Genomic DNA, 57,671 nt, shown 5'->3' with positions numbered 1-57,671 from the left:
GTGGGACAGAATTTTCACAATATTAATGGTATTACAACGCTTAACCAAGGATTTGAGGTGAGCCTGAACGCTGCAATCTTTAAAAGACGTGAGGGCTTTAACTGGAACCTGAGTGCCAATTGGAGTACCTACCGTGAAACCTTAAAAGAAATTGCAGATGGTTATAATGAGTTATGGCTAAACGGGCACAATTATAAAGTGGGGGATCGTATGGATGCTTATTATGGAAGAGCCTTTGTAAGAGACAATCAGGGAAATATTGTCCATACATCAGCAGGGCTTATCTACCAGCCACCAAGTGGGGATAGCCAAAATGCATTCCTTGGCAACTTAAATCCTGATTTCTCGATAAGTGTTACCAATAATTTGTCGTATAAAAACTGGTCTTTAAGCTTCCAGTGGGATGCTAGAGTGGGTGGAAAGATATATGACTTTATGTATGCCCAGGCTATGAATGGAGGTACAGCTTATGAAAGTGCTGCCGGTGATTTTGGTGCTGCCAGATATAAAGAATGGGTTTCCTTAAGGGATAATGGTACAATTAATCCTTCTTATCTAGGTCAGGGAGTGGTAATTACTTCAGGAACACCCAAATTTGTCAATGGGCAGATTTCTAATATGAGTGAACTTACGTTTGCCCGTAATTCAACTCCGGTTACTGTGCAGAGTTATATTACCAATTTATACAACAATACCGAATACTTTATGGTTGACAGAAGTTTTGTGAAATTAAGGGAAGCGAGCCTTAGCTATTCTTTCCCTAAGGAATTCCTTGAAAGAACCTTCTTAAGATCTCTTAGCCTTTCTATTGTAGGAAGAAATCTATTGTATTTCGCAAAGAGAAAAGACATGGATATGGATTCTTTTGCTGCCGGATTCAATTCATCGGATAGATCAGCAGGTGGGGCAAAAGGAAATGTAGGTTTACAGAGTACTTCTACCAGAACGATAGGTTTCAATGTAAGTATCGGCTTTTAATCAATTCTCAATTTAAAAGGAAAACAATGAAAAATAAATGGATATATAAAATTGCAGTGGTACTTTCTCTAGGCTTTATCACAATAAGCTGTAACAGAGATGATGCCTTGCTTAGCAATCCCAATTCAAGATCAGAAGATGCACTAATTCCGCCTTCTTTAATTCTAAATCATATTACCTCTAACCTTATCAAATCTGATGAGATGCCTTTCTCTCAGGCTCATAAAACCAATCAGTATTTTGTAAGCAATTATAGCTATTACTGGGGAAGTAATTCTTACAGCTGGACAGATTCGGGTAATGAATATGATATTTATCTGTATTCTGTTAAAATGGAGGATCAGGCAAAAAAACTTGGGGATCAGGCACAGATTAGTTTCTATACCTCGCTTTCTAAATTCTTTAAAGCTTACTCCTCTATATGGCTTTCCCAAAGGGTTGGAGATATTCCGATGTCTGAAGCCGGAAATGCTTTAAACCTGACTCCAAAATATGATTCACAGAAAGATGTCTTTAAAAATGCACTAAACCTTCTTAGTGAGGCCAATACCTCTTTAGGTACTACTATTACGACTTATCCGGCCTTAAAGAATACGGTAGCTGATGCTTCGGGAGATATCTTTGGACTTACTTATTTTCAATGGCAAAAGGTCATTAATACTTACCGCCTAAGGGTTTTAATAAGCTTAAGCAAAAGGCAAAGTGATACACCGGATCTTAATATAAAAGGACAATTCGCTGCGATACTAAATAATCCTGTATTAAATCCACTAATGGAATCTATTTCGGATAATATGCTTTATAAATTTAATGCCAGCTATAATCCTTATCCTGTGTATACCAGCCGGTCATATACCTACGGAGCTAACATTGCTAAAACAATTTTGGATATTACCACTTCTACGAAAGATCCACGAACTTTTGTTTTTGCTACTCCGGCGCCGGCTAAATATAGGGTAGGAGGTGTTCCTTTTTCAAGCTTCTCGGCTTATGTTGGGGCTAGTACTAATACAGCGCAGTCTGTTTTATTTGCAGGAACCGACACTGCAGGAAGTACCACGACGGATAAAGGGGACTATTCCTATATCAATTATAAAAGATATTTCTCTTCTCAGGATGGATCCACAGCTGAGCCTTATGTGCTTATTGGTTACTCTGAGATGTGCTTTAATATTGCTGAAGCTCTTAATCGCGGATGGGCAAGTGGTGATGCCGGTGATTGGTATACAAAGGGAATCAATGCTTCTTTAAGTTTCTATAAACTTTCCAATGGCAGTAGCATAAGTATTGGAGATAGACTCGGAGGCACCCTTGGAAATGTAACGGTAGATACGAATACTTTCCTTTCAAATGTGGCTTATTTAGGAAATACAGCTGAGGGGCTAAAGCAGATTTTAACGCAGAAATATGTCTCTTTATTCTGTAATTCTGGTTTTGAAGCTTTCTACAACTGGAGAAGAACCGGGTTTCCGGAATTTCAACAGGGTGGAGTAGGTATCGGAACACCTAATAACATGTTACCATACCGCTGGACCTATCCTCAGGGTGAGATCACTTATAACAGTACCAATTATCAGAATGCTGTACAATCTCAGTATGGAGGTAATGATGACATTACTAAGATGATGTGGCTTTTGAAATAAATAAGTAAAATAAGATAAATTATAGAGATGAAATGATAAAGCTTTATCATTTCATCTTTTATTTATGGACAGATTCTGAAAGACGAATAGTTTCACCAGATATACCATTAAAAACCAATTACAACATAATATAATTGTTTTTGATATATTGGTACTAAATGTCCTCATCCAGCTTACGCATAAGTTTACGCATAATGTAATGATGCTGATTCACTTTTCTATATTCTCCGGAAAGCAAAATTGCAGCAATACCAATACTAATAAAATATAAGGCTGTAACATAGTTAATTGGGATACCAGCTGAAGCTGGATTTAAAATTAGTAATGCAGAAAAAATAATTCCTGCAATACTCCATGTGGCAATACGTCCCCAATGATAATGTTCGTGTCTTTTCAAATCGATTGCAGTGCCGAGCATGGTAATTGAGCGTAATAAAGCCGTTAAACCAATAATAAGGACAGATGATTTTCCGGAATAAATAGTTAAATAAATTCCCAGATCCAGAATAAGCATTCCGTAAATCAGATACCAGCCCCAGCCATTAATTATTCTTCGGTTTTGAAAAGAAAATATAAGACGAAGCAGCCCTGCAATAATGAAGGCAACTCCATAGAACAGGATGTACTGAGCATAGTTTGTCTGTGGTATCATAAATAAAAATACTCCCATTATTAGAGAGAGAATACCTGCTATCACAGGAAAATACCAATCTTTCAGAGAACCTCTGATAGTGGTGTTAAAAGAATCATTCATGTTATTTTAATCAAGTGTGTTTATTGTAATGCAAATAACGGACAAAAGTAGTTGGAGGTGCGTTAATTAATGATTAATTATGATGTTTTTAATACTATTCTATTTTTTATTTAAATAATATTAAATAAAAAGTACCCTTGGCATGTTGCCTAAAGTTCTTTATTCTGTAGTAAAAAAAGACATAGGGTAGAAGTAAAGCATTTTATCTCAGTGTAAGTAGGGTGCAAAACAACGCTCCGGCAGGTGTTGGTAATTTCACTAAAAGAAAGAATTTTTATCATCATTTGTGTTTACCGGAGCGTGTAATTTATAGAGTAGTGAGCTTAGAGTAAATCTTATTCACAGGGCAAATTTAGTATTCAGGGAGTAGTAAGCCGAAAAAAGTATATTTTGATTTTTATCAGAGGAGCATGCGATTTCTAACGGTAATGTCTGAAATGAATTAAATTATTGATTCCCAACAGTCTTTATTTGTAAATAGTATTTTAATAGTATGATTATAGTTCGTGCTAATACAGAAATAATTCTTGGATATATATTTAAAGAATGCTTTTATAGTGATATAATATGAGTGCACCACCAAAATGAATTTTCATTTTGGTGGTGCACTCATCCGATAATTACTTGTTGGATCCTGAAGGGATATTATTTTCTGTATCAGGATTTATAGGGCTATCTAAAGAGGTAGGTATTATTCCTTTCTCATGTGTTAAAATAGTAACATTTAATCTAGGAGGAATATAATCCTTTCTCAATTTTTGTTCGGATAATGATTGTCCAGACTTTGGTTCCTGATCGGGAATATTATTAATTGGAATCTCCATAATTTAATCTTGAGTTTATTGGTTATGTAGAATTTTGTTTTAAATATGCTGGCTATTTCAGATCCCTACTTAAGATCTTTATTGATTTATAATGTCTGTTGAGTTTTTTAAACTCTGATACAAGTAATATATAGCTTAGAGCAATCATAATAAATATTCCTGCTATAATAAGAACGATAGGAATGAAGTTGAATACAGGATGAATTATAAGCATGACGGAAAAGAGAATGGCTAAACCACTTGGCCTTGCTGGTATTATCCAATCAACAGAAGACTGATTTCTAAGGTCAGTTGCCAGGCTTAATAATAATAAGCTTTGGCCTAAAGAAAGATATCCTAACAAAGGAATTGTAAAAGCCTCCTGACTGTATAGGTATGAAAGGATTGTTATTATTACTATAAATAAGCTGTAATAAGTGTACCAGTTCCATGTTTTAATGCTTTTACTGTTTTGGAGGAAAAACAGGGCTCCGGTAACAGAGGATAAACCAAAAGCAATACCCAATGGTATATATGCAGGTGGCTGTGATGCTATAAAACTGAAAATTGTGCCTATTATAAACAGGACGCTGTTTAATATCAGAAGAGAAGAAGCTTTTACAGAAGATCTTATCGATATATTAAAAGAATGTAAATTCATAATAATTGTCTTTATAAATAAAAAATGTCTGTTTATATAAGTTTGATAGAAGCCCAGAGGAGTGTAATTCTCTAGCTTTTAAAGGATATTCCTGCCATTCTTTAAAAGAAATAACGGGATGTTGGTCAGCTTAGCAAATTCTTAAAAATGATCTTATAAAAAGAGCGGGGATACCCCGCTCTCCAACTGTTTCCAGTTTTCACAAACAAATAACAAATAAATGATGATCATGTTATTTTCTTTAATTCCCATTATTGTATAATAATGGCTAATAGTATTGTTCTTCTCATTCAGTATTAGAGTTATACTGCTATTATAACCTTCTGATTGAGCTTAATAATTTATTGTAATATTTATTTTATGTTTGTAAAATTATTTATCATTATAATTGAAAGAAATAGCATGAATCTGTTATTTTTAATATTAAGTTGTTGATATTATTTAAACCGTGAGTATGCAATTATTTATACTAAAGGCTATAAGTTCTGTAGAAGTCTTTGTCTTGGTTTTTTTTCTCAGGTTACGCTTATGATTTTCAACGGTATGATAAGATATAAACAATTGCTCTGCTATTTTTGGGCTGTTTAGTCCCTGAGCCATTAGCATTAGAATTTCTTTTTCACGTTGCGTAACATAAGGATTTGATTCATCCTTTTTCTTATTCTTTAATGTAATATGTTTCGAATATTGAATTTCTTTACCCTGATGGTCTAATATTGAAAGCAAGGGCATCTCATTTATTGGAAAATGGGATAAATCATAAATAACAATTAATGAACTTTCTATCTGGTTATATTTATTAAAACATTGTCTAGGAGCCTGGATGAGAACCCAGCGATAATTGTTTTCATGATTAAGCATTCGGGCATAAAAATTAAAACGGAGGTTATTTTTATCAGATTTCCGCATATTCTTATATATCCTTACAGAAGAGACTAAAGCAGAAAGCAGATATTGGCAGTCTTCCGGATGGAGTAAATCTATAAAGTACTGTATGTTCTGGTTGTTTAATCCTTTTTGATTATACGGAGTATGAAGTTCTATATCGGGGCTTACATCTTTAGTTTTCATATTGATACAATCAACTATAAACCAAAAATAATGACCTACAGCAAAATTTTTAATATTTTCTGTAATACCAGAATATATTACAGAACTGTCTTTTTCATCTGCTTTATTGTAGATTGAAAAATATTCGTGGAATTGCTCTGTACTAATGGGTATGATCTTTTTCTCCGCCATAATTTTTTATTTTATCTGTTACTTAACTTATTTGTAAAGGATCATTTATTAATCTGTTTCATTTTTAATTAAACTGCCCCATTAACTATTCTTTATGCTAAAACTATTATGAGGGCATTTTATCAGGTGTATTTTGATTTTGGGGCAGTTGTGCAATTATTTAATTTTTATTAAAATGGATGTTATAATATATACAACAAGTAATTTTCTTGACAGGACAAAAGTATCATCGTATGAGCATACGATTCCAGAAATGCTTATTTTGATTTATTTCGAAGAGGCATTCGTTTCCTTACGGAAAAGTTAAAACCACATAAAAAGCTATATTTTATGTGGTTTTTTGTTAAAATATTCTAAAAGACTGTTTTATTTATCTATTAGCCAGATGTAAATGTTTTCTTCAGATGTTATATTTAATTTTTTTCTGATCCTGTGTTTTTTACTCTCAACAGCACCCACAGAATTTTTTTTAATGGTGGCTATTTTTTTTGTATCGAAGTTTAGTTTCATCATTGCACAATATTCCAGGTCGGATTGTGTAAGCTTTTGATTTATATTCAGGAGAGCCTGGTTGAAATCCGGGAAAACTTCCTGAAATTTCAAATAAAATGTACTATTATTACTTTCAGCTATTTCTATTAGTTGATTTAGTCTTTTATGATCATCATTATCCTCAATATCAATTTCTGCTTTTTCATTCAGAACAGAAAACTGTGTTTTACTTTTTTTTGACTGTTTATAAACAAAATAGCCTGTAATAAATAAAATAAAAACCAGAGCTGAGGAATAATAGATAATGGTGTTGGTTTCCAGTTCTTTTTGTTTTGTTTTCTTTTTGACTTCATCTTTCAATATATAATTACTGGCTTGTTTTTCTACTTTAGAAAGGCTGTCGCTTAGTCTTTTATTATGGGCGAGATAATGAGATTCATTTTTATAATCATGTAATTCATGGTAATTTTCAGCGAGAAGAGCGTATAAGAGCTTCTGGTCATATACAAGCTTATAAGCTTTGGTAAGTTTCAACGCAATCTCATAGTGTTCTACAGCTTTAGTAAAATTTTTTCTTTTTGTTTCTATACTTCCCTGGAGTACATTACGTGTTAAATCCCATGTGGATATTGTGTTTTTATTAATCTTGTCGCCTTCTGCAATGTGTTTTTCTGCTTTATCGAATTCTCCCCAATCCGTATAAGCAGAGATCAGACCTTGTAGACTTTTAGTCATAATATAGGCCTTTTGTGGATAATCTGATGTAATCTGAAGAGCTTCTTTGTAAGCACTTTGGACATAGAACTCTAATTCTTTTTTGCTTAACGGATCTTCCTGATCGCGCTCATGTGAAAGTATAATAAGAAAGTAGGTTAGAGCTTTGTTATAATGTTTCTGATTATTGTATTTAGCCGGAGCTTTATCTGCAACGTTTATAGCCTCCTGGTAAACCTGCAAAGCTCTTTCGAAGTATCCAAGTTTTGAGAGGGAAGTCCCTTTTACAATAAGCAAAGTAGAATAATCCATGATATATTTCTTATCTCTGCTTGCCAGAATAATTGCTTCATCAGCCTTTACCAGTGACATTTTTGTATTCCCTGTGTTGGCATAAATTTCAGCCATATAACTTAATGCATCAATTTGCCCGTTAACATAGTTTATTTCTTTAGACATGTGATAAACTTCTTCACAAATTTCTAAGGCTTTATTTGTTTCATTTTTTACGTAGGGATTTTTGGTTCCGGACTTAATGGTATTGAAAATACTGTCTATCTCCTTTTCTTTTTTACTTTGACCATACATAATGGTGAATAAAGCAACTAAAAATAATAATAATAGGTTTCTTTGCATAATTAGGAATACTTGTTGATCATACTATCATTGCTTTTTGGTGTTTTCTGAATTAAATTTTACGTGATTGGTTGGAATAAATACTTATTTATAGATATTTATTATAATATAGTATTCTTATTTGAAGAAGAATTTACTTATTGTACTCTTTCTTTTTTGGATAGCTAAACTATAAACTTCATACTAAATTTTACTTTTTGCTTTATGACGATTTCTTACGATTTCTTACTAGAGCGTACGATTCCTTATTAGGGCATACGATTTCTGTATTTTAGTACTACATATAGAGTTTGGTATTTGTATACTTATTTTTTGACTATTTTTCAATCTCAGAAAATAATATGTTCTTCCAAAGGATTTTGTAAAGGTTATTAGGGGTAAGAGAAAATTATTTCTAAATAAAAAACAGCATTTCTGATTTTATTTAGAAATGCTGTTTTTTATTTTTGAGGTTTTATAAAACAATGTGTTTATCTTTCTTCTTCTTTGATCAGTTTGATATTGGTTTCACCTAATTGTTCTGCTAGCCATCTTTTTAGTTTATCTTCATCCACCTTTTTATCTGCTTTATATAAAAGAACAGAAGAGGTGCCCGTAGAGTCATTAGGGTAATAATTATCCATTTTACCCAATGATACTTCGGAAATTTCTGGGAATAATATTCCAATTTCTTTAATAAGCTTTGGGTTTTCAATTTTATATTTTTTAAGTTCAGAACTTAGTGCATTCAGCTGCAGATCTTTTTCGGAAAGATTGGTACTTTGCTTATTGATTTCTGATAGGATTTCAGTTTTAAGATCCGATGTGTTCTGTTTTATAGTAAGTTTTGTGTTATTCAGCCCATAATCAGTCAGTTCCTTATTAAGTGTATTGATTTCAGTACTGTCAAATTTTTTGGAAAGAAATGCCAGTTCAATTGTTTTGGGATTAGAATTATAGCTGATTTTTTTGTAGAGGGTTATATAGCCGTTATTGTAAAATTTATCTTTTAGAAAGCGTTCCGTATTCTGAGAAAATTTTCTTTCATTTAGTAGATTATAAGCTAGGTAAGAGCTTGGAATAATCATTAATAACATCAGTACAGTAATGGTGATTCTGAGCTTTTTATCAAAAATTGAATTTCCTGTAGCAACCGGGCTGTATTTCATGTATTTAATGATGAGGAAAGTAGAAATACCAATGAAGAAGCAGTTGATACTATAGAGATACAAAGCACCAGCCAGAAACTTGAAATTCAGAGTTGCCAATCCGAAACCTGCAGTACACAATGGAGGCATAAGAGCTGTGGCAATAGCAACACCCGGAATAGGATTCCCTTTCTCTGCCCTTGTAATAGAAACAGCACCAACAATACCACCAAAAAAAGCAATAAGTACATCATAGATAGTAGGAGAGGTTCTTGCCAAGAGTTCGGATTGTACTTCTTTAAAAGGGCTTAAATAGAAATATAGGGAAGAAACAAAAAGACTGACCCCGGTTGCAATTATAAGGTTTTTAAAAGATTTTTTTAGTAGAATAAAATCATAGGTGGCAAGGGAGAATCCAGCACCTACGATAGGCCCCATAAGCGGAGATATAAGCATGGCCCCAATAATAACGGCGGTAGAATTTACATTCAATCCGATAGAGGCAATCAATATAGCGCAGGCTAATATCCAGAGATTGGCACCTCTGAAGGAAATGTTTTTAAAGACCCCTTCCTGAACTTTTTTGCGGTCTTCTTCACCACTATGAAGACCAAATAAATTACTGAAATATCTCATGTTACGTTTTGATAACAAAATACGTAAATATCTGTGAATAATACGAGTATGAAAATTAGATTATCAGATTTTATGCTAAAGATAAGTTTTACTGTTTTTTATTTAAAAATCTTTCATTAATTTTGATATTAATATAGTATTAAAGCTATATTTCGGTTTTTATTTCAATGTATTGATGGTTTTGATGAATATTTGTAATTGGTTGTATGGGTGGGCTTGTGAAACGTTAATAATTTCAAATTATTATCGGTAAAAAATGAAGAATAGCTTAAAGAATTGTGTTGATGAATGTGCACAATTTTAGACAAAAGCTATTGGGTTATTAATCACAGGTAAAATTAATAGATCTGTAAATACCTTCACATAATATATAGAAAAATGAAATCATTGATTTTTTTTAAAAATACCTCATTGAAACCTTCTTTGGTTTTAATGATGGGACTATCCCTGGGAGTAATTTCGTGCAGGAGCACGGATAATGTAACCGATACAGGTTCCGGTGGAAAAGCCATTGTAAAAGTAAATTTACTACGTACGGAAACCGAGGAAGATAAACCGGTGAAAATAGGCGCCTCAGACCATTTGGCAATGGGTTCTGAGATACAAAAGCAAACAATAGCTTTTGATGATAAACATAGTTTTGAGGTTACTTTTTCTCCAGCCTCAGCTACGAATAAGTTTGCAGTCACTAATCCTATGGCAGCCACACCTACACCATTAAATCCGGGTGTAATGTATAAAGTAGCAGTTTATGACAGCAATGGGGCATTCGTAGATCAAAAGAATTTTACTTATGGGGTAAACGATACTTCAGGCTTTCAGTTAAATGGAGGTCAAAATTATACCTTTGTAGCCTATTCTGTAAATAGTAAAACAGGTGTTCCGGATGTTGATAGTCCTAATTCTTTAGCCAATGCAGGAGTTGTAGGAGCCACTGGTGATTTAATGTATTTTAAAACCAATATGACGGTTTCAGGAAACCAGGACAATAACCTTAATGTGATTTTGAAACACCGCTACAGCCAGATTACAACAATTCTGGACGCAACGGGGATTGGAAATATAGTGAATGCTTCCGGTGTGATAACACCTACAAACACCTCTGCAAATCTGAAATTTGCAAATGATCAGGTCCTTACTTACAACGGAATAGATCCTAATGGTGCCAATGTTACTTTTCCGGATTCGGAACTGGGAAAAACTACAGCCAAGAGTGACCCTACGATTTTGATTTCCGATACGAATCTTAATGGAGAGCTTAATCTTAATTCTCTGACTATAGGAAGTACAACCAGAAATAATATAAAAGTAAAGAATCTAAAGGTAAATCCGGGATATAAATATGATCTGACACTTAAATTGAATGGAGCCTTAAGAACCATAAAGGTATTAAGTTTGCTTCCCGATACATGGAATTCTAATTTGTCAACAGATGCATATACTGCCAATGCTAGGGCTAAACTTTTAAATCTGGCCAATTTTGGACCTAATGGAACGGTGCGAGTTGGAGGATTTGAATTTCTTACGGTGAATGCTAGTGATTCTGATCAAGTATTTAATGATAAGATAGATCAGGCTGATATTATCTGGATAGGTTATGTCCCTGTTACAAGCCTTAGCAGTACTAAGATTGCTAAATTGCAACAAACGGTATATGACAAAAAGAAATTTTTCTTTACAGATAATGACAATTATAGTGGATATTCATTTCCAGGAACAGGTACATTTGCAGACATGACTTTTGGTTATTATGGGTACGGAACATCTATGGCAAATGTGATCGCAGGTAAAGGCCCCACTACAGGTATTTTTGGAAGTATAGCGCAGGGTACACAAATAAGACAAACCTATGCAGTAGGGAAAATTGAAAATTATCCAAATGATGCAGTGGTATTTATGACGAATCCTGATGGTACTGCAAACGGTATTATAAGAGATAATTTTGCTGTTATTTCGGACATAGCTTGGTATGGAAATGCTTATGTCGGAGACGGATTTTATGTTAAGGACGACAGATGTATTCAAAATCCGGAATCAATCTTATTCTGTAATATTTTTGAAACGGCTATTAATTATATTAAAAACAATCCGTAAATATTTTTCTGTAGCTATAGATAAACCACAATATCCCTGTAAAAGGGATATTGTCATATAAATGAGTATTGCAGAAAAACTTTTATTTCAGCTTTTATTTTGCATTAAATTTTATTTTAACGTTTTTATTTTGCGAATGTGTGATTAAATTGTGTTATATTTAACCGAAAATTAATTAAATTCTACCAAATCATGAAAACCAAACTATTCAGGCCCTTATTGGGCGCATTTCTGTTTGCCTTTATGTTGAATTCCTGTAAAAGGGATATAACCTCGGGAACGGAAACAAATCCTCAGGCCAATGCCGGGATTACAACTACAACGATTACGAATGCATGGCGTAATAATCCTTACAAACTCAATGTGATCTATTTTGTACCCAACGATATAGATACTATTCCTAACTACCGCAAAAGATTGAGCAACATTATGCTTCAGTTGCAAAAGTTTTATGGAGATAATCTGCAAAGAGCAGGCTATGGCTACACCTCTTTTGGGTTAGATCTTTTATCAGATACTCAGGTGAATATTATTACTATTAAAGGAACAAAAGGGAATGCCTCTTATCCATATGATGGAGGCGGAGGTGTGGTATTGGATGAAGTAAGACAATATTTTACACAAAACCCTACACAAAAGAAAAGTGATCATAATCTAATTATTATGCCTTCTTATAATTCGGATCCTAATAATCCGGGAGGACCTCCATTTTATGGATTAGGAAGAGATTGTTTTGCGCTGGACTATGCCGGAATGGATACGGATAAATTAGGAGTGCCGGGTGCAACAGGAGATTTGGCTACAAAATGGATAGGCGGACTAGCACATGAACTGGGACATGGACTCAATGCTCCACACAATAAAGAACATAAAACAGAGAAGCCTACTTTGGGAACAGCATTAATGGGAGCAGGAAATTACTCGTATGGTAAAACACCTACTTATATTACCAATGCAACATCGGCATTGTTTTCTTTGTCACAAACATTTGCTACAACAACCAGAAGTGACTGGTATGCTTCTGTACAAAATAATTTAGTGAAACTAAAAGGAGAATTTAAGGATAATAAAATTATTATTAGTGGTAAATATACTTCCAGCTTACCTGTAAAAATAGTAAATGTTTACCATGATCCTTTCCCGGCAGGTGGTAATAAAGACTACGACGCTGTGGCATGGGATACCCGTACGACAGGTGGAGACTCTTTTTCTGTAGAATGCCCACTGGATGATTTTTATACATTATCCGGACAGTATGAACTAAAGCTTAATTTCTATCATGAAAACGGAACTCTGGTAACCTATAAGTACCAATATGAGTTTGTAAATGGTGTGCCAAATATTTCGGTAATCAATACAAAAGACTTGTTGGACAGAACAGGATGGCAAGCTCTTTCTGCAGACAGTCAGGAATCTAGCGACGGAGTAATTGCAAATATTCTAGATGGTAATTCTTCAACAGTATGGCATACCAAGTGGAGAGGAGGAGAAGCTCCATTACCACATCAATTTGTTGTTGATATGGGAGCTGCAACTACAGTGAATGGATTTGCTTTTGCCAATCGCAGCAATTTAAATGGAGCCATGAAGGATATTGAAATCTTTAAAAGCAATGATAACAGTACCTGGACAAGTGTAGGCACTTTTTCATTAAAAGCTCAGCAAAGCTGGCAATATGTAGATCTGGCACAGGCACAGTCTATGAGGTATGTAAAAGTGAAGGTAACCTCTACAAACGGTGGATTCCAGTATACACATTTGGCGGAATTTGCAGCATACTAATTTTAGAATACTTTTAATAGCTTAATGAAAAAGCCCTGTCGAAGTTTTATACTTTGACAGGGCTTTTTGAAATTAATTATTCAGAATGCAAATAATTGTTTCGGAACCGATTCTAATATTCAGCGACAGCAGTAAACATCACATTATTCTGATAAACAGATTTGCGCCGGGCAATTTTTTCGATTTTAGGATATCCCAACTTAGCGAAAAGCTCTTTTAATTCAATGAAGTTTATAGGATAGGGAACCCATGAATTTGCTCTTTGAGTATCATACTCAATAATCACAAACCTTCCTTTCGATTTCATTTTTAACTTAAGATTCCTGAGAAGCTGCTCTTTATCCAGAATATATTGAAGAGAGTTTGCCATTAGAATACCATCCAGATTTTCTATATGTACTGGAAGATCTTTGGAAAAGTCATGCTGAATAAATTCAGTTTTAATCTCCGGATTTACAATCGGGAGAGTTTGATTATCTTTATCTATAGAATAAATCTCACTGCCGCCAGGAAGAATTTCTGCCAAGGCATTTGTATACAAACCTTTTCCACACCCCAGATCCGTCCATTTTTCAATCTTTCCGGAATCCTGAAATGCGGGATTAATCATATTGATAGCTTCAGTAAGAGTCAAAGCCTTTTTATAAGTGGATACCCCCGGAAACTTCTATTCTCTGGCCATTAATCCATTTTGACTCATCGGAGCAAAGGAAAGCTACTACCGAGCCTATGTCATCCGGAAGACCGACTCTGCCGAGAGCAGTTCCGCCTGCAATATTTTTATTGATTTCTGCATTATCCCGTACAGCACCGCCACCAAAGTCTGTTTCGATAGCACCCGGAGCTACAGCATTTACTCTTATTTTTCTGTTACCCAGTTCCATTGCCCAGTATTTTGTTATGGTTTCCATGGCGGATTTTAACCCTGCATACACAGAGTAGCCAATCATGGAGAACCTGGTAAGTCCGGTTCCTATATTCACAATGCCTCCTCCATCATTCATAAAGTTTATAGCGCTCTGTACAAGGAAGTAAGGGCTTTTTAAATGAATATTCATAAGCGTATCAAAAGATTTGTCATCTGTATGTCCCAGAAGGGTTGGAAGTCCTATTCCTGCATTGTTCACCCAATAATCGATTTTATTGCCATCAAATTGATTATTAAGTACATTGGATAGCTGATCAAAGAAAAGATCGAAACTGCTTTGTCTTTCCACATTGAGCTGAATTGCTGCGGCTTTTCTGCCTAAAGCTTCTACTTCTTTTATCACTTCATTAGCTTCATCTTCTTTGCTGTTGAATGTAAATATTATGTCTTTTCCGCCTTTAGCCAGATTAAGAACCATATCTTTTCCTAGTCCACGGTTTCCACCTGTTACGACTGCAATTTTACTCATAATTAATGTTTTTATTGATTGGACTATCAAAGTTATTATAAAATAAATCAGCAAAAAACAGGAGGTAGTTAGTTTTAACTATGTATCGTATTTATAATATTAATATCATCAGATATTATCACAAAGTATATAATGCAAATATTATATTAGAAAAGCATACATTCAATTGAAATATTCTAGGGGCATATTTTTTTGCCTTCTTTTCCTATAATGCTGTCTACCTTCTTATAAGAAAAACCCAGAAAGTTTTGTTTGCCACTTATATATAGTACTGCTCCTGATTCCGGATCTGGAGTGGTACTGCATGTATATCCTGTATCGGTGTTGGCTGCAGCATAAACCCAGAAAACTTCTTTTTTTCCATTACTAAGCGCTATGTTCCAGTAACGATGTCTGTAATATTTACCCTTGGCGGTACCTGTTCCGGTAACTTCTGCAGTATAATGAGCTTGCTGTTGTGGTACATAATAGGCGGCAGTGCATATAATCTGGTTAATAATCCACCAGGCAGCTGCTATAAAAATAAAGACAGTCAAAACAACTATTATTTTTTCATATAACGGTTCAGTTTTTTGTATAAATTCCTGAATCAGGGGTTTTATTCTGATTTTGTTGCTATGACATAAGACTACAATGAAAAGCAATATTATAAGAGTATTAATACTGTAAATAATAGGATAATTTTTATTCCATAATAATTCGCTCTGCCATACGCTGTCCGCTCCCATAAATAAAGTGAACATAACGAGTGGAATGGCCCAGGACATAGTGAACTTATTAGGAGAACGAAAAAGAGATACAATAAATACAATTAATGTAAGGCAAAAATAAATTAACAGCATTACTGTAAGCTTCATTTTTTCCGGAATAGAAGGAATTATAAAGCTCAGTCCAAAGAGAAGTAGTGCTATAACAGAGGGGATAATCCCAATGAGTATTTCTCTCTTGTTATTATTTTTCTTAATGATTTGTGGTTGTATTTTCTTTTTCATCTCTGGCGATTTATCCATACGTCAGGATTTTTTAATTTTATATTTTCAGTGGCAAATACCGACTGAACTTCCTGTGTAAAATTGAATGTAAAGCTTGCATGCTCTTCTGTATCAATTAGTAATCTGTATTTAAATGAAGCACCTGGAATTTCTATTGTTTTAGTGCTGACACGGATAATCTGTTGATAAGGAATACTCTTATTTCTAAATGTTCTTAGGATGATAAATCCATCTTTTGTGAATATATAAGGCGGAATACCCGCCCAGACACGAGCAATTTTTGAAATATAGATCTGGTACAATATCATATATTCTTTATTCAGGCTTCTTAGAATGCCAATAAATGTTTTGAACCTATTGCAGGTAATATAAATAAGTGGGCCTATAGCCAGTAATAATATTGCCTGAATAGATAATACAGTAGGAAGAATATACGGAATAAAAGATGGTTTTGTTATATTCCGACTGGTATATGCTAAATAAAAATTGTAGATGAAGAAGAATAAAATGCCACAATCTAGGGCAATGAGAGCAATATAAACAGTGTTTCTTAACTGCTTTAGCTTTTTAATTTCTATCTGCCTGAAATCTTCATAAGAGTATTGAGAAGTCAAAGGGTGATGTTTTTTTGGTGCCATCAAATATAATAAAAGCTAATGATTATTCATTTTTTGGAGAAATATTGTTTCGAAGATTAGGACAATCAATAAAAAACCTTGTCCGTTTATATAACATGGACAAGGTTGATGTTTTATTTATAATGAAGCTAATTTTTTTTGATCTGATTCATGATCTCAACAAAGTTATCTTCATTCGGTGAAGGTGCATTCATATTATAGATTTTGCCTTCCGGATCCAGAATAATAAATCTCGGGATTCCCTGTATACCATATTCCATAGCAAACTTATTAGAATCAGCCAGATGCCATTGTAGTGTTTTTGATGGCTTGGTTTTTAGGAAGTTTTTCCACCTTTGCTGATCCTGATCTACGCTAATAGAAATGAATTTAATATTTTGATAATATTTGTAACTTCTTTCTCTGGCTTCAAATGCAGGACGTATTTCCAGACAAGGCTGGCACCAGGTAGCCCATAAATCGATAATGACATATTTTCCACGGAACTGGGAAAGCTTTTGTGCTTTTCCGGTGTGATCTGTAAAGCTAAGATCAGGGAAGAGCATGCCTTTCTGGCTCTGATTTAGTGCCGTTAATTTGCTTTTAAGATATTGTTTTACCTCTTTATCTTCTATATAGCTAATTTCTGAACGGTACAGACTATTGCGCGAAGCACTATCAGATTTTAGTTCCAAAGATTTGTAAAGTTGTGTGCCAACAAGTCTGTCTTTTTCTATTCCTGCCGGAAGTGTATTGAGCTTATTAAAAATAAGGCTGTCATTGCCTTCTGCATTAGCTTGTCCGGCCATTAGCTGATTTAATCTGTAATCCAGATAGTTGTCGTTTTTCTTCAGCAGACGAACCGGGCTTTTTACGGTATTTTGCAATTCATTCATGAGTTCCTCCGGAGCAGGCGCAGCATCGGATATTTTTCTGTAATTCTCAATGTTGCTAAGGAACTTTATAGCCAAAAGCTGTTTTCTGTATTCCTTAAATTCATTAGAAAGACCAAAATTTTCAGATGTAGCGAATTTACTAAGGTATTTCTTACTGTCATTCCATTCCTTTTCTATTTTGTTATAGAATTCCTGTGGATTTTTAAACTCTTTATTGTCCAGTTGGTATTGGAAGTTTCCGGCAAAGTCCTCTTCTGTATCAATATAGTTTTGTTCCGCTTTTCTGTTGCTTTTTACATAGCTTAGCATTTTTGTAGCATTCAGACGGAAGAATAGATCAAACCAGTCACCCTTGCCAAATACCAATGGATATTTCTTATTTCCGAACTCCATAACATATTCATCCATCGGAATATTCTCTTTTGTTTCCCATTTAAACTGATTATTTGTAACAGGTATTGATGCTATTTTTTTATGAAAGTCTTTAGTGAAAATACGTACAGAATCTATTTTTACATCAGTTTCAAATTTCCCGGTAATGCTTGTAAGCTCCGGATTGATTTTAGGAATAACAGGTTTTGTCATTGTGTAGAAAATGCTTCCGAAAATGATTACAGCAATAATACTTATAAAAAGAGATTTTTTGTTACTGATAAAAGCGCTGCGAAACCCTTTTTTTGCATACCAGTAATATCCGGCAATAAGGAAGACAAGCATCCAGAATAAACTGAGGTATTCTGAATAAGAAACAAGATGATTAAGACTTCTGACATTATTGTCTTTACTCATAATGTAGAAAACATTGTATGGCGAATATTCTATATTAATCCTCTGAACAAGAGAGAAAATATTAAGAATAAGGCCTAATATTCCCAATAAAAAAGGCCATATAAATCCAGAAATTATAACAGAAATCATAAGCTGCAAGGCTATAATCCCTAATGCTGATACCATAATCCTGAACAGGGTTTCGCATGACCATATAAAACTAAGATCTAATATTTTAGCTGGATCAGGATATATATAGTATTGGGCAACAGCAACAAGAGCTGTCAGCAACAGAAAACTTACGGCACAGATAAAAGCCATAATAACCAGGTTGATATACTTGGCCATATAGATGTTCAGCTTGCTTACAGGTTGGGTTTCCATAAGCAGCCATCCACCATTTTTGTGGTCAGTCTGGGCAATTCTGTTTGCTGAAATAATAATATACAACAAAAAGAAAAACATAACGAAGCCTTTCAGTGAGTCCTGTACGGCAGTTTCAATAACCGGATATTTTAATGTAGCCGCATCGGTATTGTGATCCTGGAAAAAGTCTGTTATAAATCCTAAAAGAGGCATAACAGCACCTATGGCGATAGCAAGGTATACCAATCCTAAACCTTTGGTCTTTAACCATTCTACTTGTATTGCAATCAATAGTTTTTTCATTGGTTTAGTTTTTAGTTAGTTCTATAAACCAGTCTTCAAGACCAGTATTACTCTTTAGTTCGAAAATTTCAGCTTGTTGAGAAACGAGAAGGCTGTTTAGTGCAATCACCTCCTCCTTGCTGCCTACAGCACATTCCATGGTGTTTTCATTAATGATTTTTGGACTGTATACAGAGGGTATCTTATCTATAAACTGATGCGCGTTATTTATACCAACTTTTACACGGCTATATTGGTAAAGGGTGTTCAACTCGTCCTTGCTTCCCATAAACTTTATTTCACCATGAGAAATAATGGCCAGATGTGTAATCATTTTTTCGATTTCCTGAAGCAGGTGGCTGGATATGAAAATGGTAATTCCTTTTTCACGATTTAGTTTCAGAAGCAATTCCCGAATTTCTATCATTCCGTTTGGATCCAAGCCATTTACAGGTTCATCCAGAATCAAAAGCTCTGGATTTCCCAACAGAGACATTGCAATAGCAAGTCTCTGCTTCATTCCCAGAGAATACTTTTTCATTTTGGTGTTCCGGGCATCCCATAAGCCAACGAGATGTAAAACTTCTTCGGCATTTTGTTTTGGAAGCTGTCTTAGTTGTGAAAGGACCATAAGATTGTCCCAGCCGGATAAATGATCGTAGAATGCAGGATAATCTATCAATGAGCCAATCTTATTAAAGCCTTCCGGATAGAAAGTTTCTAAATCCTGACCAAATAACCTGATGGTTTTGTCGGTATCGGTAAACGCACCGATGATGAATCTCATGGTTGTTGATTTACCAGCACCATTTGCACCCAAAAAACCAAAAATACTTCCTTTCGGAACATTAATATTCAGGTCCTTTAATATAGGCTTTCCCTTATTGAAAGAGAAACTTAAATCTTTAATTTCAATTGTGTTCTCCATAACTTATAATGTGATTTCTTTTGCTTGATCAGTCTTGGGTAAAACAGAATTGTTACAAAAAAAAATGAAACTCAGATGCAGTAAGGAGAAGGGTAGGTTATGTAAACCGCTTGTGGGTGGGAGTTCCTGAGTGTTTAATAAAAAACCTTACAAGCATTTAAAGCCTGTAAGGTTATCTAAATTAAAAATCTGTTATATTGTATTAAAAAATAAAGACGAAATTATAATTCGTTCCTATCATTTTCCTTTTTACAGCTAATGATTTAACCGATATCCTAATGCACCGGTTGGACATTTTTCAATCTGATTTTTTAGTTCTTCAACACTAGCTTCTGTAGGTGTAATCCAGGGTTTATCCTTCGGATGATATACTTTAGGCAATGTCTTTACACATACTCCGGCGTGCTTACAACGTGAAGGAGTCCAAAGGACTGTGATATCCTTGTTTTCTGAATATTCTTTTGTTTCCATCTTATTTGTTACTTATTGTTCTAAACATAAAGTTAAGCAAAAAATGCTGATTATAAATAGCAAAAAGCTCCACCATAAATAGAGAATTAATCATTCATATTGATAGATTCCATCCATTTGAAAAGCTCTTGCTTTTGTGCTTCGGATAGCTTAGCATGTTTATGAATCCCTAAATAAGAAGGAAGAGGCATTTTATTATTTTCTATTTGATCTTTTATCGCGCTTAGTTTATTTCTTTTCTTACGGCTGCTGTAATTTCCCCATTCGTTAAAATTCAGTTCCTGTTTGCCTTTATTAATATGCATTTCCAGAAAGTAACTTACAGGCTGAATATAAGAATAAAAAGGATAGTTGGTATTGTTGCTGTGGCAGTCGTAACATGAGTTTAGCAATGTGCGCTCTATACTTATAGGCGGATCGTAAATTCGCATGAAATCAGAAGAAGGAGCCTGTCCCTTATTTATATTCCGGACAGGCTGGAAAAACTGGAAAAACAATAAAAGAATAATTCCCGCAAAGAATATTTTTTTGATTACTTTCATCATTTTACAATTCTCTTTTTACAGATCCACAGTCAGACATTTTTGGCCCGTAATATGGATTTATAATTTCTTTCTTTTCACTGATCCATACAGCACCTTTTTGTTTATTGTACATGGGACAAAAATCCAGATAAAGCTTTAAACCTGCTGTACCAAAACTATCAGTAAAATCATTGATATCCTTGCTTAATAGTGCAAAATGTTCTCTTTGGTGTTCAACATTTCCGGCATTGGCACTAATGTGCTCGGCATTTTCACGCATGCTTTCATAGATGTCGATAAATACGGATTTCTTTTCCTTGTCCAAAGCATCAGCCTTGATAGTTTCTAAAGTTTCGAATAGCTTTTTTGCGGCCTCAGCAGTAGCCTTTCCGTCATCTTTTGTCAGAGCATTTTTTATATCCAGATAGTTGCTAATAATCTCTTTTACAGAAAACGAATTTCCAGTTTCTTCTTTTGTTTCAGATTTATCTTTAGCGTTTTGTAACAGATTATTTTCTGGTTTTGTTTTTTTATCGGCACAGGCTAATAAACTTAGCCCTATAAGTATTGTTATGATGATATTTCTCATTTCAGAGTATGTTTTTTAGATTAGTTATTTGCCCCTGTTATATGAGGCTGAAATATTGCACCCAGAATATAAGCGGGTATATTGATTGATGGTTCGCAGTTGTCCTGATTAAGCAAAGTAAAATTGCATCACATTTTATGATGTAAATATTGCTCCGGACAAAATACAATTTGGGCTATACGTAATGAGATTAGCCTATTTTAGGGGTAAGCCAGATAAAAAGAAATCCTTTAGAAATAGTGTATTCAGGATTAATGAAAGATGACCTATTATAGTACATCGTTTTTTCAAAGCTAAAGTTTTGTGGATCAGGAAGAAGGGTGGTGATACAGCAAGTAAGGCATTTGCATTGTTCTGTACAGTTTTGGCGATCCTGTCGGGAATTACAGCCTTCACAGCCATTGCAATATTCTTTTTCTGATAATCCGGCTTTATAGCCGGATTCCGATACAGGAACTATATTTATACCACAGGCAGTAACTTTCCCGGGGATAAAGAGAAATCCTAAAAGGATTATAAGTATGAATCGGTATTGCAACATATTAACAAAAACAAATTTAAAAATTTATTTTAATTGCAAGACCTTATTTAGCTTTAATTATTTGTCAGCTACTGAAAATAGTCTAATGCCTGTTATATTGCTGATAGCAGGAACTGCAAATTATTCACAGGATGAGTTTAGTGTGTCTATTTCCCATTAATTTTTTTATCCTTGTATGGTATTTATTTACTTTTTTAAATTCCAGGGACAATAATACGGAAGAAACACCGATAGCGATAAAACTGAAAGCCATAAAAAGTACAATATGATATCCGTCTGAAGAAGAGTGGCTAGCCAGTGATGCTGGAACGCTAAAGACTTTGCTCCACCCGGAAGATGCTGAATACTGGATTGCGGCTTCTGCAGCAGTTAATGAAGTGTACCTTAATACAGAGCCTTCTTTTGGTGATAAATATGTAACGAGTATTTATACCAGAATACAAAATAAAAATAAAGAATATCGGTGGACATCGATACAGTATTTTCCGTATTCTGTTGTACCGGGTATTATAGATAGTGCACTATCTGTGACTTACGATTTATCACATCTGGCTATTTCAAGCCAGCCTTTTATTTCAGCTCTGGGTTTCGACGATAACGAAAATCACCATTTTAAGTATTTAGAGCGGAAACCTAAGGAACTTGAAATAGATGTTCCGGAAATTACAAAACGTGAAAAAGAAATACTTTATCTTTTGATTCAGGGGTATAATACTCCTAAAATTGCCGAAAAATTAAATATTTCTTATCACACGGTTGAGAATCATAAAAAAAATCTCAGAAGAAAAACCAATTGCAGTACATCGTCTGCACTTGTGGCTTATGTAATCAATTATAACCTGCTGCTGCTTTAATATGTTTCAAATAAGAAATTGAGTCAGAGTATATCGATATACCCGTAATTACCAAAAGGGAAAAATCTTCAATTGATGACTCAGGGAAATAATGTTCCAATAATTACCAAAAAGTTGTTTATTTCGTATCATACTGTACCGAACCATAAGAGAAATCTAAGAAAGAAAACAAATACTAAGATTTCTTCGGAACTTATTGCTTATGTTATTAAATACAATATTCTGTTTATTTGATGATATAGTATTGGTATATCATAATATAATAATGCGAAATACTTTATTGCCCGGAATTTTGTAACGCTTTTTTATAAACTACTAATGCACGTTGTCTGGCCATTTCATGCTGTACAATAGGAGGGGTTATGTTTTGTTGAAAGTCCGGATTCCATTTTTTTATATACTGTAAGTCTTTGTCAAATTTCTGGGTTTGAGCAGTTGGATTAAAAATTCGGAAGTAAGGAGCTGCATCGCAGCCACAACCTGCTGCCCATTGCCAGTTGCCGTTATTGGCAGCCAGATCATAATCCTGAAGTTTTTCTGCGAAGTAAGCCTCTCCCCAGCGCCAATCGATAAGAAGATGTTTACACAAAAAGCTTGCAACAATCATTCTTACGCGGTTATGCATAAATCCGGTTGTGTTAAGCTGTCGCATACCGGCATCTACTATAGGATAGCCTGTTTCGCCTTTACACCAACACTGGAATTCTTCTTCATTATTCCGCCATTCAATATAATCATATTGAGCTTTAAAGCTGCGGTGAACAACTTCCGGAAAATGATAAAGAATCTGCATAAAGAACTCTCGCCAGATAAGTTCAGATAACCAAGTATCGTTATGTTTAATGGCAAAAGAAACGCATTCCCGTATTGAAATAGTCCCAAACCTTAAAGCTATGCCTAGGTGGGAAGTTTTATCCAAGGCGGGGAAATCACGGTATTGGTTATAATCTTTTACAACTTCAAGATTTGGCTCTGGTTTTTGGTATACAATATCTGTTTTTTTGAAACCAATGTCCGATAAAGAGAGAATTTCCTGCGGACTAGCTTTATAAAAATTGTATAAATCTACTTTTGTTGCTGTATAATGATCCGGTTGAAGTTCGCTCCGCCATTTTTTAGCAAAAGGTGTATAGACCGTATAGGGTAGGCCATCTGCCTTTACAACTTCAGACTGATCGAAAATAACCTGGTCTTTAAAATCGTAAAAACGAATAGCATGTCCTTCTAGAAATGCTTTTACCACCTGATCTCTTTTTATTGCCTGAGGTTCGTAGTCGCGATTGCAGTATACCGCCTGTACCTGATATTGTGTTGTAATTTGTTCAAAAATCTCCAGAGGCTTACCATGATAAACCTGAAGTGTAGACTGATATTTATGAAGGGTCTCGTTAAATGATATTAATGCCTGATAGATATAATCTACACGGCGATCACAGGGATCGCTTAGCTGGTTGAGAATATCAGTATCAAAAATAAATACAGGTAATACAGGCAGACCGCTAGCCAAAGCTTGCTGTAATCCTTTATTGTCTTCCAGTCGGAGGTCACGGCGGAACCAGTAAATAACAACTTTATTTTCCATGTATAAAAGGATTGCTTCTATCCTGATTCACCCAGATTAATTTAGAAGTATCATAACCTATTGACTGAGCTGTTTTAAGGTATTCTTCTTTAATGTTTTCGGGTATTGTTTTCTCACGGGAAAGTAACCATAGGTATTTCAGATTTTGCCCTGCAACCAGAGCATATTTATAATCTTTATCTATAGCAATAACATTATAACCTGCATAAAAAGGTTTAAAGAAGCTGACTTTTAGTGCGGCAGTTGTTTTATCTTTTCTGAATTTAGCGCTTCCGGTTGCCGATTTCCATTCTTTGGTTTTTGTATTGTAACCACTATTCAGAACCTTAATTTCTCCATTTTCTTTAAAGCTATACTGTGCGGTTACATTATCTAAGTCCTTTTCAAACTTATAATCGAAACGGGCAATTTCATACCAGGTTCCGAGATAACGTTCAGCATCGAATTTTTCAATAGCTTTAGCATTTTTTGGAATATTGGAACAAGAGGATAGTAGTGCTAGTGTGGTAAGCGTAAAGGCTGCACCAAGTATGATTTTATTTTTCATTTTATACCGTTTTATAGTTGTTTTCAAAAACTTTATCCAAAAGTTCAGAGGAGTCTATATTTTGAGTAAATATTGGATGATGATACTCATTGAGTTTATTTAATAATTCAATCAATTTCATTTTCTCTTTGTAAGTAAGGTTGCCAGCTACAATTTGTGTTGCCTGGCGTATTTTTTCCATTTGAGCATCCAAAGCATGTAATCCTTGTGGGGTAATTTGAATAATTTTACTTCTTTTATCCGTTGCGGAATCTGATTGCTCTATCCATCCCTGTTGAAGAAGCCTGTTGATAATCTGAATTCCGGCAGGCTTTTCCTGAATATTTTTTTTTATAAGCTCCATTTTGGTCATCCCGCCAAAAGCTCTGAGGTTAATAAGATATATGAATTCTTCCTGTGTAGAGAAAGCTGAGCCAAATATGGCGGATTTAGAATAGGTTTTAGCATAGCGGTTCATATGCACAATGAGTGTACTGATAACACTTTCCGGCGTTCTCTTGTTTTCCTTTCCTTCCCAATAAGGTTCAGTAAAAGACTCTTCTTCTGTTACTTGATCCGCAATCCAGTGTTTAAAGCTTTCAATATCATGATCATACTGATTTGATTTTTTTAATTCGGCTTCAAACTGTTCAACAAGCTTTATTGCATCTTTTAGCAGTGTATAATCCATCGCAAAAGTAAATTTAATGGTATGTAAATATACTAATTATTTTTAATTTAGAATGTTATTGTACTTTATTGATTTACATAAAGTATAAAAAGATACTATGCCGGAATTAATGGACATAAAAAAGGAAAGCTTTGCTTTCCTTTTTTAAATAATTATTTAGATCAGTTTTAATGATAGAACCAATTATCCGGAATCGGTTGAGGTTCAGAACTGTTAACGCTGTAATAAAGCTTTAGTGTGAATCCACCGCCTGCTTCAATAAAATCTATATCTATCGGATGATAACCTTGTTCCAGAGCAATTTGGCCGCTTTTCATAACCGGTGCATGCTGGCCATCATTATCGACAACTAATTGATCCGCAACTTTTAAAACACCGCCATCATCACATGTAAAGTAGAAGTTATAAATTCCTTTTTCCGGAATGCGGATCAAACCTTTTATTTTAGTGCCAAAAGCTGGCATTTTTATGGTATCACTCAGTTTTACATTAGAGATAATTTCATTCTTTACTGTTTCTCCTTTAATGCCTTTTGTATTTGGAAATACCCCTGAGAAGAAAGTAGCATTTAGCCCCGGAGTAGCCGATTTTACTTTTATAGCCGGATGCCATTTGCCCTGTTTTACCTGTACCTGATAAAGTTCGCTTTTTGCTCCTGATGAAGATATTGTTGCAAACCGGATTTTAGCAGGCTCGCGGATGGTTAATGAGTTTTGTAATACAGGACTAGAGATAGCAGGTAATGAGCCATCCGTTGTGTAGTGTATTTTACTAGAGGCTAATGGATTATTTATTTTTAATACGGACTGTCCGTCAACAATAACCTGTTCATCGGCAAAGCCAGTTAGATCCGGCATCCGGTAACGGTAATCTTTTTTATCCCAAAGATTATAATGTTGGATGACCCGCTGTTGGTAAGACGAATACATATCGCTGTTTGTCCAGATCCTTTCCGCAAGAGCTGTTAAGCGGGGTAGGATCATAAATTCCAGTCGTTCACGAGACGGAATCATTTCCGACCACATATTGGCTTGTGCGCCCATAATTAGATTACGTTTATTTTGTGGAATATCGGAAGGAATAACCTTCATGTTATATACACTTTCCAATGAGCTGCTGTTGGGCAAGTAATCAAAATACAACGGATTGGTTGGGGACATAATCAGAGGATGATTACGATTTACAGCCTCCAGGGGAGCATTCTTTTTCCAGCCACGCCAATACATGACTGTCATGCTTGGGTCGGATGGGCCATCCAGTATTTCGTCCCAGCCAATAGCTGTTTTTCCTTTTGACTGGATAAATGTGTTCACACGTTTTACGAAATAGCTTTGAAGATCGTGTAGAGAGCTTAGTTTTTCTTTCTGCATTAGTTTCTGGCAAAGAACCGATTTGCTCCAGCTGGTTTGCTCCACTTCATCTGCTCCGATATGAATGTAGCGGGAAGGAAATAAATCCATAACTTCTTTTAATACATCCTCAATAAACTGATAAGAACTTTCTTTGGCCGGATTAATGGGAACTGAAAATTGTTTTCCCCATCCTGAAGTAGCCCCGTCCAGTAAAAGTTCAGGATATGCAGCAGTGGCAACCATCATGTGCCCGGGCATGTCGATTTCCGGAATTATTTCAATATTTTGTGAAGATGCATAGGCTACAATGTCTTTAATGTCCTTCTGAGTATAGTAGCCGCCATATTGTTGCTTTCCGTTTATAGTGCGCAAGTGCTCTTTAGGTAACTCAAAGTCCGGATTTTCTTTTGCTTTTTCCAGACATGCAAGGTCCTGATTGTTGAACTCACGCCATGCTCCCTGTTCTGTTAGTTTTGGATACTTTTTTATTTCAATACGCCATCCCTGGTCATCGGTAAGATGCAGGTGTAGTTTGTTGAATTTGTATGATGCCAGTAAATCAATGAATTTGTATAAATATTCTTTGGAGAAGAAATGTCTTGCAACGTCCAGTTCTGCACCTCTCCAGCTATATGCAGGGCTGTCCTGTATAGTAAGTGTCGGAAGTTTTGTATTTCCGGAAAGCTGATAAAGCTGTTGCAGCGTTTGCAGAGCGTATAAAGCACCCGCTTCTGCTGACGCCGATATTTCAATTTTATTATTGGTAATATGCAGTTTATAGGCTTCTGGCTTTAGGTCTGTCTGAATTTTTATTTGAAGATCTGCCTGAACAGAGTTGCCTTTTTTCCGGATGACTGATGTACTGAAAAGTGATTGACGGATAAAACTCTCCGCTCGATTCCATGGTTGTTTAGCTTCTACGAAATAGGTTATCATATTGTTTTCCAGAGAGAAATTCCCGTTGGTTTTTTCCATTTTTGTAGGATATGGAATGAGAGCGGGAGTCTGTAATTCTTGTGCCGAGAAGATCAAAGAACCCATGACACAAGTGAAAATTGTGGAAAGTATTTTCATGTTTAAATTAGTTTTCCTCAAAAGTAGGGCTTTTTCTGTTTTGTCTTATGTTATTTTTTTTCAGGCTCTATGTAATTTTTTTTTGATTTTATTTGAATGATTTTCAGGTATTTATGTTTTTGTACTTTCGTTTTTTATTATATTTGATTACTAATCTTTAAAATGTTTAATATGAAAAATCTTAAAAAACTTTCAAGAGCAATCCAGCGTAGCTTTATGGCTGGTGATGGTCCTTATTATTGTTTTGAAGGAGAAGGACCGGGTACAGGTGGATGTTCCGCAGGCGAAATTTGTTCAGGCGGTAAATGCATTCCTTATACAGGTCCCGGTGGCGGTGGTGGCGGTGGAAACCCTGGTGGACCATCATATACCTGTATATGCCCATGGGGAACATTTGTTCAGAACGAACCTTGTGCTGGCCCGCCGTATTACTGTATACAGGGTTAGTTCTATTTTAATGGAAATTATAGTAAATACTCTGAACGAGTATTTGTATAAAATGTCTGATGTAAAGAAGAGACTTAATTCACTGAGCTGAATAGGTCTCTTTATTTATTAACATAATTTATCTTTACAAAGTATCGTAGCATTTAGTAATTTAGCCAGCAAAGTATTTATTATAACCCGATGGATATAAACCTGTTGATTCTTTTGCTTACAGCTGGTGGATTATTGCTATTGTCTTTCCTTATGCTGAGTAATGCTGTCAGGGTAAACAGGAAACCCAATTTTTATTTCGGAATATGTTTACTCATCTGGTCAAGCTTCTTTTGGGACGATTTGTTATTGGGGGATTTATTACAAAATCATATTGTTTATATCATTACCCGATTCATTCAGTTTTTAGCCCCACTAATTTTTTATCAGAGTGTTCATTTTTATTCCAATCCATATTATAAATACAGAGTTAGAGATACAGGACATCTTATATTAGCTTTTCTATTTCTGATATTATTGTGCAGCAGACCGGTGATAAATACGGGGCAATTCCATATTATATACCTTTCTCTGGTTCTGGGGAATGCATTATTTTATACCGGGTTATCTTATCTGAAAATCTTAAAACACAGAAAAAATATAGAATCTTTTGCTTCCAGTAAAGAGAATATAGACCTTAATTGGATTACCTGGATTATTTATGCTACTATTGCGGCATCGGTTACCACAGCTTTTTACAATATCTTTTCTGGTGAAAGAGCACTTAATATTTATATCAGCCTTTTCTTTATGCTGGTGGTTTATATTGTTGCTTATTACACGATTCAGCAGAAAGAGATTTATCCAATAGGATTAGGAGCAGACGATATCGAAACAGAATTTTCTGAAGCTACATCTGGTGTAAGAAATAAACTGATGGATGATATGGAGCTTGAAGACCTTAAGGTAAAACTTACCATTCTTATGGAGACTGCTAAACCATATCTGGAAAGTGAGCTGAATCTGATTAGGCTTGCTTCAAAAATGGATGTTTCAGCACATCAGCTTTCTTATGCTTTGAATCAGGGCTTTGAGGAGAATTTCTTTTATTTTGTCAATAAATACAGAGTTAAAAAAGCAGAGGAATTATTAACAGATCCTGCTTACAAACAATATACGATATTGGCGATAGGATATGAAGCCGGGTTTAATTCGAAAACATCATTCAATAATGCATTTAAAAAAATAACTTCTTTTACACCTACAGAATACCGAAAAAAACGTTCCGGTTTATAAAGTTGTTTGTTTTTATTGTTGTAAATCAATGATTTAATTAGTTTGTGTGATTTTGTTCCGATTGATAAAGCAGGGCATTCCCACTTATTGCTTAATCTACTTTTGTGCTATAATATTTGGAGTATGAAAGATTCGTATGCAGTAATTACAGGAGCCAGCCAGGGGCTGGGAAGAGCTTTTGCAGAAGAGTTGGCTAAAGAAAATAATAATCTTATTCTTGTAAGTTTACCCGGACAAAATCTAAAAGAGTTTGCAGAAGACCTAGAGTCTCAATATTTTGTAAAAGTAAGTTACTATGAAACTGATCTGAGTATAAAAGAAAATGTACTGGATCTTACAGAATGGATTAATTCCGGATTTAGCATTCATATGCTGATTAATAATGCTGGGATCGGTGGCTCCAAAAAATTCAGTGATGCTTCCGGAAGTTATATTGAAAAGATTATTCAGCTTAATGTATTGGCAACTTCATTGTTAACACATCAGCTGTTGCCTAATTTGCAGAAAAGCTCCAAGGCCTATGTGCTCAATGTTTCCAGTCTTGCTGCTTTTTCTCCAATAGGATATAAAACTGTATATCCTGCCTCTAAAGCTTTTATTCACTCTTTTTCCCGTGGGCTATATCAGGAACTGAAAGATACCAATGTTTTTGTAAGTGTTGTAAACCCCGGGCCTATGAAAACAAATGCTGAAGTAAGCCGCAGAATTGAAGAACAGGGATTTTGGGCAAGAATAACCTGTCTGGATCCACAGCGGGTTGCCCGATATTGTATCCGAAGACTTAAAAAAAGAGATACTGTTATTATGGTTAATCATATCAGCTGGCTGCTCCTAAAAATATTACCAATCTGGCTTAAAATGCCTATGCTGACAAATAAAATAAGAAAAGAGATTAGTATTGCAACATCATAAAGCAATATTAATTTTATGTTCATTATAATTAACGCTCACACAATAATTTTACAATTAAAAAATAGTGATATTGAGATCTTTTGATAAAGTTATTTGTACTTTTATTTATAAGTATAAACTTAAAAGATATGTATTAGCAGGTAGGCATTTTAAACTTTGGTTACATTGTTTTTACAAAATCTTTTTATAGAAAATCGAATTAATCAAAATGATATATACAGAACAATTAATCCTGACCGAACCGAATCAAGATGATTTTGATAGGTATTTTGCTATTAATGCTGACCCGCAAAATAACCTATATAATCCAAGTGGGGCTATGAAATATGAGGCTGCAATAAGTAATTTTGGAAATATAATTAGACATTGGCAAGAACATAAATTTGGTGTTTGGTCTGTTGCTGAGAAAAAAAATCCAAAATATATAATAGGTTTTGGAGGTCTAAATTATAAACAATATGCTAATCATTTAAGATTGAATTTGGGATATAGGTTCGATAAAGATTTCTGGGGCAAAGGCTATGCTACAGAGTTAGCTGTAATGGCAATTGAATTTGGGTTTAATAGATTAGTTGAAAATGAGATATATGCTCTAGTTAGACCTTCAAATCTATCTTCAATTAGAGTGCTTGAAAAGTCCGGATTAGAATTGTTTAGTGAACTAAACGATGTGGAAAATGAAGCAAATAGTTTAGTGTTCAGAATAGAAAATAAACCTATAAACGATTAGCTTCTTTTTTTTAATAAAAACAGCCAAAAGAAAATCTTTTAGCTGTATTATATTAATGCTTTGGATATCGGTTTTTGAATTTATTATCATATTTCATAATATTTACCTATATAGAGGAAAATCCGTCGGAAGCAACAAAACTCATAAACTGTAACTTTTGCAGTTTTGGACTTTTGGACTTTGGCTTACATCACAAAAGAATTTTCATTTGTTAATGCTCAATCAAATTATGATTTTAGAACTTTTGTTCTAGCTAATAGATCTCCAACTCTCTGACTTTTGGGTGAGGAATAAATTGAAAAAATTCCTACTAAACCAAATAAAAAGAAATAATCTACGGGGTCTAATAAATGTCTTATAGCTGCTTGTTTTAATGTTACAGGTTTTTCAGTATTATAATGTACAGGCTTTAAACCTATAATAATATGTCCCAAAGTTGCCCCCAATATAGCTTCTATCAGAATGAAATATATAAGCCATAATAAAAATGGAGTTAATGCTAATAATCCAGTTACAGTATATGTACCAACATGATCAGGTTTGCCAAAAGTATAAATATAAAATATAGTGATGGCTATAATTATCGAATAATCAATAAATCCTGCAATAGCTCGTTCCATAATATATTTTTTTTCCTTCATTCCTTAGTTTTTATATTTTCTAACTGGTTTTGTAGTACTTTGATTTTCTCTAAAAGTTCATCTTCTTCCATATGAAATAATTTAGGATTATGTTCGCCTGTTTGGGCAATAACCATAATAAGTTGACCAAACCGAAAATCTGGATTTGACATCCATAGCTGTTCTATTTGTTCGAGTACGATTTTTATTCTGTCGGGTTTTCTCATTGGAAGTTTTTTTACTATTATAATATCTTTTTTAATTTTTTGACTATCTGATAATCTTTTGTATGCTAAGGTCTTTTTTTAAGGGGCTAAATATTTTACCAGATTACATCATTAGTATATTCTGTATTTCTGTATTTATCAAAGTCTCTTAATTTAATGAAGCTTTTGTTCATCACATTAAAAATCCAGATGGAAGAGTTTTCAGACCAAGGATCAGTTAAAATTTCATATTCATTATCTGATGCTTTTCGTATATCATAGATGTCTTTTAAATCTTCAAATCTTATTGATTCACCATCTACCCAAAGGAAAAGGTAATGCCCACCAATAATACAGTAATTGTTATCAGTACAAATTATACCGCAATATGGATCTCCATACATTTCATCTATAAAAGTAAACTCATTATTATTCTTATTTACCAGATAAATTGCTTCATATATGTTACCCAATAATAATTCGGGTGTTTCATCTAGTATAATGAAGTTTTCAAATTCTTCAAGTTTCATTGATTGTGATTTTTATCGAATAAGGTTTTGTATAATAATGGAATTATTTTCATTAGTGTTTTTCGACATGAGTAAATTGAGTATTTCTTTGTAAAGCTCTTCTTGTTTTAAAGTAGGGTTATTCAATGGTCTTATTTGCTTTATTTCATCATTAGAATAAGCGATAACAATATTAATGAACATCCCGTCAATTGTAAGCATATCTTTATCTTCAAAATCTTCTTTCTGAAAACTATTAAGAATTTCTTTAATCTTTTGCATATCCTTTTCTTCAATTGATGTTTTGAACGGAATTGGTTTTGGATGCATTGCCAAATATTGCTGGTGTTTATTTTTTTCCTCTTGGTAATGTTCCTTATTCTTAGAGGGAGGCGGTGGTGGTTCCGGAAGAAAAGAATTTGGTGAATAGAATAAAATATATTTGCCTTTTAAATCAATGATTGTTTCTATAGACTGATGAAATGTCGGATAATAACCAACTGCGATTAATATTGGAACAGGATCTTCTTGTATATTCTCCTTGATTTTGTTATTGCAGGATAATAAGAACATAAGAGTAAAGAGAATAAATAGAATCTTTTTCATAGTAATTGAATACTTTTTAAATATAAACAATATTTCTAAGGTTAGTTAAAAATAGAAACAGCCAAAAGAAAATCTTTTAGCTGTATTATATTAATGTTTAGGATTCATATACTTTTGGGTAAGCCATTTTCTTACAGGGATGTCGTAATACTTAAGTAATAACCAGGCAACCAGAATACTTGAGGTTAAAATACCAACGCCTACAGGCCAGGCCTGATCCAATGTTACTTTGTTATTGACAACCCATGCATAATAAACGTAAAGAACAGGGAAGTGGGTGATGTAAAGCGGGTAAGAAATATCCCCAAGAAAGTTGCATACTTTAGTTGCTATTTTCCCCTGAATATTACCACTGGCACCCAGAAATAAAATTAACGGAAATATAAATATAATAACAATGGATTCATAGGTTCCGTTCATCCATAAATGTTCCTTTCCTCCAATTCTTGGCATTGCTAAAACAGCAATCAATAGAATGCTGCATAGTAAAAAACCATTCTTCAGAGACATTGGCTTAAATATACGGTGTAGTAATAAACCAGCCAGAAAAGGGTAGAGTAGTCTTGTGAAACCTATTGTAAGCTGCTCACTGGTAAGTGACCATCCGCCAATAATATCACCCTGCGGGCTGCTTATGGTGTAATAAGCCAGAAATGCTCCGGATAACAAAACCAATATACTGAGTACAGTTGTAGACGCTTTTCTTAAAAAGAGGGCATACAGAATATTGCCTACATATTCGTAGAATAAAGACCATGCAGGTCCGTTAAGCGGGTGCATCTCGCCCCAGCCATGAATATCCAGAGATAATGGAACAGGTATAAGTGTATAGCCAATAAGCATAACCAATATTAGCTTCCATACCGGAGTTTCTCCTACAATAGGGAAGAGTACAGCTGATTCGCTGAAATAGAAAAATATTCCGCCAAGCGTCATCCCGGCAACGATTAATGGATGAAGCCGGATAAGTCTTCTTTTGAAAAACTGGCCAATAGTCATTTTGTTCCAGCGGTCATCATAGGCATGGGCAATTACAAAACCAGATAAGAGAAAGAAAAAATCTACAGCAAGGTAGCCGTGGTTTATCATAAGTTTCGTATGATCCCCGCCGGCAAATATTTCCAGAATGTGAAGCATAACCACCATTATAGCAGCTATTCCGCGCAGACCATCCAGTATTTCATAATGTTTTTTAGAATCAGAAAAAGTAGCGTTACTCATCAGTATTTCAGTTTGTTAAATGAATTATTAGTTTGGCGTCAAATATCTAAAATTATTTTATCATAAACAATAGGCTTTTTATATAATGAGTTGATAATTTATTGTTTATATACGTTGTTATTTTCAATTGTTTTGGTTTTGTATTTATGATTTTGATAAAAAATATTATAATTTTACATAAAAAAAGCCCTCGAAAGAGGACTTTTAGAATTGTATATTTTATCTTTTAAAATTTGTAACCGAAGCCCATATTCAGATAGACATTGTGCATGCTAAATGAGATAGCATCGAAGTCTTTATTCAGAAGCCCGTTGATTCCATAAGAGAATTCAGGGAATAATACAAAATGTTTGTTCATAGACCATTCTGCACCTAGTTGTAATCCCCATTGGAATTTACGTACTTCATTAGAGAAGTCATAAGTTGCAGTGCTTCCTTCGGAAAATGTGATTTTTGGTCCGGTAGGTGTATTCTGACGCAGGTAGCCATCGGAAACATAACCATCAAAGTTTTTATCAATAAGCCCTGAGAAATAAAGTCCGCCATAGAGATTCCATTTATCGGACAGACGGTAGACTGCAGAAACAGGTACAGTGATGTAAGAGTTTTTTACTGTAGTTTGTACCTTACCAGTATAATATCCCCGTACTTTGGAATTGTCCTGTTTTATTTCTGTAAGATAGTTCTTTACCTCGGCTTTGGTTTTCATTCCTTTCCCTTCTACACGGACTCCTACACGGATACCCCATTTCTTGTCCTCAGAAACCCATTTTGTAGCATTGGCCTCAAGTCCTAGAGCCAATGTTGGATTATAACTTTCTATTTTGCGTATTTCATGGGGCATACCCAACGGTGTACTACCACCAATACTGTAGTTTGCACGGATCTGATAGTCGATATCAGTATTGAAAAAATTGGGTTTTGCTGTAGAGATATTAGCTTCTGTTTGCTGTGCAGAAATAATACTGCTGGTTCCCAGTGATAATAATATGGATAATAATACTCTTTTCATGTGATAATTCTGATTCTGTTAAGATTGGAAAACTTTAGTTTTTACTCAGTAACGACATTTACTTCGTCGATCCACAAAGCACTTCCTACAGCTCCGTTAAACAAGTCGCCTTCTAAGCTTGATGTAAATACAATCGTATACATGTATTCTTTATTTTTATCAAAAGCTTTTCCGTTTACATTTTCAAAAGGAATTTCGAATGCTGTCCACTTATCTGTTTCAATTCTTTTATCTGCTTTTATTCTTGCAACACTTACCATTCTTGCATCTTTGAAAGAGTGATCTCCACTCAGGTAATTGTTTTTATCCGATTTCTCAAATAAGATAGCATAAGCATCCCATGTATCTTTTGTAAGCTTGGTTCCGGTTTTACTGTTCACTACAAAGTTGTCTCCGGCTTTGTATTTGAAATAACCTTTAATAGCTTTTGGTGCCGTTTTGAAGTTGTAAGGAATTCCGAAAAGAGTTGACTTAATAGCCGGAACAGTTAGTTTAAAAGTTCCAAGGAATAAATTTCCGGCTGCTAATGGTGAGCCAAACATTCCGCCTAATGGTCCGGTACTTTTTGTCTGCATTTTTACACCTTTTCCGATATAACCGTCAGGTATCTGTGCAGTGGGGTAGAAGGCTGGAGTAAGTGTTTCTCCATCTTCCAGCAATGTTTCAGCCAGAATGTTATAACCTTCATTTGCTGTAGCCCAGTCATATTTTTTCTGCCCGTTGGCCTGGTAATCGAAAAATTTGTGAAAATGACCTTCGGGTCCGTCCGTGTCAATAATTTCTGCATTCTCAAAAGGATAATAACGCCTTTCTGAATCATCAATAACAAATGATACTGTATACTCCTTTGTCCATGCACCATCTTCTGATGTTACAGTATATTTCTGAGGAGTGCTGAAGTCCAGTTTTGTTCCGCTTGCAGGTTTCATGCTGGCCCCGGGTGTCAGGGTGAATTCCGGAGAGAAATGGAAATCGGTGGTGTATTCTCTTAATCTGAATGTAATAGTATTATCAGTGATAATGGGCTGCACCTGTAAGATTTCTGTAGAATTGGCTATTGTTGCGGTTTCTATATCGGCTTCCATATTCTGAGCCTGATCGCGGATACAGGAGGCTAATAACAGACCTGTAGCCAATAGGAATAAATAGATAAAGTTTTTGACTCTCATCATTATAATATAAGATTAATTAACAGATTAATATATTGTATGAGCCGGAGATATTTGGTCAAATATACTTTCCGGATGGCTGAAAAGAATGTTGCAGCCGTAATTCTGAACAAAGATACTGTAAAAAAATGATGGGATTGTCTGTTTTTACCAAAAATAATAAAGCTGCTCCGGTGTGGAACAGCTTTATTGAAAATAAATTTTTAAACCGTTAAAGATTAAAAATTCATTTTTTATTACTTAACAATCTGGATATCAATAGCCGCAAATCCTTTCATTGTTCTTTCTTTTTCGAAAGATACTTTGTTGCCTTTTTTCACAGGCTCTTTACAGTTATTGATATGGAAGAAGATATTCTCTTTGCTTTTGTCTTCTGTGATGAAACCATAGCCTTTTTCACTAAGGAATGTAATAATCCCTGTTTTTACGGCTTCTTCTGCTTCTATCGGAGCAGCACCCAGCTGTATGTCATCCAGATTAATCTCCAGTGGAGCATTGTCTTCCGGCGGAGTCGTGGTGATCTGACCATTGGCATCTACGTATGCCATCATCTCGTCAAGACTCTTACCTTTGTTATTAGTCGATTTACGCTCTTCGCGTCTCTTTGCTTTTTCCTGTTGTTTTTGTGCTTTTTTCTTGTTGTTTTCCTTTTTAGAGAAAGAATCTGCCATATATTGTTTTAGTTTATTTAGTTATGATCTGGGTTATGTTATAATCTATATCTGCTACTGTTTTGTGAGGCTTTGCTCACGAATATTGAATGGCCATCCAGTGATGTTCCATTCAGCTTTTTAATTGCTGTTTCTGCTTCTTCAGGATTGGGCATCAGCACATATCCATAGCCCAGAGAATCACCGGAGTAAGACTCCTTTATGATGTCTACAGCAGTTATAAAGCCAAAAGAATTAAAATGTTTTTCCAATTGTTGTTCGGTTGTCTGAGGATTCAGTTTGCCAACTAATATATTCATAATTATTGAATTATAGGTTAAAAAAAATACGGCAACTGAAAAAAAGCGAAAACTGAGAAAAAAATATAAATATTCTAAACTATTGCAGAAATAGCATAGGCAAAAGCCCTGTTCATATTGTCATATGATTTTGCAAATATACGAAAAATATATTAAATACAGCTATGATTACCAGCTTAAAAAGTTGATTGAAAAGATTATAGCAAATATCTTATCATTTAATTATAAAACAAAGATTAGTTTGAAGTCTGGACAACCGTAGAAGGAGGAGTATTTATAATTGTCGTCCGGGTTGTTGTATCAGATTCTAGCCCTTGTTTAAGAGAGATGAGTTTGCCTGCTTTAAAAGTTAGAATATTCGTGATATTACTATTTCCGGAAATATAAAGAAATTCTCTGTAAAATAATGTTTCTTCAATACCTCCGTTTTCTTTATCCTGTGAAAACGCTGATTTATAAGGCTTTCCAAATTTTGCTATAACTTCTTCTTTAGTCATCCCGATATTTAAAGATTCGGAAGAAAATTTACTAGTTGTAGCGCATGAACTAATAAATATACAAAGGAGAATAAGAAGTACAGATCTTATAATTTTTTTTCTCATTATTAATATATTTTGTTGTTTTAAAGATAATTAAAATGAATGTTATATTTGGCTGTCTATGGGTTAATTTTAATATTTTAATGCAACAAGCCTGCAATTAAATAAAAAACTTCTTCCCCGAAAAGGGAAGAAGCTGTTATAATATATAAGTGAGTGTATTATGAAAATAACATCCAGTCACTTTTGCTACTGGTATTTTCCAGAGCCGATATGTTTTCATGGTGTTGTATTGAAGAAATAAGATTTCTGATTTCCTGTCTTACCATTTGTATACAGTTATCTGTAAGCTCCTGACTGAATCCGGAATCATTTAGTTCTAACAAATCATTTACGATAATAACACGAGCAACGATTTTCCCCAGATCAATCATTTTACGTTGCGATATAGGTGCTGTAACGTTTATGTCCAGATCTTTACTGTATACTGTAGCAGCGTTTTTAGTCGTTTCGTTAATGTCTAAATACTGAGCCAGGTTTTCCGTTTTCTTTTTCTTCATATCTTTCAGAATGCCTTCTGCAATCTGAGTGTAAAGCATTTCGTTAGAGCCTTCAAAAATCTGGAACGGACGGCTGTCCATAATACCACGTCCGCCAATATGGCTCATGCGGTAACCTTTAGCTCCGGATAGCTGTACATATAGTTGTGCAGATTCCTGCATCATATCTGTTACCAGGGCTTTCATACTATTTGCATGAATACCGCTGCCGGATACATCATGATCTATACCACTTATCTTAACACTTTTTGCACACATAGCCGAGCAAAGTGTAAAGAAAGACTGCATTTTGGAAAGCTGAAATTGTACCTGATCGAAGCATAAAAGATTTCCTGCACCTACCTGTCTTTCCTGGCAGTGTTTAGAAGCATCTTCCATCATGCGTTTCAAAAAGCCCATTCCCATTCCCGGGAATTGAAGTCTGCTTCTGTGTAGGATATCCAGCATCATTTTCAATCCTGTAGATTCAGGAATTAGTTTATTCTGCTGTGGTACCTTTATATCGATTTTATTCAATCCGTAAGGAATCATATACAATCCCGGATTGTCATAATATTCAACAACATCTATATTCTGGTCATGCTCATGTGTATTGGCAATAAAGAAGTCTACATCTCTTGCAAGCGCTCCTTCTGCATTCATATTTCTGGAAGTTACCAACCAGTAATCGGCCATACCTGTAAGACCTTGCCAGTGTTTAGTTCCTTTTATATGGTATTTTTCACCTTCCAGTTTATTCTGGGTTTTCATGTTCAGAGCGTCACTACCATAATCCGGTTCAGTAATCATAAGTCCGCCCATTGCACCATAATCTAAAAAGTGCTTAAAGATATCAGCTTTTGCCAGTGCATTTCCGTATTTAGCCAAAGGCTCCAGGAAAAGCGCAATATTGATCCCAAATGTTAATGACAGGGGAAGTGATTCATAAGATGCTGCTGAGAGAATTCCAAGGCACTCCTTTACTTTTGTTCCTCTTCCGCCAAACTCTTCAGGGACAGCAACTGATAAAGGTTTTAAGTTCATAATGGTTTTCCATACATGTGGCGGAAGACCTCTGGATAAACTTAGCTGATTTATACAGTCTTTTTTGAAAAGTTGGGAAATTGAATCTTTAAAGTGAGTCAAAAATTCGGAAAACGGAATTCCGGTAAGGGCTGTTGCCGATGGATTCATACATTATTAAATTAGTGCTGTACGCCATCTACACAACGATAAAAAGAAAATAGAGCGAATGGCACCCAACTTAATAATCTAAATAGCAGCCCTATATAATCTAAATCAAAATACTATTCTCTGTAACAAGAACGATTTGTCACAAAGTACGTTTAAAAAAAAACCTCTCGCAAGTATTTATAATATAAATAGTAAAGCTTGTTTCTAAATAAGTGTTTAATATTTGGAACCCCTTGTTTTCTACAGGTTTACTTCTACTGTTTTATTTTTATTTTTTTTAATATTCAGTCCAAAAGAGTCTTTAGTCGTTCAATTTCCTGTTCAATATGCTGTTTCTCAGCTCCGGATTTTACCAGTTTTATTGCTTCGGAATAATAATGTATCGCTTTGGATATTTCCGTGTCAGCGTATAAAAATCCAAGTAGTTCATAATAGTAACTACTTTCTGTTTTTTTACCTTTCAGAAGCTCTTCAAGTGCCTTTTCTTTTCCATAAATTCTTGAGAAAGCATAAACCCTGTTGAGCGCTGTAACAGGTGAATCTTCAATACAAATAAGCTGATTGTACAATTCTAATATCTGGGGCCATTTTTTTTCATTTCCAACAGTAGTATGCCAATAAGCAATAGCAGCTTCCAGGTGGTATTTGGAAACCTCATCTCCTGTACAAGCCTTCACAAGATAATAATTTCCTCTGTCAATAAGAGCCTGATCCCAAAGACTTGTATCTTGCTCATCAAAGAGGATAATCTTTCCGTGCTGGTCAGTTCTTGCTTCCAGTCTGGAGCTTTGGAAGCACATCAGAGCCAACAGGGCATTGGCCGTTGCAGTATTGGTAAGAGGGGATTCCGTAAGTATCAGGGTAAGCCTTATAGCCTCCAGACATAGTTCTTTTCGGATATAGTGTTGGCTGCTTTTAGAAAAATAGCCTTCACTGAATAAGAGGTATAGGGTTTTTAAAACTGCGCTGAGCCTGAGTTTTATTTCGGTTTCACTCAAGAGAACGATTTGAAAATTTGTGTTCCTCAGGTTGTCTCGTGCTCTTAAGAGTTTCTTTTTTATGGTTTCTGGTTTACTGAGCAGGGCGTCGGAAATTTCTGTAATACTGAAGCCACATAATATCTGCAATGCCAGACATATCTGAGCTTCAGTGGAGATTGCCGGATCACATACAGCAAATATCATGGCCAACTGACTGTCCGCAATATATTGTTCAATGGTTTCTGTTTCTTGTAATACTTCATTACGCGCTGTTCTGAAAATTTCCTGAAGCTTTTCTTCAACAATACTGGTGTGTTTGTAATAATCTTTGGCTTTATTTTTTGCCACAGTGTAGAGCCATGCAACAGGATTTTCAGGTATTCCATGAATTGCCCAGTATTCTGAAGCTTTCAGAAATGTATCACTGGCAAGGTCCTCAGCAATTTCAATATGCTGGATGCCAAAAAGACGGCATAGTACAGCCGTCATTTTTGCGTATTCCTCTCGGAATAAGTGGGGAAGTATATCTCTAACCGATTGTTGCTTCACGATTAATTGCGTGCTAAAACCTCACGTACTTCTATGCTTCCGCCTATTTTAAAGATAGGGTTTCCTTTAGCCATTTCAACAGCTTCTTCTATATTTTCAGCTCTTACAACAATATATCCGCTTACAAACTCTTTAATTTCCGTGTATGGACCATCGCTTATAACGTTGTCAGGCTTTACTGTTTTTGCACTTCCCGGTACGGGTAAAAGGGTATTCCCCTTATCTGCCAGTTTATTTTGAGCAACAATACCTGCAAGCCAGTTCATGCGTTCCTGCATTTGCTCCGGAGAAGGGCGAAAATCATTGATATCCGTAAGTCTGAAAATTAATGCAAATTCTTTCATGCCTGTTTTATTTATAGGTTTTGTATAATCTTTTTATAGTCGTCTTTACTGTAATCATTTTGAATTGTTCCTTCAACCCTAAATGTACGAATATCTGTAATTCCTGTATAAGCATCGAAAACAGCCTTTATATATGACTCCAGATAATCATTTCCTTCTGCTGTAGTCGATGATTTGCCACCGGAAGCGATTGCCAGATATACTTTTTTTCCTTTCAGGTATCCAACCCGTGCACCTGTATTATCAAATCCATAGCTAATACCTACCCGTACCAGTAGATCAATCCATGCTTTGAGTGGTGCAGAAATACTAAAATTATGCGTAGGAGTCCCTATTACTATTATATCAGCATTTTTAACCTCGTTAAAGATTGTGTCGGAATATTCTAATAGCCTATTCGATGTTTCATTGTAGTCCGTCGGAGATTTATAAAGTTCAGGAACTAATGCTTCATCAATATAGGGTGGGAATTCCAGTGTAAGGTTTCTTTCTGTAATAACTGCGCTTGGATCTGTAACCATTAATTTTTCTACAATAGTTTTACTTAATCCGTAGCTGTAAGATTTTGAACCTCTTGCACTGGAGATAATGTGCAGTATATTTTTCATGTCTAAAAATTTTGAATTCATATACATGACGATTGAAATAAATAAAAGGGGACATCTTCTGAAAAATAATCAAAAAAAATACCTCTGTTATAGAGGTATTATTAGTTGAAATAATTGAATTGTTAATACTTTGTCATATAATGGTTATTTAGTTTTTGATGTATCACTATTTTTATAGTGATACAATATTACGATAAAGATTTTAACTGTACAACTATTTTATTAGTGATATTGAAAAAGCTAGTGTGAAAAGGTGTTTATTTATCTTCAATAGTCTAAAGTTCGTAATGGTTATTAAAAAGCTTTGTATGAGAAAACCCTGTAAAGGTTTTAAACCTTTACAGGGCTATATAACAATCTTTATAGCTTGGGGTGCGAAACATAGCAACGGGTATAGAGATGCCGGTTTTAACAACAAAAGCATAATGCCTTGATCTTACACGGTATAATAAAACTACTAAGAATTATAATGATTAGGAATGTACTAGAAAAACTCTGTTCGGTTTTTAAACCTTAACAAGACTGTACATGCTTTATTTCAAATCTAATCCCATTTTTTTTACTTTCAGCAGCCATTTCTTTCGACTGGCCTCAGGAGAGTTTCGGATAATTCCGATATAAGTAATTTTTACCGGAGATATGCCGCAAAATTGTAAAGTAGATTTCCGAAGCTGATTAACACTTGGTCTTCCGTACATGAGTCTGTAATACCAGCCTGGCTGATCTAGTGTTGTGATAATACGGGCTGTTTTACCTTTTAGGAGTTTATCCCATAGAATAGAATTGTCACGGTATTTATAAGCCATTCCGGGAAGGAACAAACGATCGATAAAACCTTTGGTGATTGCAGGAAGACCTCCCCACCAGACAGGATGTATCCATACCAGATGCTCCGCCCACTGAATAATTTCCCATGCCTTTAAAAGATCAGGTTCCAGCTCTGTTCTTTTACTGTAACCGCTTTCCAGATTAGGATTAAACTTTAAATCGGAAATATTAATTATCTGTACTATGGCGCCTTTCTGTTCTGCTCCTTCTTTATAGGCTTGTACCAAACCTGCATTTAATGATTCTCCATAGGGATGTCCGTTGATAATAGCGATGTGTTTCATAAAATTGCTTTGGGCAAAGCTATGAAGGGTTTGGTCCTTAGAAACAGGACAAATGTCTAAAAAGAAATCTGCTTTCTGATGCGGCTAAGGTGCCGCTGGGTAATGCCCAGATAAGATGCAAGATATTGCAATGGAATCTCTTGTACAAACTCCGGATGATTACTCAATAAAGAAGTATAGCGCTGCAGTGCAGTTTCTTTCTGAAGCTGAAATACCCGGTTTTCAAGTTCCAGGTATTGTTGTTCAGCTATGAGTTTCAGAAACATTGTCCATTTAGGATTTTGGGCTTCCAGTTTGTCTATCGTACTTTTCTGTATAACCAGTAAGTTTGCCGGAGTAATGGCCTGTATACTTTCAGTACTGGGATTACCGGTTATAAAAGAAGAATAGGCCGCCAGCATATCCTGCGGAAACCGGAAGCAATATGTTGTATCGTTACCATCAGCAGAGGTATAAAAAGATCTGAAAATCCCGGATTGTATAAAAGCAACCTCACTGTTCTTCTCATGTTCCTGTACAAAAAAATCACCTTTATTCAGCAATCTGGATTCAAAGAGCTGAACTGTGGCAGCAATTTCTTCTGCGCTAAATATACCGAAGCTGTTAAAATAAGCTGTAATCACTATTATTTGGAATAAGCAGACTTTGGATAAAGCTTTTTAAAACCATTGTATACGCCTTGGTGTATTGCCGTGGAGTGTAACTCATCCGGCATGTAATCAAAGCTTACTTTTATGTTTTTATTAGACTTTAGTATTTTATAAAGTGCCTCAGCTTCATTATACATCCTTACATCTTCCTCTTTGTTTGGAGCACCGATATAAACATTCTTTGTCGTTTTCAATCTGGATTTCAAAAGGCTGTCCGCCTCTTTTAATAATTTTTCACCACCCCACCACATACTTGGACTAATAATAATGTACTGATTAAACATTTCCGGTTCTTTCAGTAATATTTCGGTTGACATCAATCCGGCCAGGGACTCACCAATAATTGTTCTGTTATTGTTGGCTTTATATTTTTTCTCAATATAAGGCTGAAGTTCGTTTTTCAAAAAGCTGATGTATTTTTCAGAACCACCATACTGCGGAAAACTTTCCTTTTTAAAACCTTCCTTCTCCAGGAAGTTAAGATCGGGCACTGCGTAAGTAAAGTCTCTTCTTCTGTTGGTATTCTCTATACCGACAACGATAGACCTTGGAAAACGCTCAACCCATGGTTGTGTATTATAGCGTACAATCCCTGCAATATGGAAAAAATCCTCTTCCACGCCTCCATCCAGAATATAGATTACCGGATATTTTGTAGCATCAGTCGGGTTAAACTCTTCGGGAAGATAAATATTGATATTTCGGTCTTCTTTCAATATATCGGAATGAAAAACTTCACTATTACCGAATACCAGCGGTTTTGTGCTGTTTTGTGAAAACAGGGGAGAAGCGATAGTCAGAGCTACCAGCATAAAAAGAGCCTTGCAGCGTGTAAGTGTCATGTAACGTTAATTAGGTTTGTTCGAAATTTATTCGTTTCCCTTGTATAGGGGGAAAAGCTTAACGAAGTTAGTCTTTTTATGGCGATTAATAGCAATGATTTTTAATAGGGTATTCCGTTCATTCTGGTCAGTACAACAGGCTTTGTATCGGTTATCAGGATTGTGTGTTCATGCTGGGCCATATAACCACCTTTATTTCCTGTCATTGTCCAACCGTCATTTTCTTCTTCTGCATAAGTAGAAGTAGTGGAAATAAAAGTTTCAACAGCTACTACCGTATTTTTTCTAAATCTCCTTTGGTCATTCTTATTTCGGTAATTCAGTATTTCATCCGGTTGTTCATGCAGGCTTTTGCCAACGCCGTGTCCAGCGAGGTTTTTAATTACCCGATAACCTTTTTTCTTAGCCTCAGTTTCTATCAGATAACCAATATCGGCGATCTTTACTCCGCCTTTTATGTGGGAAATAGCTTTATTCAGTATATCCTTTGAGGCGTCAACGAGTTTCTGATGCTGATGGAGATCAATGCCTATAACGAAAGAAGCTCCATTATCTGCCCAATAGCCGTTTAGTTCCGCAGATACATCAATATTAATGAGATCTCCCTCCTGCAAAATTCTGTTTTCTGAAGGAATACCGTGACAAAATTCATGGCCTACACTAATGCAGGTACATCCCGGGAAATTATAGGTAAGGAGCGGTGCCGATTTGGCACCAAAGCTTTCCAAAATCGTTGCTCCATAGTCATCCAGTTCTTTGGTCGACATACCTGCCCGGGCATAAGCTTGCATCTTTTTCAGGGTGTGGGCAACAGCTTCACTCACCTGTTGCATTCCGATAAGTTCGTTTTCGTTGGTAATAGACATAGAGGATTATTTTAAATATTTTACAGGGTAATTACTTTCTGTTTGTCCGTTTTTTATTTTTCGGAGCTTTGTTTCCATCAGTTTTCTGGTCAAAGGTTTTAGATGATCCAGATAAAGAATGCCTTGGGTATGATCGTATTCATGCTGTATAGTCCTTGCTGTAGCTCCGCTAAAGCTGCGCTGTTGTAATTGTAAATCGGCGTTTAAGTATTCGATGTTTATACTCCAGGGTCTTCTTACTTTTTGAGAAAGCCCGGGAATACTCAGACAGCCTTCATAATCATCCCATAACTCATCCGAATAATCAGTAATCCGGGCATTGATGAATGTTTCGTTAATACCGTGATCGTCAGATTCGAAGTAATGCTCACGGTCTTCAGCATCCATGAGTTGGTAAACGGAAGTGCTGTCTACAATAAATAATTGTTTTGTCTGCCCGATTTGTGGCGCTGCGAGTCCGCAGCCGTTAGCATTCTGCATGGTTTCCCACATATCTTTAATCAGCTGATTAAGGTCGGGATTTTTGGTTATAGGTTTGCATTTTTGCTTTAGGATACTATGCCCATAAGCTATAATAGGTAAGATCATTGTAAAAATTTTCACAAAGTTCTTACGACCTGCTTTCACAGGCAATGAACAAATGATAAGTAATTAAACGATCTGGCGGCGGATTCTGCTTAAGCCTTGTGGGGTAGTACCAATATAGGAAGCAATATATTTTAGAGGTATATGCTTCAGCACATCCGGTTCTTCTTTAAAGAGGTTCAGGTATCTTTCTTTTATATTGTATTTTAATAAAGAGAGTTCGCGTTTGCTCTTTGTCAGGAATAATTTCTCTGAAGCCAGACGGCCAATATAATTTCCCACTTTTGTTTCGTGGTATACACGCTGCAGGTTATGATAGGAGATTTGCCAGATAACCGTTTTCGTTAGTGCCTGTACTTCATACTGAGAAGGTGTGCGGGTTAAAAAAGAATCATAAGCACAGGTAAGCTCTTTGTCGAAACTGAAATTAAAAGTCAGTTCATTTTCCTCCTCCTCTTCCGGAATATAAAAACGTACAATGCCGGATTCTATAAAAGACAGATAGTTTTCTGTTTCACCCTGCTGGGTGATAATTTCATTTTTAGTTATGACTTTACGCTCGAAATGTGAAGCAATAAAATCCCATTCCGATTCCTGAAGCTCAACGATTTGTTCGTAATATTCTTTTAAGAAGCCCATAATGTATTTGTGTTTTTATGTCCCTCCGGAAACTTTATGCAAAGATAGTCAATAAAAGAATAGTGAATAGTGAATAGTGAATAGTGAATGGTGAATGGTGAATGGTGAATATAGATGATAAGCACTAAATTATAAGCTATAAGCAGATAACTTAGTGCTCATTTATTTTAATTAAAAAGGAACATGGTCCGGATTTAAGCCGGAGAAACCGCTTTCTTCCATTGAAGCAATCGTTTTCATATCTTCCTCGGATATATTGAAATGATCCACATCCAGATTACTTTTAATATTAGCTGGTGTTACTGACTTTGGAAGTGGTAAAACAGCATTTTGCAGACAGAATTTCAGACATAGCTGTGCTACACTGACCTGATATTTTGCTGCAATATCTTTAAGAAGTTCGTTATCCAAAAGTCTTCCTGAACCTATAGGACTCCAGGCTTCTACCAATATTTCGTTATTTTTACAATAGTTCACCACATCACTTTGCAAATAGCCCGGATGGTATTCAATCTGATTCACCATCGGATTTATCTTAGCCGTTTCTTTTAAAGCTTCCAGATGATGTACCAAGAAATTGCATACACCAATAGCCTTTGCTCTTCCGGAGGTATAAAGATCTTCCAAAGCACGCCATGTTTCTGCATTCAGTGTTTTCCAGTTGTCGAATTGTGAAGGAATAGCTGGCCAGTGGATTAGATATAAGTCTACATAATCTGTCTGCAAAAGTTCCAGTGATTTTTCGAATGCAGCCATAGTTTCGTGATAGCCTCTGTCGCTGTTCCATACTTTTGTGGTCAGGAATATTTCTTCACGGGATACACCACTTGCTTTTATAGCGTTACCAACGCTTTTTTCATTTTCATAAATTTTGGCTGTGTCTATATGTCTGTAACCATTTTCAAGGGCAGACAGTACTGCGTTTTTAGCCACGTCGCCTTCAGGTATCTGCCAGGTTCCGAATCCTATTTCAGGTATAGACAAGCCATTGTTTAGCATGAAATCTTTCATTTTATAAAATTTATTTTAATTTTTTGGTTTAGTTATTCTTCAAATATTCTCTTAGTACATACTGCAGAATACCCTGATGTCTGTAGTATTCAATTTCAATAGCAGAATCCAGTCGGGCTTTTACTTTAAAGTTTGTTTCTTTACCGGAAGGATGCACAGCTTTTACCTCCAGTATTTTATGAGGTGTAAGGTTCTCTGCAAGCCCCGAAATGTTATATGTTTCAGTACCGTCCAGACCCAAAGATTCAGCATTTTGTCCGTCTGTAAATACAAGAGGTGCAACGCCCATACCTACCAGGTTACTTCTGTGGATACGCTCGAAGCTCTCAGCGATTACCGCACGTACTCCTAAGAGGAAGGTTCCTTTTGCTGCCCAGTCACGGGAAGATCCTGATCCGTATTCTTTCCCTGCAAGAATAATCAGCGGAGTATGATCCTTTTCATAGGCCATTGCAGTATCGAATACTGTTTTCACTTCATTGGTAGGGAAGTAGCGGCTGAAGCCTCCTTCTTTATCGGCAATTTTATTTTTGATTCTTACATTGGCAAAGGTTCCACGCATCATTACTTCATGATTTCCTCTTCTGGATCCGTAAGAGTTGAAATCTTCTTTATTTACATTATTGTTTTTCAGATATGTACCTGCTGCAGAATCTTCTTTAAATGAGCCGGCAGGCGAGATGTGGTCGGTCGTTACCGAATCGCCTAAATATAATAACACCCGGGCATCTTTTATATCTGTTACCGGATCCGGATCTGCGCTAATGTTTTCAAAGAAAGGTGCTTCTTTAATGTAAGTAGAATTCCGATCCCATTCAAAATTCTGATCCAGATTTACTTCCAGATTCTGCCAGTCTTCAGAGCCATCGAAGATTACATCATATACTTCCTCAAAGTCACCCTGTTTCAGACATTCATTTATTGTTTTCTGAATTTCTTCACGGGAAGGCCAGATGTCTTTCAGGTATACAGGTTCCCCGTTTGGATCGTATTGCAATGGTTCTGTTGTAAGGTCTATATCTACATGTCCGGTTAGCGCATAAGCTACAACCAGCATTGGCGACATCAAAAAGTTCATTTTTACCTGAGGGTGAACTCTTGCTTCGAAGTTACGGTTTCCGGAAAGTACAGAAGCTACAACTAATTCGCCCTTATCTACGGCCGTAGCAATAGCCGGTGGTAATGGTCCGGAGTTCCCGATACAGGAAGTACAGCCGTAACCTACGGTATGAAAACGAAGAGCCTCCAGATCTGTGTTCAGTCCTGAACGCTCCAGATACTTGGTTACAACCTTAGAACCTGGTGCCAGAGAGGTTTTCACCCATGGTTTGGTTCTCAGTCCTTTTTCTATAGCATTTCTGGCAAGCAATCCTGCTCCTACCATTACAGCAGGGTTAGAGGTATTGGTACAGCTGGTAATAGCCGCAATCACAATACTGCCATCACTTAATACAAATTCAGAGTTGTTTTGTTTTATTCTTACCGTATGCAGGGTATCCTGAATAACTTCGGAATGACTTGGTCCTTCTATAGGGACTTTGCCAAAAGTAAATTCTGTTCCTGAACCACCATCGGATAGCCATGCATATTCTGTTCTTTTAGAAATAGGCTCATAGTCACGGTGATGCTCGTCTTTCAGAATTTCAGTAAATTTATGGCTGAGGTCTTTTACCAGAATTTTATCCTGCGGGCGTTTAGGTCCGGAAACTGTGGGTTCCAGTGTATTTAGGTCCAGTTCTACCACAGAAGAGTACAGAATGTTTTCGTTTCCGGTTCTCCACAGCAGGTTTTCTTTACAGTATTCCTCTACTATTTTAATCTGCTCTGGCGAGCGGTTAGTAGCATGCATGTATTCCAGTGTACGGTCATCGATAGGGAAGTAGGTTACTGTACATCCAAACTCCGGCGACATATTGGATATCGTGGCACGATCCGTTACGGTAAGGTTATCCAGTCCGTCTCCAAAGACTTCTACAAATTTTCCGACTACTCCTTTATCTCTTAATATGCGGGTAATAGATAACACCATATCAGTGGCTGTACAGTGGGATGGTATTTTTCCTGTTAGTTTCAGTCCGACAACTTCCGGACAGGTAAAGAATATCGGTTGTCCCAGCATAGCCGCTTCAGCTTCTATACCGCCCACGCCCCATGCAATTACACCGATTCCGTTTACCATAGGCGTATGCGAGTCGGTACCGACCAAAGTATCCGGGAATAACCAGCCATCTCTGTCTATAACACCTTTGGCCAGATATTCCAGATTCACCTGATGGCAGATACCCATGCCCGGCGGAACGACTGTAAAGTTATTCAAACCTTTCTGCGCCCATTTCAACAACTCATAGCGTTCTTTATTTCTGTCAAATTCTAAAGTAACATTTTTATCATAAGAGTAGTCTGTACCGAAATAATCTACCTGTACCGAGTGGTCTATCACCAGATCCACAGGAATCGCAGGGTTTATTTTTTGTCCGTCTTTACCTTGGCGTACAAATTCGGCTCTTAGAGAGGCCATATCGACTACAGCGGGAACACCCGTGAAATCTTGCATCAGAATTCTGGCAGGCTTAAACGGTATATCCTTGTCTACCGGGGCAGGTGTCCATTGCAGCAGGGTATCAACATGTTCGTCTGTTATACTGAAACCATCGTAATTTCTCAGGACATTCTCCAGAAGAATACGAATACTGAAAGGAAGGTGATCTACTCCTTTTTCCGAAAGATTTTTCAAAGAACTGTAATGGTAGTTTTTACCGTTTACAGATAACTCCTGTACCGATTTAGCTTTTTGGGTATTCATAAAGATGCGATTTTATGTGAACACCTAATTTACCGCTAAAAAAGAAAAGGCAGGCTAATATTATGATAGATTAACATGAATATTAACATTAAGGTAGACTATTTGGCGAGCAATCTAGTAATGTAACAATCTAGTAATGTAGCAAACAAAGTATAAAGCTATTAACGGGAACTTCTTTTAATAGGCGTATGAACATCTCTTTTGGATTCCTCTCCCTGTTTTAAAGATACTAGTTTTCCGTCTTTAAAGTTTAATATATTTATTATAGAATAATATCCGAGTTCATATGATTCACGATAGAATAATGATTCTTCAAGTGCTCCTGTTTCTTTGTCTTTTATAACTTCATATTTGTAAGGCTGACCAAACCTTGATATTACCTGTTCTTTTGACATTCCAATACTTATTGATTCAGAAGTAAATTTACTCACGGTTTTACATGAGGTAAATAATATTATAATTAGGATAAAATAGGCTGCTTTTAGGTTAAAAAAAATTTTCATGGCTATTCTGATTTTTATTGTGTTTTTATTTATTAAATATACAATAAATACAGATGTGTAATATTTTATTTCATTAAAATCAATTATTTATATTTTTTTTATAGAATTATAAATAAAGAAGTTAAAATCAGGAATTGTGAAAGAAAATATGGAAATCAATAGTTGCTTAGCAGAACAATATGGATATGTGAATATGTCAATTTGTATAACCGTGCAATCGTGAATTTGTTAATCTAACTATACAATTTTATGGTTACACGGTTAAACAATTTTACAATTATACTATGTGAATGAGTGAATTTGCTTTTACGGTTTTACAGTTACACGATTCTGCGGTTTTACAATTTTACGGATCCACGATTAAACAATTCCGCGGTTTCACAATTAGCTGACAACTAACAACCCATTTAGCTATTTCTCAAAATAAGCTGCAATGTTTTTCCTGTAAACAATGAGTATAAACCCCAGAATAACATTCAGAGCGCTGTTTAGTATAGTAAAACTGTTATTTATATCGGGTAAAGGAATAGAAGAATGGTCTAATTTCATTTTATAATAGGCAGATGCAATGAACCTGGTAATATTACTAATAACCAGATAGCCGCCAATTATAAAAAGCCCGATTGTTATAAGGTTTTTTGAATTTAGGTTCTGAATATTTATGCTGTTGTTATCGAAGTTTTTATCCAGTTTAAAAAGATCGATTATTTTATCCGGATTCTTAATAAGAAAATATAAGATTCCAAAGCATATGACTATAATAAGTATTGTATAGAGCATTGCTCCCGCTGTTTCTAAAGAATCTGAATTAAGGAAAGCTATTGATATCTGAGAAGGAAGAAAAGAAAACAAGGTCTGTATAAAGAAATACAAACCAACAATTTTTATTAATACCCGAAAAAAATCTTTATAAGACATATGTTTAAAGTATGAAAATTAATGTAACAGTGTAACAATATGTGAATTCGTGTAATCGTGCAATCGTGAATTTGTTAATCTAACTATACAATTTTACGGTTCCACGGTTAAACAATTTTACAATTATACTATGTGAATGAGTGAATGAGTGAATGAGTGAATTCGTGCAATCGTAAATTCGTTAATTTGCTTTTACGGTTTTACAGTTACACGATTCTGCGGTTAAACAATTTTACAGTTAAACGATTCCACGATTTCACAACTAAGAACCAACAACCCACTACCTATTTTTTAGTGTAATAATCATAAGTTGCTCTTCCTATATCAGAGATAATTTTCTCAGAAGCTTCAAAGCTTTCGTAGGTATCGTGGACAAAAACAGCAATGTAAATTTTCTTTTTACCGGGTAATTCTATAATTCCGTAGTCGTTAATAGCTCCGGTCATTCCTTCTTTATTGGTGAATGAAGTTCCGGTTCTGTGGGCAATCTTTACTCCTGCCGGAAGGTTGCCTTTCAGTCGTTTTTTGCCACTTGCATTGTTCAGCATGGCATTGTATAACCATTGTGTATGTGCCTTGTTTAGTATTTTACCATTACTGAATTCCTGCAGTAACAGAGTAGCATAATTGGGTGTGATCTTATTGATGAATTGGGAATCCCAATCTTTATGCATGCCTTCTTCATCATTCTTGATGATAAAGCTGCTGCTGTCTATAAATTCCTGAACAGTTTCAGGACCGCCGATTAACCTTAAAAGAATATCTGTAAGATTGTTGTCACTGTAAGAAACTGTCCATTTCAAAGCCTCTTCCAAAGTTATTGTAATATTTCCTTGCGGGTATTTCTCTTTGAACGGACTCCATGTATCTTCTAATAGTTCTTCTTTTTTGATGAAAAGTTTCTGAGCCATGGAAAGTTTTCCTTTTTCCACCTCATGAAGAACAGTAAGAGCTAAGGGAAACTTTACGGTACTCAGCATAGGCAGCATCTGATCTCCATTTATTCCGGTTACCTCTTTTGTATCGGGACCTATAACAGATATTCCAACAGTAGCTTTCTTGCCAGAAATAATAGATTCTAAAGTTTTCTTAAGTACTGTATTCTCATGAACCTGAGAGAAAAAAGACAATGACATCAATAATGCAATAATGCCCAAAATAGCTTTTTTAGCCATAAAAGTGTGTTGTGTTAATTTAGTTTTTCAGGGCCTAAAATAGCGATAAAAAACTCAAATCAGAAATATAATCACAGAAAAGTGATATAGGCGAAGGATAATTTGTGAATTTGTAAAATCGTGTAAGCGTGAATTCGTTAATTTGCTTTTACGGTTTTACAGTTCCACGATTCTGCGGTTAAACAATTTTACAACTATACTATGTCAATGAGTGAATTCGTGTAATTGTTAAATCGTTAATTTGCTTATACGGTTTTACAGTTTCACGATTCTGCGGTTAAACGGTTTCACAACTATACTATGTGAATGAGTGAATTCGTGCAATCGTAAATTCGTTTATAAGGCTAGACGATTACACGGTTTTGCAGTTTCACAATTACACGATTCCACAAATTAACAATCTATAAAATACTCAGCAGATCGTCTTTAGAAAGACTGCTGAAGAATGAAGTTTCTGTAGTAATAAGATCCTGAGCCAGTTTTTTCTTTTTCTTCTGCAGGTTCATCATTTTTTCTTCAATGGTACCGGAACATATCATTCGTACAGCTACTACATTTTTGGTTTGGCCAATGCGGTAGCTGCGGTCTATAGCCTGATTTTCTACTGCAGGATTCCACCACGGATCTACAAGATATACATAGTCGGCTTCGGTAAGATTCAAACCCGTACCACCAGCTTTCAGGCTAATCAGGAAGACCCGTACTTCTTCATTATTCTGAAAGTGCTGTACTTTAGCACCACGATTCCGGGTTTGTCCGGTAAGGTATTCATAGCGGATGTTTTTTTCATCCAGCTTAGCTTTAATTAGATCCAGCATTTCGACAAATTGTGAGAACACCAGTATTTTGTGCTCCCTGAATTTGTTTTCTATCTGCTCCGTCAGAATTTCAATCTTTACGGCATGATCTCCGGAATGACCATCTTTTAGCAGAACAGGGGAGTTGCATATCTGTCTAAGTCTCGTAAGTCCGGTTAATACATGCATGCTTTTATTATGGATTTCATCTTCATCAGTAGCTGATATAAAATCCCGGACTTCCTTTTCATAAAGGTCGTAAATCCTGCGCTGCTCCGTATTCATTTCACAATAGATCAGCATCTCCGTTTTTTCCGGTAATTCTGTAGCTACCTGCTTTTTTGTCCTTCTCAGGATAAAAGGTTTTATTTTCTTTTGCAGCTCAGTAGCCCGTTTGCTGTATTCAAACTTGTCGATAGGGATGGCATATATATCTTTGAAGTATTGCTTGCTTCCCAATAGTCCGGGACAGGCAAAAGATAGCTGTCCGTACAAATCGAAAGTATTATTTTCCACTGGGGTTCCGGTTAGTGCAATTCTGTTACGGGATTGCAGCAGGCGTGCTGCTTTATACCTTTCCGAGTTTGGATTTTTAATGGTTTGTGATTCGTCCAGAAATATATAGTTGAACCTGAATTTCTTCAGGAACGTAATATCCGAAAGCAGCATGCCATAAGTGGTGAGTATAACTTCATATTTTTGAAAATCTGCTGTACTTTTTTGTCTGTCTGCACCATAATGGGTTAGCACTTTTACAGAAGGTGCAAATTTAGCCAGTTCCTCCTGCCAGTTGAAGAGCAGCGAAGTTGGTAATACGACAAGGCTGGTTGTATGGCCATGTTTTTCTCTTTGCGAGAGGATGAAAGCAATAATCTGTACCGTCTTACCCAGTCCCATATCGTCTGCAAGGCAGCCTCCGAAATTATGACTGTCCAAAAAGTTTAGCCAGTTCAGTCCTTCCCGCTGGTAAGTTCTTAGTTCAGCATTCAAGGCTTCAGGTACTGCAACTTCGGGAATTTCTGCATTTGCAGAAAAATTGTGTGCAAAAGCAGATACTTCTGCCTGTACTTCGCTACTTAGAACCTCTTTTTCAAATAAATCCTGTATTTCGGTATAGCTGATCTTTGGAATCTTCAGGAGCTCTTCGTCGATATCACCGGCCTGAAAATAACGGGTGATTTTATGTATCCATTCTTCCGGGAGTATTCCAAGGGTGCCGTCATCCAGTTGTACAAATTTACTCTTGTTCCGGATAGCTTTGTTTACCTGTTTCAGAGTAGCTTTTTTATGTCCAAAACCTACCTTCAGCTGCGCATTGAACCAATCGATTCCACTTGTAACTTCTATAGTAATTTTAGCACGGTGTGCATTGAGTTTGTTATTTTTGATATTGTTGAAACCCAGTATGTGTATGTCTTCATTTCGCCATGTCTCAAAGGCATTCAAAAACCATTCTTCATCCAGGAACTTATCTTTGTGCAGGTAAAAGTATTCCTGTTCTTCTATTTGTTCTCTAAAATCCGGGTGCTGTTCCATTACCACTCTGGTTAGCCGGATTTCAGCATTATGATCACGCGCGATTTTAAATTCATTTCCATTCTGGTCGGTATCCAGCAATTGCTTGCGGGAGTATACCGGAATTTCCACATTTCCGTATTTCATTACCGGTGTTATGGATATATAACTGCCTTCCTGGTGCAGGTAGATAAGCTTTTCGGTTGTGTAATCTTTATCGGCGATCTCCGTTGGCGCTGCCTGACGGATATAGCTGTAATTAATCTGTACCCGTTGCTCCAGCTGAGTCAGTATACTCTGCATAAAGACTTCGTATCTGGAGTTGTGGACAAGCAATATTTCGTTGTTGGATTTAAAGAACTGTATCACCCGCAACATATCGGAATCTGTAATCAGATAATAGGTATTCCGGTAGTAAACAAAATATTCGTTTCGGATGACTACCTGACTGAAAGGAAGCGCTGTATCTCTGAATAGTAACTCTCCGGTTATTTCATAAAAAGGCTCTTTCCGGAAAACATGGAGCTGAATTTCAGCCTGCAGTGTATTAAGATTCACAGGAACTAATGACTTCGCCGATATGCTTTCTGCTATAGCTCTGTCGTGGAAATAAACCTCCAGACTCAGCGGATTTTGCACAATATGTTTCAGGGCTTCTGCTTCAGCAGGATCGGTTTCTCCGTACTGATTGTTGAAGCTTGTAATAGCGGTATAGAATTTTATCTCCGAGGCCAGTTCTGCTTTCCACAGCAGCTTCATTACATCTATACTATTTACCGGGTTTTTAAGCTTTCCGGTCTGGGTAGTATCGGCTTCCATCAGCTGAAAGTTCAGCTGATTGTAATAGCGGTGTTTACCGATAACCAGTATCTGCTTTTTGCTGGTGTCCTGTGTGGCCAGTTCTTTTATTATAGACGTTCGGCGGGGGAGCAAATCTCTTTTCAGAATATGTTCGTCTACCTGCAATAATTCTTTTATTTTAGGACTTACCTGAAGTCTGCCATTAAGGTACTCCAGTCGGAAATATATATCCAGATTGCTCTCTTCTTCCAATCCATAGCTTTTAGCATAGGGAAGGAGGGTTTTATGCCGTAGATAGGCATCAAAAAAAATACGGTAGTCTTTTTCTTCAAGCAGGCAGTGAATAATCTCGGCCTGATGTATACACAGCTTATCTTCAGCAGAATTACAGGAGCACGACGTTACCAGATTAGCACCGACCTGACTAATGGCTACTCTTGGGAAATCTGACAAAGAAGAGTTTTTCGTAAACACGCCGGCATTTAGCTCCAATGCAACAGGGTAGATGTCCTGAAACTCCTTCACAGCCATAAAATCTGCATTTGCTGTATGCTTTAGCAGATCGTATATATGCAGTGTTCTTATATTGAAGTCTGGTAAAATGTATTCCTTAGGCAGTTCCATGCGCTGAATTAGTGAAGAACAAAAGTAAGAATTTTAGTGAAGCTCTGCTTCTGTATGGGGCATTCGAATCTGAAAAATCATTACTATTGTTACAGCAATATTTTATCTCCGGTAATACCTACTTTATACCATTTGTTATTTTCGAATAAAGCTGCCTGATGATCTCCTTTATGCTGATTTACATCTACACCCAGTACTTTTTTATTGTAATAAAATCCAACATTGGTTTTTACAATGGTATGGCCTACAATAATTCTTTTTACCTGAAACAAGGATAACGTTTGGTCTACAACTTTCTCATCTACCACAGGTTCTTTAAAGTATCCGCGGTACCAGAAAATGCCATCTGTACTATTGAAGATTTTCAGAATAGTACTGTCGGTAACGGTATTTTTAA

At 35.7% G+C, this 57,671-nt stretch carries 57 protein-coding genes (2 of these 57 running past the window's edge); 10 read left to right on the top strand and 47 right to left on the bottom strand.

Annotated elements, in window-relative coordinates:
• Together AYC65_RS09410 and AYC65_RS09405 are read left to right on the top strand one after the other, a co-directional pair.
• A protein-coding gene (locus AYC65_RS09410; protein ID WP_052114738.1) for a SusC/RagA family TonB-linked outer membrane protein crosses the window boundary here: on the top strand, positions 1-978 show its 3' portion. Its footprint begins 168 nt before the window's first position; the window shows 978 of its 1,146 coding nt (coding positions 169-1,146); the start codon falls outside the window, past its left edge; it ends in the stop codon at positions 976-978.
• 26 nt (positions 979-1,004) lie between these two features.
• Positions 1,005-2,621 carry a SusD/RagB family nutrient-binding outer membrane lipoprotein gene (locus AYC65_RS09405; protein ID WP_034870479.1) on the top strand — a complete coding sequence of 539 codons (1,617 nt, stop codon included), beginning with the start codon at positions 1,005-1,007 and terminating at the stop codon, positions 2,619-2,621.
• A gap of 154 nt (positions 2,622-2,775) precedes the next feature.
• Here AYC65_RS09405 and AYC65_RS09400 read toward each other — a convergent pair whose 3' ends face one another.
• From AYC65_RS09400 to AYC65_RS09375, 6 genes are all read right to left on the bottom strand, one after another.
• Complete coding sequence (locus tag AYC65_RS09400; protein ID WP_034870478.1) at positions 2,776-3,375, bottom strand: HdeD family acid-resistance protein; 600 nt, start codon at positions 3,373-3,375, stop codon at positions 2,776-2,778.
• Between the two features lie 620 nt (positions 3,376-3,995).
• Entirely contained in the window at positions 3,996-4,199 is a 204-nt protein-coding gene (locus AYC65_RS09395; protein ID WP_034870477.1) for a hypothetical protein, read from the bottom strand.
• 52 nt (positions 4,200-4,251) lie between these two features.
• Positions 4,252-4,839: a hypothetical protein gene (locus AYC65_RS09390; RefSeq protein ID WP_052114737.1), complete on the bottom strand. Its 588-nt coding sequence runs from the start codon at positions 4,837-4,839 to the stop codon at positions 4,252-4,254.
• Between the two features lie 441 nt (positions 4,840-5,280).
• Positions 5,281-6,081 carry a LuxR family transcriptional regulator gene (locus tag AYC65_RS09385; protein WP_034870476.1) on the bottom strand — a complete coding sequence of 267 codons (801 nt, stop codon included), beginning with the start codon at positions 6,079-6,081 and terminating at the stop codon, positions 5,281-5,283.
• 366 nt (positions 6,082-6,447) lie between these two features.
• Positions 6,448-7,923 carry a hypothetical protein gene (locus AYC65_RS09380; RefSeq protein WP_034870475.1) on the bottom strand — a complete coding sequence of 492 codons (1,476 nt, stop codon included), beginning with the start codon at positions 7,921-7,923 and terminating at the stop codon, positions 6,448-6,450.
• Positions 7,924-8,393: 470 nt separating this feature from the next.
• Positions 8,394-9,686 (bottom strand): DUF389 domain-containing protein, encoded by a 1,293-nt coding sequence (locus tag AYC65_RS09375; protein ID WP_034870474.1) that lies wholly within the window; start codon positions 9,684-9,686, stop codon positions 8,394-8,396.
• Positions 9,687-10,064: 378 nt separating this feature from the next.
• On the opposite strand from AYC65_RS09375, the gene AYC65_RS09370 reads away from it, so the two are divergent.
• Together AYC65_RS09370 and AYC65_RS09365 are read left to right on the top strand one after the other, a co-directional pair.
• Positions 10,065-11,780: a hypothetical protein gene (locus tag AYC65_RS09370; RefSeq protein WP_052114736.1), complete on the top strand. Its 1,716-nt coding sequence runs from the start codon at positions 10,065-10,067 to the stop codon at positions 11,778-11,780.
• Between the two features lie 192 nt (positions 11,781-11,972).
• Positions 11,973-13,562 carry a discoidin domain-containing protein gene (locus AYC65_RS09365; RefSeq protein ID WP_034870473.1) on the top strand — a complete coding sequence of 530 codons (1,590 nt, stop codon included), beginning with the start codon at positions 11,973-11,975 and terminating at the stop codon, positions 13,560-13,562.
• A gap of 112 nt (positions 13,563-13,674) precedes the next feature.
• Here AYC65_RS09365 and AYC65_RS09360 read toward each other — a convergent pair whose 3' ends face one another.
• From AYC65_RS09360 to AYC65_RS09315, 10 genes are all read right to left on the bottom strand, one after another.
• Positions 13,675-14,172, bottom strand: a complete 498-nt coding sequence (locus tag AYC65_RS09360) for a class I SAM-dependent methyltransferase (protein ID WP_034870472.1) — start codon at positions 14,170-14,172, stop codon at positions 13,675-13,677.
• 31 nt (positions 14,173-14,203) lie between these two features.
• On the bottom strand, positions 14,204-14,959 hold the full coding sequence (locus AYC65_RS09355; protein ID WP_034870471.1) for an SDR family NAD(P)-dependent oxidoreductase: 756 nt from the start codon (positions 14,957-14,959) through the stop codon (positions 14,204-14,206).
• 176 nt (positions 14,960-15,135) lie between these two features.
• Positions 15,136-15,969 (bottom strand): hypothetical protein, encoded by an 834-nt coding sequence (locus AYC65_RS09350; protein WP_034870470.1) that lies wholly within the window; start codon positions 15,967-15,969, stop codon positions 15,136-15,138.
• A complete protein-coding gene (locus AYC65_RS09345) occupies positions 15,948-16,589 on the bottom strand; it encodes a hypothetical protein (protein WP_052114735.1) in 642 nt (213 codons plus the stop codon). The genes AYC65_RS09350 and AYC65_RS09345 overlap by 22 nt, the downstream gene beginning before the upstream one ends.
• Positions 16,590-16,717: 128 nt before the next feature.
• Complete coding sequence (locus AYC65_RS09340; protein ID WP_034870469.1) at positions 16,718-18,901, bottom strand: thioredoxin-like domain-containing protein; 2,184 nt, start codon at positions 18,899-18,901, stop codon at positions 16,718-16,720.
• Positions 18,902-18,905: 4 nt separating this feature from the next.
• Complete coding sequence (locus AYC65_RS09335) at positions 18,906-19,808, bottom strand: ABC transporter ATP-binding protein (RefSeq protein ID WP_034870468.1); 903 nt, start codon at positions 19,806-19,808, stop codon at positions 18,906-18,908.
• Positions 19,809-20,063: 255 nt separating this feature from the next.
• Positions 20,064-20,279: a (4Fe-4S)-binding protein gene (locus AYC65_RS09330; protein ID WP_034870467.1), complete on the bottom strand. Its 216-nt coding sequence runs from the start codon at positions 20,277-20,279 to the stop codon at positions 20,064-20,066.
• A gap of 86 nt (positions 20,280-20,365) precedes the next feature.
• Entirely contained in the window at positions 20,366-20,824 is a 459-nt protein-coding gene (locus AYC65_RS09325; RefSeq protein ID WP_034870466.1) for a heme-binding domain-containing protein, read from the bottom strand.
• A gap of 1 nt (position 20,825) precedes the next feature.
• The gene (locus AYC65_RS09320; protein WP_034870465.1) at positions 20,826-21,392 is read right to left on the bottom strand and encodes a DUF3347 domain-containing protein; all 567 of its coding nucleotides are present in this window, start codon (positions 21,390-21,392) and stop codon (positions 20,826-20,828) included.
• A 190-nt stretch (positions 21,393-21,582) separates the two neighbouring features.
• Entirely contained in the window at positions 21,583-21,933 is a 351-nt protein-coding gene (locus AYC65_RS09315; RefSeq protein WP_034870464.1) for a hypothetical protein, read from the bottom strand.
• Positions 21,934-22,253: 320 nt separating this feature from the next.
• Here AYC65_RS09315 and AYC65_RS09310 point away from each other — a divergent pair, with 320 nt between their 5' ends.
• Together AYC65_RS09310 and AYC65_RS09305 are read left to right on the top strand one after the other, a co-directional pair.
• Positions 22,254-22,787 (top strand): helix-turn-helix transcriptional regulator, encoded by a 534-nt coding sequence (locus AYC65_RS09310; RefSeq protein WP_052114734.1) that lies wholly within the window; start codon positions 22,254-22,256, stop codon positions 22,785-22,787.
• A gap of 75 nt (positions 22,788-22,862) precedes the next feature.
• Positions 22,863-23,021, top strand: coding sequence for a LuxR C-terminal-related transcriptional regulator (locus AYC65_RS09305; protein ID WP_078674530.1), 159 nt, complete (start codon positions 22,863-22,865; stop codon positions 23,019-23,021).
• Between the two features lie 43 nt (positions 23,022-23,064).
• Here the strand turns inward: AYC65_RS09305 and AYC65_RS09300 are convergent, their stop codons facing one another.
• The 4 genes from AYC65_RS09300 to AYC65_RS09285 form a co-directional block, all read right to left on the bottom strand.
• On the bottom strand, positions 23,065-24,369 hold the full coding sequence (locus AYC65_RS09300; protein ID WP_034870462.1) for a cryptochrome/photolyase family protein: 1,305 nt from the start codon (positions 24,367-24,369) through the stop codon (positions 23,065-23,067).
• The gene (locus tag AYC65_RS09295; RefSeq protein ID WP_034870461.1) at positions 24,359-24,916 is read right to left on the bottom strand and encodes a lipocalin family protein; all 558 of its coding nucleotides are present in this window, start codon (positions 24,914-24,916) and stop codon (positions 24,359-24,361) included. The genes AYC65_RS09300 and AYC65_RS09295 overlap by 11 nt, the downstream gene beginning before the upstream one ends.
• Position 24,917: 1 nt before the next feature.
• Entirely contained in the window at positions 24,918-25,586 is a 669-nt protein-coding gene (locus AYC65_RS09290) for a MarR family winged helix-turn-helix transcriptional regulator (RefSeq protein WP_059333753.1), read from the bottom strand.
• Between the two features lie 167 nt (positions 25,587-25,753).
• Positions 25,754-28,012 carry a family 20 glycosylhydrolase gene (locus tag AYC65_RS09285; RefSeq protein WP_034870460.1) on the bottom strand — a complete coding sequence of 753 codons (2,259 nt, stop codon included), beginning with the start codon at positions 28,010-28,012 and terminating at the stop codon, positions 25,754-25,756.
• Between the two features lie 171 nt (positions 28,013-28,183).
• On the opposite strand from AYC65_RS09285, the gene AYC65_RS09280 reads away from it, so the two are divergent.
• From AYC65_RS09280 to AYC65_RS09265, 4 genes are all read left to right on the top strand, one after another.
• Positions 28,184-28,459 carry a hypothetical protein gene (locus AYC65_RS09280; RefSeq protein ID WP_131828162.1) on the top strand — a complete coding sequence of 92 codons (276 nt, stop codon included), beginning with the start codon at positions 28,184-28,186 and terminating at the stop codon, positions 28,457-28,459.
• 180 nt (positions 28,460-28,639) lie between these two features.
• Positions 28,640-29,725 (top strand): helix-turn-helix domain-containing protein, encoded by a 1,086-nt coding sequence (locus AYC65_RS09275; protein WP_034870458.1) that lies wholly within the window; start codon positions 28,640-28,642, stop codon positions 29,723-29,725.
• Between the two features lie 123 nt (positions 29,726-29,848).
• On the top strand, positions 29,849-30,637 hold the full coding sequence (locus AYC65_RS09270) for an SDR family NAD(P)-dependent oxidoreductase (RefSeq protein WP_034870457.1): 789 nt from the start codon (positions 29,849-29,851) through the stop codon (positions 30,635-30,637).
• A gap of 208 nt (positions 30,638-30,845) precedes the next feature.
• On the top strand, positions 30,846-31,367 hold the full coding sequence (locus AYC65_RS09265; protein ID WP_034870456.1) for a GNAT family N-acetyltransferase: 522 nt from the start codon (positions 30,846-30,848) through the stop codon (positions 31,365-31,367).
• A gap of 227 nt (positions 31,368-31,594) precedes the next feature.
• Here the strand turns inward: AYC65_RS09265 and AYC65_RS09260 are convergent, their stop codons facing one another.
• The 27 genes from AYC65_RS09260 to AYC65_RS09130 all read right to left on the bottom strand — a co-directional run.
• Complete coding sequence (locus AYC65_RS09260) at positions 31,595-32,008, bottom strand: RDD family protein (protein ID WP_034870455.1); 414 nt, start codon at positions 32,006-32,008, stop codon at positions 31,595-31,597.
• On the bottom strand, positions 32,005-32,214 hold the full coding sequence (locus tag AYC65_RS09255; protein WP_034870454.1) for a DUF1040 family protein: 210 nt from the start codon (positions 32,212-32,214) through the stop codon (positions 32,005-32,007). The genes AYC65_RS09260 and AYC65_RS09255 overlap by 4 nt, the downstream gene beginning before the upstream one ends.
• 95 nt (positions 32,215-32,309) lie before the next feature.
• The gene (locus tag AYC65_RS09250; protein WP_034870453.1) at positions 32,310-32,723 is read right to left on the bottom strand and encodes a hypothetical protein; all 414 of its coding nucleotides are present in this window, start codon (positions 32,721-32,723) and stop codon (positions 32,310-32,312) included.
• Positions 32,724-32,735: 12 nt separating this feature from the next.
• A complete protein-coding gene (locus AYC65_RS09245; protein ID WP_078674531.1) occupies positions 32,736-33,308 on the bottom strand; it encodes a hypothetical protein in 573 nt (190 codons plus the stop codon).
• Positions 33,309-33,398: 90 nt separating this feature from the next.
• Positions 33,399-34,529 (bottom strand): acyltransferase family protein, encoded by a 1,131-nt coding sequence (locus AYC65_RS09240; protein WP_034870451.1) that lies wholly within the window; start codon positions 34,527-34,529, stop codon positions 33,399-33,401.
• A 226-nt stretch (positions 34,530-34,755) separates the two neighbouring features.
• Complete coding sequence (locus AYC65_RS09235; RefSeq protein ID WP_034870450.1) at positions 34,756-35,541, bottom strand: porin family protein; 786 nt, start codon at positions 35,539-35,541, stop codon at positions 34,756-34,758.
• 41 nt (positions 35,542-35,582) lie between these two features.
• Complete coding sequence (locus AYC65_RS09230; protein ID WP_034870449.1) at positions 35,583-36,710, bottom strand: PCMD domain-containing protein; 1,128 nt, start codon at positions 36,708-36,710, stop codon at positions 35,583-35,585.
• Between the two features lie 236 nt (positions 36,711-36,946).
• Positions 36,947-37,381, bottom strand: coding sequence for a cold shock domain-containing protein (locus AYC65_RS09225; RefSeq protein ID WP_021346737.1), 435 nt, complete (start codon positions 37,379-37,381; stop codon positions 36,947-36,949).
• A 38-nt stretch (positions 37,382-37,419) separates the two neighbouring features.
• On the bottom strand, positions 37,420-37,680 hold the full coding sequence (locus AYC65_RS09220; protein ID WP_034870448.1) for an RNA recognition motif domain-containing protein: 261 nt from the start codon (positions 37,678-37,680) through the stop codon (positions 37,420-37,422).
• Between the two features lie 236 nt (positions 37,681-37,916).
• Positions 37,917-38,282 (bottom strand): DUF2845 domain-containing protein, encoded by a 366-nt coding sequence (locus AYC65_RS09215; protein WP_034870447.1) that lies wholly within the window; start codon positions 38,280-38,282, stop codon positions 37,917-37,919.
• A gap of 158 nt (positions 38,283-38,440) precedes the next feature.
• Complete coding sequence (locus AYC65_RS09210) at positions 38,441-39,952, bottom strand: acyl-CoA dehydrogenase family protein (RefSeq protein WP_034870446.1); 1,512 nt, start codon at positions 39,950-39,952, stop codon at positions 38,441-38,443.
• Positions 39,953-40,236: 284 nt separating this feature from the next.
• A complete protein-coding gene (locus AYC65_RS09205) occupies positions 40,237-41,481 on the bottom strand; it encodes an RNA polymerase sigma factor (protein ID WP_257788234.1) in 1,245 nt (414 codons plus the stop codon).
• Between the two features lie 2 nt (positions 41,482-41,483).
• Positions 41,484-41,825: a YciI family protein gene (locus tag AYC65_RS09200; protein ID WP_034870445.1), complete on the bottom strand. Its 342-nt coding sequence runs from the start codon at positions 41,823-41,825 to the stop codon at positions 41,484-41,486.
• 11 nt (positions 41,826-41,836) lie between these two features.
• A complete protein-coding gene (locus AYC65_RS09195; RefSeq protein ID WP_034870567.1) occupies positions 41,837-42,433 on the bottom strand; it encodes an FMN-dependent NADH-azoreductase in 597 nt (198 codons plus the stop codon).
• Between the two features lie 533 nt (positions 42,434-42,966).
• On the bottom strand, positions 42,967-43,545 hold the full coding sequence (locus AYC65_RS09190) for an NAD(P)H-dependent oxidoreductase (RefSeq protein ID WP_034870444.1): 579 nt from the start codon (positions 43,543-43,545) through the stop codon (positions 42,967-42,969).
• 56 nt (positions 43,546-43,601) lie between these two features.
• Positions 43,602-44,168 carry a Crp/Fnr family transcriptional regulator gene (locus AYC65_RS09185; protein ID WP_034870443.1) on the bottom strand — a complete coding sequence of 189 codons (567 nt, stop codon included), beginning with the start codon at positions 44,166-44,168 and terminating at the stop codon, positions 43,602-43,604.
• A gap of 2 nt (positions 44,169-44,170) precedes the next feature.
• Entirely contained in the window at positions 44,171-45,037 is an 867-nt protein-coding gene (locus tag AYC65_RS09180; RefSeq protein ID WP_034870442.1) for an alpha/beta hydrolase, read from the bottom strand.
• A gap of 101 nt (positions 45,038-45,138) precedes the next feature.
• The gene (gene map, locus AYC65_RS09175) at positions 45,139-45,903 is read right to left on the bottom strand and encodes a type I methionyl aminopeptidase (protein WP_034870441.1); all 765 of its coding nucleotides are present in this window, start codon (positions 45,901-45,903) and stop codon (positions 45,139-45,141) included.
• A 6-nt stretch (positions 45,904-45,909) separates the two neighbouring features.
• Complete coding sequence (gene def, locus AYC65_RS09170) at positions 45,910-46,491, bottom strand: peptide deformylase (RefSeq protein WP_034870440.1); 582 nt, start codon at positions 46,489-46,491, stop codon at positions 45,910-45,912.
• A gap of 63 nt (positions 46,492-46,554) precedes the next feature.
• Positions 46,555-47,127 carry a Crp/Fnr family transcriptional regulator gene (locus AYC65_RS09165; RefSeq protein WP_034870439.1) on the bottom strand — a complete coding sequence of 191 codons (573 nt, stop codon included), beginning with the start codon at positions 47,125-47,127 and terminating at the stop codon, positions 46,555-46,557.
• A gap of 171 nt (positions 47,128-47,298) precedes the next feature.
• Positions 47,299-48,138 carry an aldo/keto reductase gene (locus tag AYC65_RS09160; protein ID WP_034870438.1) on the bottom strand — a complete coding sequence of 280 codons (840 nt, stop codon included), beginning with the start codon at positions 48,136-48,138 and terminating at the stop codon, positions 47,299-47,301.
• 28 nt (positions 48,139-48,166) lie between these two features.
• Positions 48,167-50,941, bottom strand: coding sequence for an aconitate hydratase AcnA (acnA, locus tag AYC65_RS09155; RefSeq protein ID WP_034870437.1), 2,775 nt, complete (start codon positions 50,939-50,941; stop codon positions 48,167-48,169).
• 161 nt (positions 50,942-51,102) lie between these two features.
• Positions 51,103-51,444: a DUF2845 domain-containing protein gene (locus AYC65_RS09150; protein ID WP_059333754.1), complete on the bottom strand. Its 342-nt coding sequence runs from the start codon at positions 51,442-51,444 to the stop codon at positions 51,103-51,105.
• 411 nt (positions 51,445-51,855) lie between these two features.
• Positions 51,856-52,362: a hypothetical protein gene (locus AYC65_RS09145; protein WP_034870435.1), complete on the bottom strand. Its 507-nt coding sequence runs from the start codon at positions 52,360-52,362 to the stop codon at positions 51,856-51,858.
• 284 nt (positions 52,363-52,646) lie between these two features.
• Positions 52,647-53,537, bottom strand: coding sequence for a class A beta-lactamase (bla, locus tag AYC65_RS09140; RefSeq protein ID WP_034870434.1), 891 nt, complete (start codon positions 53,535-53,537; stop codon positions 52,647-52,649).
• Between the two features lie 401 nt (positions 53,538-53,938).
• On the bottom strand, positions 53,939-57,274 hold the full coding sequence (locus AYC65_RS09135; protein WP_034870433.1) for a DEAD/DEAH box helicase: 3,336 nt from the start codon (positions 57,272-57,274) through the stop codon (positions 53,939-53,941).
• Between the two features lie 89 nt (positions 57,275-57,363).
• On the bottom strand, positions 57,364-57,671 hold the final stretch of the coding sequence (locus tag AYC65_RS09130; RefSeq protein ID WP_234300277.1) for a metallophosphoesterase. 796 nt of this gene lie beyond the right edge of the window; the window shows 308 of its 1,104 coding nt (coding positions 797-1,104); its start codon lies off the right edge, out of view — the gene reads right to left on this strand; it ends in the stop codon at positions 57,364-57,366.

Origin of the sequence: Elizabethkingia bruuniana (assembly GCF_002024805.1) — a bacterium.
GTDB classification, from domain to species: Bacteria; Bacteroidota; Bacteroidia; order Flavobacteriales; family Weeksellaceae; genus Elizabethkingia; species Elizabethkingia bruuniana.
The sequence above is the reverse complement of the archived record's forward strand: the minus strand, read 5'-3'. Positions and strand labels throughout refer to the sequence as shown.

Coding starts and splice junctions, on each gene's coding strand:
- AYC65_RS09405 (WP_034870479.1), top strand. CDS start 1,005: ATGAAAAATAAATGGATATATAAAATTGCAGTGGTACTTTCTCTAGGC.
- AYC65_RS09400 (WP_034870478.1), bottom strand. CDS start 3,375: ATGAATGATTCTTTTAACACCACTATCAGAGGTTCTCTGAAAGATTGG.
- AYC65_RS09395 (WP_034870477.1), bottom strand. CDS start 4,199: ATGGAGATTCCAATTAATAATATTCCCGATCAGGAACCAAAGTCTGGA.
- AYC65_RS09390 (WP_052114737.1), bottom strand. CDS start 4,839: ATGAATTTACATTCTTTTAATATATCGATAAGATCTTCTGTAAAAGCT.
- AYC65_RS09385 (WP_034870476.1), bottom strand. CDS start 6,081: ATGGCGGAGAAAAAGATCATACCCATTAGTACAGAGCAATTCCACGAA.
- AYC65_RS09380 (WP_034870475.1), bottom strand. CDS start 7,923: ATGCAAAGAAACCTATTATTATTATTTTTAGTTGCTTTATTCACCATT.
- AYC65_RS09375 (WP_034870474.1), bottom strand. CDS start 9,686: ATGAGATATTTCAGTAATTTATTTGGTCTTCATAGTGGTGAAGAAGAC.
- AYC65_RS09370 (WP_052114736.1), top strand. CDS start 10,065: ATGAAATCATTGATTTTTTTTAAAAATACCTCATTGAAACCTTCTTTG.
- AYC65_RS09365 (WP_034870473.1), top strand. CDS start 11,973: ATGAAAACCAAACTATTCAGGCCCTTATTGGGCGCATTTCTGTTTGCC.
- AYC65_RS09360 (WP_034870472.1), bottom strand. CDS start 14,172: ATGATTAATCCCGCATTTCAGGATTCCGGAAAGATTGAAAAATGGACG.
- AYC65_RS09355 (WP_034870471.1), bottom strand. CDS start 14,959: ATGAGTAAAATTGCAGTCGTAACAGGTGGAAACCGTGGACTAGGAAAA.
- AYC65_RS09350 (WP_034870470.1), bottom strand. CDS start 15,969: ATGGATAAATCGCCAGAGATGAAAAAGAAAATACAACCACAAATCATT.
- AYC65_RS09345 (WP_052114735.1), bottom strand. CDS start 16,589: ATGGCACCAAAAAAACATCACCCTTTGACTTCTCAATACTCTTATGAA.
- AYC65_RS09340 (WP_034870469.1), bottom strand. CDS start 18,901: ATGAAAAAACTATTGATTGCAATACAAGTAGAATGGTTAAAGACCAAA.
- AYC65_RS09335 (WP_034870468.1), bottom strand. CDS start 19,808: ATGGAGAACACAATTGAAATTAAAGATTTAAGTTTCTCTTTCAATAAG.
- AYC65_RS09330 (WP_034870467.1), bottom strand. CDS start 20,279: ATGGAAACAAAAGAATATTCAGAAAACAAGGATATCACAGTCCTTTGG.
- AYC65_RS09325 (WP_034870466.1), bottom strand. CDS start 20,824: ATGATGAAAGTAATCAAAAAAATATTCTTTGCGGGAATTATTCTTTTA.
- AYC65_RS09320 (WP_034870465.1), bottom strand. CDS start 21,392: ATGAGAAATATCATCATAACAATACTTATAGGGCTAAGTTTATTAGCC.
- AYC65_RS09315 (WP_034870464.1), bottom strand. CDS start 21,933: ATGTTGCAATACCGATTCATACTTATAATCCTTTTAGGATTTCTCTTT.
- AYC65_RS09305 (WP_078674530.1), top strand. CDS start 22,863: ATGACTCAGGGAAATAATGTTCCAATAATTACCAAAAAGTTGTTTATT.
- AYC65_RS09300 (WP_034870462.1), bottom strand. CDS start 24,369: ATGGAAAATAAAGTTGTTATTTACTGGTTCCGCCGTGACCTCCGACTG.
- AYC65_RS09295 (WP_034870461.1), bottom strand. CDS start 24,916: ATGAAAAATAAAATCATACTTGGTGCAGCCTTTACGCTTACCACACTA.
- AYC65_RS09290 (WP_059333753.1), bottom strand. CDS start 25,586: ATGGATTATACACTGCTAAAAGATGCAATAAAGCTTGTTGAACAGTTT.
- AYC65_RS09285 (WP_034870460.1), bottom strand. CDS start 28,012: ATGAAAATACTTTCCACAATTTTCACTTGTGTCATGGGTTCTTTGATC.
- AYC65_RS09280 (WP_131828162.1), top strand. CDS start 28,184: ATGAAAAATCTTAAAAAACTTTCAAGAGCAATCCAGCGTAGCTTTATG.
- AYC65_RS09275 (WP_034870458.1), top strand. CDS start 28,640: ATGGATATAAACCTGTTGATTCTTTTGCTTACAGCTGGTGGATTATTG.
- AYC65_RS09270 (WP_034870457.1), top strand. CDS start 29,849: ATGAAAGATTCGTATGCAGTAATTACAGGAGCCAGCCAGGGGCTGGGA.
- AYC65_RS09265 (WP_034870456.1), top strand. CDS start 30,846: ATGATATATACAGAACAATTAATCCTGACCGAACCGAATCAAGATGAT.
- AYC65_RS09260 (WP_034870455.1), bottom strand. CDS start 32,008: ATGAAGGAAAAAAAATATATTATGGAACGAGCTATTGCAGGATTTATT.
- AYC65_RS09255 (WP_034870454.1), bottom strand. CDS start 32,214: ATGAGAAAACCCGACAGAATAAAAATCGTACTCGAACAAATAGAACAG.
- AYC65_RS09250 (WP_034870453.1), bottom strand. CDS start 32,723: ATGAAACTTGAAGAATTTGAAAACTTCATTATACTAGATGAAACACCC.
- AYC65_RS09245 (WP_078674531.1), bottom strand. CDS start 33,308: ATGAAAAAGATTCTATTTATTCTCTTTACTCTTATGTTCTTATTATCC.
- AYC65_RS09240 (WP_034870451.1), bottom strand. CDS start 34,529: ATGAGTAACGCTACTTTTTCTGATTCTAAAAAACATTATGAAATACTG.
- AYC65_RS09235 (WP_034870450.1), bottom strand. CDS start 35,541: ATGAAAAGAGTATTATTATCCATATTATTATCACTGGGAACCAGCAGT.
- AYC65_RS09230 (WP_034870449.1), bottom strand. CDS start 36,710: ATGAGAGTCAAAAACTTTATCTATTTATTCCTATTGGCTACAGGTCTG.
- AYC65_RS09225 (WP_021346737.1), bottom strand. CDS start 37,381: ATGGCAGATTCTTTCTCTAAAAAGGAAAACAACAAGAAAAAAGCACAA.
- AYC65_RS09220 (WP_034870448.1), bottom strand. CDS start 37,680: ATGAATATATTAGTTGGCAAACTGAATCCTCAGACAACCGAACAACAA.
- AYC65_RS09215 (WP_034870447.1), bottom strand. CDS start 38,282: ATGAGAAAAAAAATTATAAGATCTGTACTTCTTATTCTCCTTTGTATA.
- AYC65_RS09210 (WP_034870446.1), bottom strand. CDS start 39,952: ATGAATCCATCGGCAACAGCCCTTACCGGAATTCCGTTTTCCGAATTT.
- AYC65_RS09200 (WP_034870445.1), bottom strand. CDS start 41,825: ATGAAAGAATTTGCATTAATTTTCAGACTTACGGATATCAATGATTTT.
- AYC65_RS09195 (WP_034870567.1), bottom strand. CDS start 42,433: ATGAAAAATATACTGCACATTATCTCCAGTGCAAGAGGTTCAAAATCT.
- AYC65_RS09190 (WP_034870444.1), bottom strand. CDS start 43,545: ATGAAACACATCGCTATTATCAACGGACATCCCTATGGAGAATCATTA.
- AYC65_RS09180 (WP_034870442.1), bottom strand. CDS start 45,037: ATGACACTTACACGCTGCAAGGCTCTTTTTATGCTGGTAGCTCTGACT.
- map (WP_034870441.1), bottom strand. CDS start 45,903: ATGTCTATTACCAACGAAAACGAACTTATCGGAATGCAACAGGTGAGT.
- def (WP_034870440.1), bottom strand. CDS start 46,491: ATGATCTTACCTATTATAGCTTATGGGCATAGTATCCTAAAGCAAAAA.
- AYC65_RS09165 (WP_034870439.1), bottom strand. CDS start 47,127: ATGGGCTTCTTAAAAGAATATTACGAACAAATCGTTGAGCTTCAGGAA.
- AYC65_RS09160 (WP_034870438.1), bottom strand. CDS start 48,138: ATGAAAGATTTCATGCTAAACAATGGCTTGTCTATACCTGAAATAGGA.
- acnA (WP_034870437.1), bottom strand. CDS start 50,941: ATGAATACCCAAAAAGCTAAATCGGTACAGGAGTTATCTGTAAACGGT.
- AYC65_RS09150 (WP_059333754.1), bottom strand. CDS start 51,444: ATGAAAATTTTTTTTAACCTAAAAGCAGCCTATTTTATCCTAATTATA.
- AYC65_RS09145 (WP_034870435.1), bottom strand. CDS start 52,362: ATGTCTTATAAAGATTTTTTTCGGGTATTAATAAAAATTGTTGGTTTG.
- bla (WP_034870434.1), bottom strand. CDS start 53,537: ATGGCTAAAAAAGCTATTTTGGGCATTATTGCATTATTGATGTCATTG.
- AYC65_RS09135 (WP_034870433.1), bottom strand. CDS start 57,274: ATGGAACTGCCTAAGGAATACATTTTACCAGACTTCAATATAAGAACA.